Annotated in this window: 65 protein-coding genes, 2 tRNA genes and 2 pseudogenes (2 of these 69 running past the window's edge); 40 read left to right on the forward strand and 29 right to left on the reverse strand. The window is 62.6% G+C overall.

Annotation, left to right across the window (positions count from 1 at the left end; all coding sequences use genetic code 11):
* Positions 1–121 carry the 3' portion of a hypothetical protein gene (locus tag EDE08_RS39355; protein ID WP_283810545.1) on the forward strand. Its footprint begins 14 nt before the window's first position, so the window shows 121 of its 135 coding nt (coding positions 15–135); the start codon falls outside the window, past its left edge; the stop codon is at positions 119–121.
* A 601-nt stretch (positions 122–722) separates the two neighbouring features.
* Positions 723–920 (forward strand): hypothetical protein, encoded by a 198-nt coding sequence (locus EDE08_RS08890; protein WP_131868553.1) that lies wholly within the window; start codon positions 723–725, stop codon positions 918–920.
* 124 nt (positions 921–1044) lie between these two features.
* Here the strand turns inward: EDE08_RS08890 and EDE08_RS39360 are convergent, their stop codons facing one another.
* Both EDE08_RS39360 and EDE08_RS08900 read right to left on the reverse strand, forming a co-directional pair.
* Positions 1045–1173, reverse strand: coding sequence for a hypothetical protein (locus EDE08_RS39360; RefSeq protein WP_061881883.1), 129 nt, complete (start codon positions 1171–1173; stop codon positions 1045–1047).
* Positions 1174–1257: 84 nt separating this feature from the next.
* Positions 1258–1575 (reverse strand): hypothetical protein, encoded by a 318-nt coding sequence (locus tag EDE08_RS08900; RefSeq protein WP_245524738.1) that lies wholly within the window; start codon positions 1573–1575, stop codon positions 1258–1260.
* A 196-nt stretch (positions 1576–1771) separates the two neighbouring features.
* Between EDE08_RS08900 and EDE08_RS08905 the strand changes: the two genes are divergently transcribed.
* A complete protein-coding gene (locus EDE08_RS08905; RefSeq protein ID WP_131868554.1) occupies positions 1772–2059 on the forward strand; it encodes a hypothetical protein in 288 nt (95 codons plus the stop codon).
* A gap of 79 nt (positions 2060–2138) precedes the next feature.
* On the opposite strand, the gene EDE08_RS38290 is transcribed toward EDE08_RS08905, so the two are convergent.
* Positions 2139–2303 (reverse strand): hypothetical protein, encoded by a 165-nt coding sequence (locus tag EDE08_RS38290; protein WP_162832225.1) that lies wholly within the window; start codon positions 2301–2303, stop codon positions 2139–2141.
* A gap of 256 nt (positions 2304–2559) precedes the next feature.
* Between EDE08_RS38290 and EDE08_RS08910 the strand changes: the two genes are divergently transcribed.
* From EDE08_RS08910 to EDE08_RS08925, 4 genes are all read left to right on the forward strand, one after another.
* Positions 2560–3321 carry an SIR2 family NAD-dependent protein deacylase gene (locus EDE08_RS08910; protein WP_165935831.1) on the forward strand — a complete coding sequence of 254 codons (762 nt, stop codon included), beginning with the start codon at positions 2560–2562 and terminating at the stop codon, positions 3319–3321.
* Between the two features lie 200 nt (positions 3322–3521).
* Positions 3522–4184 carry a cold-shock protein gene (locus EDE08_RS08915; RefSeq protein ID WP_061881880.1) on the forward strand — a complete coding sequence of 221 codons (663 nt, stop codon included), beginning with the start codon at positions 3522–3524 and terminating at the stop codon, positions 4182–4184.
* 116 nt (positions 4185–4300) lie between these two features.
* The gene (locus EDE08_RS08920; RefSeq protein WP_131868556.1) at positions 4301–4786 is read left to right on the forward strand and encodes a DUF192 domain-containing protein; all 486 of its coding nucleotides are present in this window, start codon (positions 4301–4303) and stop codon (positions 4784–4786) included.
* 114 nt (positions 4787–4900) lie between these two features.
* Positions 4901–4977 (forward strand) — tRNA-Pro (locus EDE08_RS08925).
* Positions 4978–5038: 61 nt separating this feature from the next.
* Here EDE08_RS08925 and EDE08_RS08930 read toward each other — a convergent pair.
* A complete protein-coding gene (locus tag EDE08_RS08930) occupies positions 5039–5200 on the reverse strand; it encodes an RNA-binding protein (protein ID WP_245524739.1) in 162 nt (53 codons plus the stop codon).
* Positions 5201–5229: 29 nt separating this feature from the next.
* On the reverse strand, positions 5230–5748 hold the full coding sequence (locus EDE08_RS39015; protein WP_245524740.1) for a hypothetical protein: 519 nt from the start codon (positions 5746–5748) through the stop codon (positions 5230–5232).
* On the opposite strand from EDE08_RS39015, the gene EDE08_RS39020 reads away from it, so the two are divergent.
* Positions 5747–5944: a hypothetical protein gene (locus EDE08_RS39020; protein ID WP_245524741.1), complete on the forward strand. Its 198-nt coding sequence runs from the start codon at positions 5747–5749 to the stop codon at positions 5942–5944. The genes EDE08_RS39015 and EDE08_RS39020 overlap by 2 nt on opposite strands.
* Before the next feature lie 285 nt (positions 5945–6229).
* On the opposite strand, the gene EDE08_RS08940 is transcribed toward EDE08_RS39020, so the two are convergent.
* Positions 6230–6463 (reverse strand): hypothetical protein, encoded by a 234-nt coding sequence (locus EDE08_RS08940; protein ID WP_131868558.1) that lies wholly within the window; start codon positions 6461–6463, stop codon positions 6230–6232.
* A 260-nt stretch (positions 6464–6723) separates the two neighbouring features.
* Here EDE08_RS08940 and EDE08_RS08945 point away from each other — a divergent pair, with 260 nt between their 5' ends.
* The gene (locus tag EDE08_RS08945; protein ID WP_061881492.1) at positions 6724–6918 is read left to right on the forward strand and encodes a hypothetical protein; all 195 of its coding nucleotides are present in this window, start codon (positions 6724–6726) and stop codon (positions 6916–6918) included.
* 59 nt (positions 6919–6977) lie between these two features.
* Here EDE08_RS08945 and EDE08_RS08950 read toward each other — a convergent pair whose 3' ends face one another.
* Together EDE08_RS08950 and EDE08_RS08955 are read right to left on the reverse strand one after the other, a co-directional pair.
* A complete protein-coding gene (locus EDE08_RS08950) occupies positions 6978–7403 on the reverse strand; it encodes a translational machinery protein (protein WP_131868559.1) in 426 nt (141 codons plus the stop codon).
* 162 nt (positions 7404–7565) lie between these two features.
* Entirely contained in the window at positions 7566–8741 is a 1176-nt protein-coding gene (locus EDE08_RS08955) for an OpgC domain-containing protein (protein ID WP_131868560.1), read from the reverse strand.
* Between the two features lie 248 nt (positions 8742–8989).
* On the opposite strand from EDE08_RS08955, the gene EDE08_RS08960 reads away from it, so the two are divergent.
* From EDE08_RS08960 to EDE08_RS08975, 4 genes are all read left to right on the forward strand, one after another.
* Positions 8990–9295: an ETC complex I subunit gene (locus EDE08_RS08960; RefSeq protein ID WP_008567648.1), complete on the forward strand. Its 306-nt coding sequence runs from the start codon at positions 8990–8992 to the stop codon at positions 9293–9295.
* Between the two features lie 31 nt (positions 9296–9326).
* Entirely contained in the window at positions 9327–9551 is a 225-nt protein-coding gene (locus EDE08_RS08965; protein WP_131868561.1) for a hypothetical protein, read from the forward strand.
* 110 nt (positions 9552–9661) lie between these two features.
* Complete coding sequence (locus EDE08_RS08970) at positions 9662–10156, forward strand: Lrp/AsnC family transcriptional regulator (protein WP_131868562.1); 495 nt, start codon at positions 9662–9664, stop codon at positions 10154–10156.
* A gap of 220 nt (positions 10157–10376) precedes the next feature.
* A complete protein-coding gene (locus tag EDE08_RS08975; protein WP_131868563.1) occupies positions 10377–10673 on the forward strand; it encodes a DUF3551 domain-containing protein in 297 nt (98 codons plus the stop codon).
* 94 nt (positions 10674–10767) lie between these two features.
* Here the strand turns inward: EDE08_RS08975 and EDE08_RS08980 are convergent, their stop codons facing one another.
* A complete protein-coding gene (locus EDE08_RS08980) occupies positions 10768–11796 on the reverse strand; it encodes an AraC family transcriptional regulator (RefSeq protein ID WP_131868564.1) in 1029 nt (342 codons plus the stop codon).
* A 113-nt stretch (positions 11797–11909) separates the two neighbouring features.
* Between EDE08_RS08980 and EDE08_RS08985 the strand changes: the two genes are divergently transcribed.
* The 4 genes from EDE08_RS08985 to EDE08_RS09000 are packed head-to-tail and all read left to right on the forward strand — an operon-like array spanning position 11910 to position 17631.
* Entirely contained in the window at positions 11910–13082 is a 1173-nt protein-coding gene (locus EDE08_RS08985; RefSeq protein ID WP_165935830.1) for an isovaleryl-CoA dehydrogenase, read from the forward strand.
* A gap of 23 nt (positions 13083–13105) precedes the next feature.
* On the forward strand, positions 13106–14710 hold the full coding sequence (locus tag EDE08_RS08990; protein WP_131868565.1) for a carboxyl transferase domain-containing protein: 1605 nt from the start codon (positions 13106–13108) through the stop codon (positions 14708–14710).
* A gap of 4 nt (positions 14711–14714) precedes the next feature.
* Complete coding sequence (locus EDE08_RS08995; RefSeq protein WP_165935829.1) at positions 14715–16718, forward strand: acetyl/propionyl/methylcrotonyl-CoA carboxylase subunit alpha; 2004 nt, start codon at positions 14715–14717, stop codon at positions 16716–16718.
* A 1-nt stretch (position 16719) separates the two neighbouring features.
* Complete coding sequence (locus tag EDE08_RS09000) at positions 16720–17631, forward strand: hydroxymethylglutaryl-CoA lyase (RefSeq protein ID WP_131868567.1); 912 nt, start codon at positions 16720–16722, stop codon at positions 17629–17631.
* Positions 17632–17786: 155 nt separating this feature from the next.
* Here EDE08_RS09000 and EDE08_RS09005 read toward each other — a convergent pair whose 3' ends face one another.
* The 4 genes from EDE08_RS09005 to EDE08_RS09020 all read right to left on the reverse strand — a co-directional run bounded on the left by EDE08_RS09005 (position 17787) and on the right by EDE08_RS09020 (position 21669).
* Positions 17787–18713 carry a dihydrodipicolinate synthase family protein gene (locus EDE08_RS09005; protein WP_131868568.1) on the reverse strand — a complete coding sequence of 309 codons (927 nt, stop codon included), beginning with the start codon at positions 18711–18713 and terminating at the stop codon, positions 17787–17789.
* Between the two features lie 76 nt (positions 18714–18789).
* On the reverse strand, positions 18790–19773 hold the full coding sequence (locus EDE08_RS09010; protein WP_131868569.1) for a TRAP transporter substrate-binding protein: 984 nt from the start codon (positions 19771–19773) through the stop codon (positions 18790–18792).
* Positions 19774–19795: 22 nt separating this feature from the next.
* On the reverse strand, positions 19796–21061 hold the full coding sequence (locus EDE08_RS09015; protein ID WP_061881504.1) for a TRAP transporter large permease: 1266 nt from the start codon (positions 21059–21061) through the stop codon (positions 19796–19798).
* Positions 21061–21669, reverse strand: a complete 609-nt coding sequence (locus tag EDE08_RS09020) for a TRAP transporter small permease (protein WP_165935855.1) — start codon at positions 21667–21669, stop codon at positions 21061–21063. Before EDE08_RS09020 ends, EDE08_RS09015 begins: the two co-directional genes overlap by 1 nt.
* 231 nt (positions 21670–21900) lie before the next feature.
* Between EDE08_RS09020 and EDE08_RS09025 the strand changes: the two genes are divergently transcribed.
* Entirely contained in the window at positions 21901–22584 is a 684-nt protein-coding gene (locus EDE08_RS09025) for a GntR family transcriptional regulator (protein WP_131868571.1), read from the forward strand.
* A gap of 161 nt (positions 22585–22745) precedes the next feature.
* Here the strand turns inward: EDE08_RS09025 and EDE08_RS39490 are convergent, their stop codons facing one another.
* On the reverse strand, positions 22746–23531 hold the full coding sequence (locus EDE08_RS39490; RefSeq protein ID WP_131868572.1) for a TRAP transporter large permease subunit: 786 nt from the start codon (positions 23529–23531) through the stop codon (positions 22746–22748).
* A gap of 315 nt (positions 23532–23846) precedes the next feature.
* Between EDE08_RS39490 and EDE08_RS09035 the strand changes: the two genes are divergently transcribed.
* Positions 23847–24092 (forward strand): pentapeptide MXKDX repeat protein, encoded by a 246-nt coding sequence (locus tag EDE08_RS09035; RefSeq protein WP_061881509.1) that lies wholly within the window; start codon positions 23847–23849, stop codon positions 24090–24092.
* Between the two features lie 134 nt (positions 24093–24226).
* On the opposite strand, the gene EDE08_RS09040 is transcribed toward EDE08_RS09035, so the two are convergent.
* Positions 24227–24574 carry a DUF6481 family protein gene (locus tag EDE08_RS09040; RefSeq protein ID WP_061881510.1) on the reverse strand — a complete coding sequence of 116 codons (348 nt, stop codon included), beginning with the start codon at positions 24572–24574 and terminating at the stop codon, positions 24227–24229.
* Positions 24575–24838: 264 nt separating this feature from the next.
* On the opposite strand from EDE08_RS09040, the gene EDE08_RS09045 reads away from it, so the two are divergent.
* From EDE08_RS09045 to EDE08_RS09055, 3 genes are all read left to right on the forward strand, one after another.
* A complete protein-coding gene (locus EDE08_RS09045) occupies positions 24839–25075 on the forward strand; it encodes a hypothetical protein (RefSeq protein WP_061881511.1) in 237 nt (78 codons plus the stop codon).
* A 77-nt stretch (positions 25076–25152) separates the two neighbouring features.
* Positions 25153–25383, forward strand: a complete 231-nt coding sequence (locus EDE08_RS09050; RefSeq protein WP_131868573.1) for a hypothetical protein — start codon at positions 25153–25155, stop codon at positions 25381–25383.
* Between the two features lie 184 nt (positions 25384–25567).
* Positions 25568–26317: a hypothetical protein gene (locus EDE08_RS09055; RefSeq protein WP_131868574.1), complete on the forward strand. Its 750-nt coding sequence runs from the start codon at positions 25568–25570 to the stop codon at positions 26315–26317.
* A gap of 274 nt (positions 26318–26591) precedes the next feature.
* Here the strand turns inward: EDE08_RS09055 and EDE08_RS38295 are convergent, their stop codons facing one another.
* Entirely contained in the window at positions 26592–26753 is a 162-nt protein-coding gene (locus EDE08_RS38295; protein WP_028176431.1) for a hypothetical protein, read from the reverse strand.
* A 109-nt stretch (positions 26754–26862) separates the two neighbouring features.
* Entirely contained in the window at positions 26863–27057 is a 195-nt protein-coding gene (locus EDE08_RS38830) for a hypothetical protein (RefSeq protein WP_207912936.1), read from the reverse strand.
* A gap of 253 nt (positions 27058–27310) precedes the next feature.
* On the opposite strand from EDE08_RS38830, the gene EDE08_RS09065 reads away from it, so the two are divergent.
* Complete coding sequence (locus EDE08_RS09065; protein WP_131868576.1) at positions 27311–27523, forward strand: hypothetical protein; 213 nt, start codon at positions 27311–27313, stop codon at positions 27521–27523.
* 139 nt (positions 27524–27662) lie between these two features.
* Here the strand turns inward: EDE08_RS09065 and EDE08_RS09070 are convergent.
* A pseudogene (locus EDE08_RS09070) lies at positions 27663–27889 on the reverse strand (DUF2171 domain-containing protein).
* A gap of 113 nt (positions 27890–28002) precedes the next feature.
* On the opposite strand from EDE08_RS09070, the gene EDE08_RS09075 reads away from it, so the two are divergent.
* Complete coding sequence (locus tag EDE08_RS09075) at positions 28003–29277, forward strand: hypothetical protein (RefSeq protein WP_131868577.1); 1275 nt, start codon at positions 28003–28005, stop codon at positions 29275–29277.
* A gap of 48 nt (positions 29278–29325) precedes the next feature.
* On the opposite strand, the gene EDE08_RS09080 is transcribed toward EDE08_RS09075, so the two are convergent.
* From EDE08_RS09080 to EDE08_RS09105, 6 genes are all read right to left on the reverse strand, one after another.
* A complete protein-coding gene (locus tag EDE08_RS09080; protein ID WP_245524742.1) occupies positions 29326–29544 on the reverse strand; it encodes a hypothetical protein in 219 nt (72 codons plus the stop codon).
* A gap of 436 nt (positions 29545–29980) precedes the next feature.
* Positions 29981–31531 carry a hypothetical protein gene (locus tag EDE08_RS09085; protein WP_131868578.1) on the reverse strand — a complete coding sequence of 517 codons (1551 nt, stop codon included), beginning with the start codon at positions 31529–31531 and terminating at the stop codon, positions 29981–29983.
* Positions 31507–32325, reverse strand: a complete 819-nt coding sequence (locus tag EDE08_RS09090; RefSeq protein ID WP_131868579.1) for a class I SAM-dependent methyltransferase — start codon at positions 32323–32325, stop codon at positions 31507–31509. Before EDE08_RS09090 ends, EDE08_RS09085 begins: the two co-directional genes overlap by 25 nt.
* A gap of 24 nt (positions 32326–32349) precedes the next feature.
* Positions 32350–34293: an asparagine synthase (glutamine-hydrolyzing) gene (gene asnB, locus EDE08_RS09095; protein ID WP_131868580.1), complete on the reverse strand. Its 1944-nt coding sequence runs from the start codon at positions 34291–34293 to the stop codon at positions 32350–32352.
* A gap of 7 nt (positions 34294–34300) precedes the next feature.
* Entirely contained in the window at positions 34301–35245 is a 945-nt protein-coding gene (locus EDE08_RS09100) for a glycosyltransferase family 2 protein (protein ID WP_131868581.1), read from the reverse strand.
* The gene (locus EDE08_RS09105; protein WP_165935828.1) at positions 35242–35913 is read right to left on the reverse strand and encodes a class I SAM-dependent methyltransferase; all 672 of its coding nucleotides are present in this window, start codon (positions 35911–35913) and stop codon (positions 35242–35244) included. Before EDE08_RS09105 ends, EDE08_RS09100 begins: the two co-directional genes overlap by 4 nt.
* Before the next feature lie 130 nt (positions 35914–36043).
* On the opposite strand from EDE08_RS09105, the pseudogene EDE08_RS39610 reads away from it, so the two are divergent.
* Positions 36044–36269, forward strand: a pseudogene (locus tag EDE08_RS39610) (hypothetical protein); the annotation flags it as partial.
* Positions 36270–36330: 61 nt separating this feature from the next.
* On the opposite strand, the gene EDE08_RS38300 reads toward EDE08_RS39610, so the two are convergent.
* Positions 36331–36399, reverse strand: a tRNA-Arg gene (locus EDE08_RS38300).
* A gap of 76 nt (positions 36400–36475) precedes the next feature.
* Here EDE08_RS38300 and EDE08_RS09110 point away from each other — a divergent pair.
* The 10 genes from EDE08_RS09110 (at position 36476) to EDE08_RS39025 (ending at position 43996) form a co-directional block, all read left to right on the forward strand.
* Positions 36476–37732 (forward strand): tyrosine-type recombinase/integrase, encoded by a 1257-nt coding sequence (locus EDE08_RS09110; RefSeq protein WP_131868583.1) that lies wholly within the window; start codon positions 36476–36478, stop codon positions 37730–37732.
* A gap of 133 nt (positions 37733–37865) precedes the next feature.
* On the forward strand, positions 37866–38174 hold the full coding sequence (locus EDE08_RS09115; protein WP_131868584.1) for a hypothetical protein: 309 nt from the start codon (positions 37866–37868) through the stop codon (positions 38172–38174).
* Positions 38175–38270: 96 nt separating this feature from the next.
* Entirely contained in the window at positions 38271–38465 is a 195-nt protein-coding gene (locus EDE08_RS09120) for a hypothetical protein (RefSeq protein WP_131868585.1), read from the forward strand.
* A gap of 35 nt (positions 38466–38500) precedes the next feature.
* Entirely contained in the window at positions 38501–39238 is a 738-nt protein-coding gene (locus tag EDE08_RS09125) for a hypothetical protein (RefSeq protein ID WP_132013659.1), read from the forward strand.
* A gap of 4 nt (positions 39239–39242) precedes the next feature.
* Positions 39243–39758: a hypothetical protein gene (locus EDE08_RS09130; RefSeq protein ID WP_131868587.1), complete on the forward strand. Its 516-nt coding sequence runs from the start codon at positions 39243–39245 to the stop codon at positions 39756–39758.
* On the forward strand, positions 39758–39985 hold the full coding sequence (locus EDE08_RS09135) for a hypothetical protein (protein ID WP_131868588.1): 228 nt from the start codon (positions 39758–39760) through the stop codon (positions 39983–39985). The genes EDE08_RS09130 and EDE08_RS09135 overlap by 1 nt, the downstream gene beginning before the upstream one ends.
* Positions 39982–42288 (forward strand): phage tail length tape measure family protein, encoded by a 2307-nt coding sequence (locus EDE08_RS09140; protein WP_131868589.1) that lies wholly within the window; start codon positions 39982–39984, stop codon positions 42286–42288. The genes EDE08_RS09135 and EDE08_RS09140 overlap by 4 nt, the downstream gene beginning before the upstream one ends.
* Before the next feature lies 1 nt (position 42289).
* Positions 42290–42448, forward strand: a complete 159-nt coding sequence (locus EDE08_RS38305) for a hypothetical protein (RefSeq protein ID WP_165935827.1) — start codon at positions 42290–42292, stop codon at positions 42446–42448.
* The gene (locus tag EDE08_RS38310) at positions 42438–42605 is read left to right on the forward strand and encodes a hypothetical protein (protein WP_165935826.1); all 168 of its coding nucleotides are present in this window, start codon (positions 42438–42440) and stop codon (positions 42603–42605) included. The genes EDE08_RS38305 and EDE08_RS38310 overlap by 11 nt, the downstream gene beginning before the upstream one ends.
* Positions 42605–43996, forward strand: coding sequence for a carbohydrate-binding protein (locus tag EDE08_RS39025; protein WP_245524744.1), 1392 nt, complete (start codon positions 42605–42607; stop codon positions 43994–43996). Before EDE08_RS38310 ends, EDE08_RS39025 begins: the two co-directional genes overlap by 1 nt.
* 69 nt (positions 43997–44065) lie before the next feature.
* On the opposite strand, the gene EDE08_RS09150 is transcribed toward EDE08_RS39025, so the two are convergent.
* Entirely contained in the window at positions 44066–44272 is a 207-nt protein-coding gene (locus EDE08_RS09150; protein WP_131868590.1) for a hypothetical protein, read from the reverse strand.
* A gap of 723 nt (positions 44273–44995) precedes the next feature.
* A complete protein-coding gene (locus tag EDE08_RS09160) occupies positions 44996–45424 on the reverse strand; it encodes a hypothetical protein (RefSeq protein ID WP_131868592.1) in 429 nt (142 codons plus the stop codon).
* A gap of 129 nt (positions 45425–45553) precedes the next feature.
* Here EDE08_RS09160 and EDE08_RS39495 point away from each other — a divergent pair, with 129 nt between their 5' ends.
* Positions 45554–45979: a helix-turn-helix transcriptional regulator gene (locus EDE08_RS39495; protein ID WP_349627631.1), complete on the forward strand. Its 426-nt coding sequence runs from the start codon at positions 45554–45556 to the stop codon at positions 45977–45979.
* 1 nt (position 45980) lies between these two features.
* Here EDE08_RS39495 and EDE08_RS38320 read toward each other — a convergent pair whose 3' ends face one another.
* Entirely contained in the window at positions 45981–46133 is a 153-nt protein-coding gene (locus EDE08_RS38320) for a hypothetical protein (RefSeq protein ID WP_165935825.1), read from the reverse strand.
* A gap of 107 nt (positions 46134–46240) precedes the next feature.
* Between EDE08_RS38320 and EDE08_RS09170 the strand changes: the two genes are divergently transcribed.
* The 4 genes from EDE08_RS09170 to EDE08_RS09185 all read left to right on the forward strand — a co-directional run bounded on the left by EDE08_RS09170 (position 46241) and on the right by EDE08_RS09185 (position 51787).
* Positions 46241–46828: a hypothetical protein gene (locus tag EDE08_RS09170; protein WP_131868593.1), complete on the forward strand. Its 588-nt coding sequence runs from the start codon at positions 46241–46243 to the stop codon at positions 46826–46828.
* 133 nt (positions 46829–46961) lie between these two features.
* Entirely contained in the window at positions 46962–49367 is a 2406-nt protein-coding gene (locus tag EDE08_RS09175; RefSeq protein ID WP_131868594.1) for a VapE domain-containing protein, read from the forward strand.
* 528 nt (positions 49368–49895) lie between these two features.
* Complete coding sequence (locus EDE08_RS09180; protein ID WP_131868595.1) at positions 49896–50531, forward strand: hypothetical protein; 636 nt, start codon at positions 49896–49898, stop codon at positions 50529–50531.
* Positions 50528–51787 (forward strand): DNA-packaging protein, encoded by a 1260-nt coding sequence (locus EDE08_RS09185; RefSeq protein WP_131868596.1) that lies wholly within the window; start codon positions 50528–50530, stop codon positions 51785–51787. Before EDE08_RS09180 ends, EDE08_RS09185 begins: the two co-directional genes overlap by 4 nt.
* Positions 51788–51790: 3 nt before the next feature.
* Here the strand turns inward: EDE08_RS09185 and EDE08_RS09190 are convergent, their stop codons facing one another.
* Positions 51791–52185 carry the 3' portion of a hypothetical protein gene (locus EDE08_RS09190; protein ID WP_131868597.1) on the reverse strand. It continues 205 nt past the right edge of the window, so the window shows 395 of its 600 coding nt (coding positions 206–600); its start codon lies off the right edge, out of view — the gene reads right to left on this strand; the stop codon is at positions 51791–51793.

Genomic DNA, 52185 nt, shown 5'->3' on the forward strand with positions numbered 1-52185 from the left:
ACAGCGCGAAGTGATCAGGCTCTGGAACGAGCTCAGGAAGCTCGAGGGGCCTGCCGCAGAAGAGCTTCGCATCCAGATCCTCGAATGCTTCTCCAAGGCGAAAACGAAGCGGGCGGCTTGATCCGCGTCAACCCGCGCGCGTGATCACGGTCCAGCCGCTCGCGCGCGATTTGCCGCCGAAGAGTTCGGCGGCGAAGAGCTGTGCGGCCGAAGGTGCGAGAGTTCTCGCCTTCATCGATCGTTAGGATTCGCTCCGCGCCGGTTTTCTCGACTCCGATTCGTTCTTCGAGAACGAAATGGAGTCGGATGCAGAACAGGGGCGCCCAGCGGCGGCGATGCGGACCCGCAGCCGGAAAGAGACGGAGTGATGCCCGGCCCCGCGCGAGGCTTCTCCGAAAGGGCGAGACGAGGAAAGCGCCATGGATGCGGACTGCTCCGATCGATGTCGCAAAGTGTTTGTTAAGAACTGCTCCGCACCCATTTCTGCGATTCCGATTCGTTCTTCGAGAACGAAATGGAGTCGAAGCCGGAACAAGGTCGGCCGGTCTTTCGCCTGTCCCGACGGCTGAGGCGCCGCCTCCGATGTGCCTAACGAGTGCTTGCGCGGACGCCGATAACCCTATTCGGTTAGGTTAAAAGCCCAATCGCGTTGCGCTTGCCGCGGGGTGGGGTAGGTGTCTGGCAAGAAGCAAGAAGCGACTTTGCCAACAAGCAATTTTGTCATGACGCCTTTTTCGACGCCGTCCTTCTACCAAGGCGACCGGTACACCTACCGGCGCGTCGCCGTCGTCGGCACGCTGTTCTGTCTCGCTTTCGTGGTGATCAGCTTCTCGCTGCGGCCGCAGGCCGAGGACACGCGCGTGGCGGTCAAGGCCGACCGGCTGGTGCGCACGGCGGGCCAGGCTGCGCGCGCCAACTAAAGCGCGATGCGATTGGGATCAATTGTCATCGCGCTTCAGGTTGTTGTTTGGGCATGATCTCCGCGCAAACGCGTTCCGCGTTTGTCGCGAGGGAAAACCGCTGCGCACTTTTCCGGATCATGCTCTAGCGTTCGTCGCCGTAGATGCGATCGTCGGCCGGCGCCTGCGGGCAAGCGACGCCGCCGCGCGAGGCGAGCGCGACGAAGCCGGCATAGCCGGACAGGTTGAGCAAGACTTCGAGCCACGCGGGCATGTCGGACCTCTTTTCCCTCCGCTCAGCGTGAGGAAGGGACTCAACGTCCGCGCGCAATCGGGGTTCCCTGCTCCCGAAAAGAACTCACACCGGAGAGGAGGGGTCGAGCCGGCGGCCGAGGGCCGCGACGGACTTGCTCGACGGCTGCTCGTTCAGGAACTCGGCGATCGCCCGCGCCAGTTCGCCGTCGGTCATCGGCGTCGGCGGCGGGCGCAGGGTGCCGACACCGAAGCTGCGGACGATCTCGTCGTAATGCTGATCGTCGGATCTGGGAACCAACTTGCGGATACGGGCCAGCAAAGCGGATAATGGCAAAAATTCCTCCTCGATCGTCCGCCCCGCTGGCAGCAATTGCGGTCTGCTGCCATTGGCTCCCGTTAAACTGAAAAACCCCGCCAGCATCGCGGAGATACTGACGGGGTCTTCGTGCTGTTGCCTCGACCCGGATGGCGGAGGCTCCCGCACTTGGCAAATCAATCCGCGTCCGGCGATTTCGTTCCCCTTGCATCAACGCTTTTTGAGCGCGCCGGGTTTCCGCGGGTCGCGCAACCATCGCAGACGCTCGCGGTTATCCCGCGAAGACGCGAAGGAGAGGAGCATGAAGAAGACATTGGCAGTTCTGGCCACGATCGCGGCCGTCGGCGTGACCGCCGTCGCGGCGCCTGCGCCGGCCGAGGCGCGCGGTCGCGGCATCGGCCCGGGCCTCGCGTTCGGCCTTGCTGCCGGCGCCATCACCGCGGGCGCGGTCGCAGCCTCCCGACCGTATGGCTATTACGGTCCCGGTTACGGCTATTATGGCGGCCCGGGCTATTATTACGGGCCGGGTCCGTACGCCTATTACGGCGGTGGGCCGTACTACCGCCATCGCCACTGGCGCCATTGGTAGCCGCCAATAGCGAAAAGCCCGGAGCGTTGCTCCGGGCTTTTTTCATTCGCATGTCCTCGCGCTTGCCTGCGCGGCGATGCTATGGCCAGAGCGATGGCCGTTCCACCTTGCGGGCGTTCTCCAGCGTCGACACGAAGTATTCTTCGCGCTCGCGCTTGAACTTCTCTTGCGTAGCACGGAAGGCGGCGACCCGGGCGGCGATCTCATCGCGCTCGCGCGCTTTGCGTTCTTCGTCTTCGGTCATGTGAAAATCCCCTCCACACCTGAGTATGTGCACATGTGAACTCAAGCGCTGCCGCCGCAATCACGTTGAGTCGCGTCAACACATCCATTGGCGCTCCTGAATGGGGCGTCAATGGGGAGGAGGCATTGCAGGATTGTGATAAGCGAAGACCGGAAGAAAAAGTTGCCGAGCGCGTTGCGTTCGCGCTTGATAAGTACGTCAGCGATCTTGTCGCTTGTGCATATTGCTGTCAGGCCAAACGAGTCGGGAGGCGCGATTGATCGCATCGGATCTTCAGAGCGGCGTCGAGCGGCTCGGCGACATGATCGCCGAGGCCAGGACCATCGTGCCGTTCACCGGCGCCGGCATCTCGACCGAATGCGGCATTCCCGACTTCCGCTCACCGGGCGGAATTTGGACGCGCAACCGTCCGATCCCGTTCGACGAGTTCGTCGCGAGCCCGGAGGCGCGCAACGAATCCTGGCGCCGCCGCTTCGCGATGGAGGAGGTGTTTGCCGCAGCGAAGCCCGGCCGCGGCCATCGCGCGCTGGCCTCGCTCTACCGCGCCGGCAAGGTTCCCGCCGTCATCACCCAGAACATCGACAATCTGCATCAGGCCTCGGGCTTCGCCAGCGAGCACGTGGTTGAGCTTCACGGAAATACCACTTATGCGCGCTGCATCGGATGTGGGCAGGCCTATCCGCTCGACTGGGTGAGGCGCCGTTTCGACGACGATGGCGCGGCGCCCAATTGCACGGCATGCGACGAGCCGGTGAAAACCGCCACGATCTCCTTCGGCCAGATGATGCCGGACGACGAAATGCAGCGCGCGACCGCGCTGTCGCAGGCCTGCGACCTCTTCATCGCGATCGGTTCCTCGCTCGTGGTGTGGCCGGCCGCGGGCTTTCCCATGATAGCCAAGCGCACTGGTGCACGTCTGGTCATCATCAATCGCGAGCCGACCGAGCAGGACGACATCGCCGATCTCGTCATCCACCACGACATCGGCGAAACGCTCGGGCCCTTTGTCGGCAATTGAGACGAACCAATTTGATTCGCTGCGATGCAAGCTGTTCATAGGTTCCGGCGAATCTCTTTTTTGTCTATGCCTCTCAACCGAGAGTGTTATCTTTTGAGTCGGAAGATTCGCGTCGCGTCGAGTTGAGAACATTTTCAAAGGACGCGTGATTCGAGCGCCGCCAATGTGGCGGATGGCATGGCACTGTGGGGTCCGGGGTTATGGGGTCGTCGGACGGATTTGAGTCCAAGAAGCTTGGAGTTCCCGGGCAGGGAGTATCGCCCGGGCGGATGACGCCGGGCGAGCACGGCGGTGCCGGCCGCGATAGCGGGCTCAGCCCCTTCAGCGGGCTCGGTGAGGCCAGCGCCAATCTCGTCGAGGTCCATGGCGTCATCAAATGGTTCGATGCCTCCAAAGGCTACGGCTTCATCGTTCCCGACAATGGATGGCCGGACGTGCTCCTGCACGTCACCGTGCTCAGGCGCGACGGTTTCCAGACCGCTTATGAAGGCGCCCGCATCGTCGTCGAGTGCATTCAGCGCACCAAAGGCTACCAGGCCTTCCGCGTGGTCTCGATGGACGAGTCGACCGCGATCCATCCGGCGCAGATGCTGCCGCCGCGCACCCATGTCACGGTCACTCCGACCAGCGGGCTGGAACGGGCCCAGGTCAAATGGTTCAACCGGCTGCGCGGCTTCGGCTTCCTGACCTGCGGCGAGGGCACACCCGACATTTTCGTGCACATGGAGACCCTGCGCCGCTTCGGCATGACTGAACTCAGGCCGGGCCAGTACGTCCTGGTCCGTTTCGGGCCCGGCTCCAAGGGCATGATGGCGGCCGAGATCCATCCCGAGACCGGATCGCCGGGATTGCAGTCGCACTGAACACCACCAATTCTCGCGATCGTGAGCAGGGGCGTGCCGGCTGGCCGGCGCGCCTCTTTCCTTTCCGATGGCCGCCGCGTAAGGACTTGCCCAGTCCCCCACGCCTCGAGAGCCCCATGAATTCTGATCGAAAGGCCGCCCGGTCCGCTGCGCAGGGCTGGCTTGCCGCCATCCTCGTCATCATCGGCTGTGTCGTCACCAGCGCGCCCGTCGGCGCCGCCAGCTTCCAGCCGCTCGAGATCGTCACCAAGAACGGCGTGCAGGTTTTCTCGGTGGAAATGGCGACGACCGAGGAGGAGAAGCAGACCGGCCTGATGTATCGCAAGGAATTGGCGGACGGCAAAGGCATGCTGTTCGACTTCAATCCCGAGCAGGAAGTGTCGATGTGGATGAAGAACACGTATGTGTCGCTCGACATGATCTTCATCCGCGCCGACGGCCGCATCCTGCGCATCGCCGAGAACACCGAGCCGCTGTCGACCAAGATCATCTCGTCCCGAGGCCCGGCCCGGGCCGTGCTGGAGGTGGTGGCAGGAACGGCGCAGAAGTACGGCATCCGCCCCGGTGACCGCGTCGGCCACCCCCTGTTCGGCAGCAAATAGGGGCGGGCGAGGCGATTGCCCGGCCTTGCCGGGGTCTTTTGGAAGCTTGCTGGCGCCTTCTGGAAGCTTGCTGGCGCCTTGGGAAGCGTGTATCGACGGGGCTCGCCGGACATTCGGGGTATAGCGCAGCCTGGTAGCGCGGCAGTTTTGGGTACTGCAGGTCGTTGGTTCGAATCCAGCTGCCCCGACCAGTCCCGAGAAGGCTCGCAGGGGCGTGGGATCGCAGAACTGCGACCGTAACCGTAACTCCGCTCAGAACAGCAGCCAGTCAACAACCCGCCAGGCGCCCCAGGCGAGGGCGCAGATCCAGCCCAGCATTGCAATTCCCGCCACGCCAAGTCCGCAGAGCGGCAACAGCGAGATTCCGGTCTCCTGGACGTCGGATAGCTTCTCGGTCGTATCGATCTGGCTCACTGCTCCCCCTTGGCCATGCGGCCTGCTCATCATTGGTCTCGGCTCGCTCGCAGAAATTCACCGGTCGCGCTTCTGCTCACACGGACGTGAGATGGGATGACCGTCCGTTCATGGCGGGCGCACGCGGATCGTTGATATTCACGGACGCCTCGCGATGGACGGGAATACCTGCAGCGCACGGTGCTGCGTTTGGTTACTCCGGCCGAACCCGTAAAATGTCTGCCGGGCCGCTTTTTTTTCGCAGCGCAGCGCGTGCTTTGCGGGATGTGTGCGTTGAAGGGAGGATCTGGCGCGCAACAGGCGCCGTGCCCGAGGTCTCTTTCGAGCGAGGTCTCCATGTCGATCAGCGCGATTGCATCCACCACCGCGGCCGTAACGACGTCCGCTTCGACCGCAACGGCGTCGTCGCCTGCGGCATCCTCAACGTTGGCGGCTTCGTCGACGGACGCCGCCTCATCGACCTCGTCGGAATCGTCCTCGCAATCGGCGAGTGGAAGCTCGGGATCGGGCGGCGGCTCGGCCAAGACCATCGTCAGCGAGGTCTCCATGACTATCGACGGCGCAACCACCACCACCATCACCTATTCCGACGGCACCACAGAGGTCGAGACCTCCGCGAGCATGCAAGGCAGTCAAGGCAATTCGTCCGGGCAGACCTACAACGCGCAAGGCGCGCTCGCGACGAATGCCCAGAACGCGTCCGGCAGCGCCTCCAGCGCCAGCGCCACGTCCCAGTCGGCTTGATCGCCGAGGCAGGGCAGGCGGCATATTGCGCGTGAGTCGTTTGCGAGTGGTCTGTCCCAGTCCCTTGAAGCCCTTGCGCTCATAGTCTGCGCCACACGACTTCTGCGCGATTTCTCAAGGGATTGGTGAGGGGCCGCGCGCGCGGAATTGCCAAAGATTCATCGAACCTTTGGTTGTTGCAACAGACATATGGGTGTTGGGGATTTCAGCGCCCAATGTCTAAACGGACGCCGCCAAGCGATGATATTCCGCTTGCGCGGCGTTGCGCTTTTCCGGCCGGGCCGATCAACTCGACGCGTGCCAGCCGGGTGGAAACGGCACCAACGGCCAGATCGCCTCGTTGTCGTTGGCGGCGTTCGGCCGCTCCTGCGGCGGCGTCTTCACCACTGATGCTGGCGGCATCATTCGCAGCGCGAGGCGCAGAGATGCGCATTGCAGTTTCATGATCGTCATCCCGGCACGTCGATGATTTCCAAACGTCCGGTCGTTTTCAAAGTTCGACGTCAGCTGGAAAATCAACGTGCGTCTGAAACAGCGTTCGTTCTCAAATCGCGTGCAGTCTAGAAAACCCGGCGCCGGCTTACAACCGGTCGTGCCGCTTCATCCCAAGAAGTAAGGTTGATCGGTTAGGTTAAAGGCGAGCGTTTGTTGCGGCCATCCGGGCGGCTGCTATCAGGTCTGTCCCGGCTCGCGATGGGCGGCCTTCGATCCGTGCGACCACAGGTCACGGTTCGCCGCGGCGCCCATCGGTTGAGTTCTGCGCCAGCGAGTTCCGCCACATGTCTCTTGATCGCAATCTCAAGACCATTGGTCCGCAGTCGAGCTGGACCGATATCTGGCACCTCTGGACAGTGATCGTGCCGCGCCGCTCCATCAATGGGCAGTTCGTGGTCGGCAAGGTCTGGCGCCGCCGCGACGGCCGCGACTGGATCTACAAGAAGTTCACCGAGTTCGACGGCGAAGAGGCGGCCTGAAGCGCGGTGAGACCGGGACGAGACATCGTCGCGCCCCGGGCTGTCGAGGCCGTGCAGTCCTAACCCGAGTGCCGCTCGCCTGCCGCCGAGCCCGGTGTCTGCACGCGCGGCAGCGGCATTTTGAAGTGACGCTTCGCATAGGCGACGATCTCGGCGTCCGAGGGATGATCGGCCGCTTCCACCGCGACGATCCGCTTGGCCAGATCGGCTGCGCTTGCGCGAATGTGGCCGGCAAGCTCTGTCTTCGCGCTCGCCGGACCGATGATGAGGATCTCGCCGGCATCAGCGACGGCTTTGGTCACCTCGGTGTAGAACGCCTTGTCGGGAGCTGCATGGCCGCTGCCGATCGCATTGGCCTTGTGATGAAGATGGCGTGTCGCCAGGTGCGGATGCAGCGTGATCTCGTCGGAGCCGCCGAGGCCGAGATGAAAGATCCTGGCCTGCAAGTGGTCGATCCATATCACGGCGTGGAAATGAGAAGGCATGGGTTCGGGCCTTGTGCGAGAGGAGTCCGCCGCGGTCGGCGCGGCGGCGCATGTCGCAGCGACATTATGCGGGACGGCGCTGCCTCCGTTGACCCAAGTCAATTCGATGCCGGCTCGACAAGCGGGGCAACAGAGGCCTCGCGCTCCGAAGGCGGCGCCCGCTCAGGCCGCCGTCGTCGCGGCTGCCCCCGGCTTCGGCGGTGGCGGTTTCAGCGGCTTGTCCTGCTTCTTCGACCACGAGATGTAATAGGCCACCGTCGTCATGATCGCGATGCCGGCGACGCTGACGAAGATCTGCGCCAGCAGCGAACCCGAGCTCATCGACAGCTCGAAATGGCCGACGAACGACAGAAACACGCCGACGCAGAACACGGCGAGCGACTGCTGGCCGCAGACGATCAAGGGATCGAATACCCTCCACTCCAGCCCCGGCCACTCCTTCGGCACGAAGCGGATCACCAAAATCACGATCACCACGAAATGGAGGAAGCGATACGGCGCAAGGTTGGTCTTGTCATTCGGGTTGAAGGCCGAGAACAGCCATTCCGGGAACATGCCGCCGAGGGTGGGGAAGCGGCCGGCCATGGTCATGACCAGCGCGAACAGGAGATAGCCGAGGCAGAGCCACAGCGTGATCGGCGAATTGATCAGCGTCATCGAGCGCCGGGCCCCGCCCATCGCGCACCAGGCGCCGAACACGAACAGCACCTGCCAGCAATAGGGGTTGAAGTACCACTGACCGGCCGGATAGGCCGTCAGGTTGAGGCCGTAATGGCGCGCGGCCAGCCACAGCACGATCGACAGGACCATCGTCAGGTCGGGCTTGCGCAGCATGAACCAGAGCACCGGCGGAAACAGGCCCATCAGCACGATGTACAGGGGCAGCACGTCGAGATTGAGCGGCTTGAAGCGCAGGAACAGGCCCTGGCGCAACGTCTCGGTGGCGTTGTCGACGAGGCCGGCAACGTTGAACTCGTTGATCATCTCGGAATCGCCGAAGCGCAACGCCAGATAACTGATCGACGCGATATAGATCACGAACAGGATGATGTGGGCGACATACAGCTGCCAGACCCGCTTGGTCAGCCGCGTGGCGCCGACGATGAAGCCGCGCTCCAGCATCATCCGCGCATAGACGAAGGAGGCGGTATAGCCGGAGATGAAGACGAACAGGTCGGCCGCGTCGGAAAAGCCGTAGTTGCGGGTCGTGATCCAGTTCACGACGTTGTCGGGGATATGGTCGAGAAAGATCGCCCAGTTCGCGACGCCGCGAAACAGGTCGAGCCGGAGATCGCGGCCCTTGTCGGGAAGCGTTGCACTGATGTTCAGGAAGGCCATGCGACGGGAGCTCTCGAAGAGATCGGATAGGCTGATGCGGCAGTGCCGCCGGGCGGAATCCCGGCGCCGAGGGCAGGTACGGAATTGTCACGGTGCAGCATAATGACTATACCGTTGGCGAGGGGCCGGGGGGCCGGAATCACCGATCAAGTCCCGATCGGTTTCTCTATACTATCCCTGAGGTTTCCACCAACTGCCACCGTGACGCATCGAAATCGACCGAAAAGACGAAGAGGCCCGGACCAGCCATGACCGCACGCATTTTCAAGCCAGCCAAGAACGCGATGCAATCCGGCCGGTCCAAGACGAAGGAATGGCAGCTCGACTACGAGCCGGAGCAGCCGCGCTCGGTCGAGCCGCTGATGGGCTGGACGTCGTCCGGCGACATGAAGCAGCAGATCACGCTGCGCTTCCACAGCAAGGAAGAGGCGGTCGCCTATTGCGAGCGCAAGGGCATCGCCTACCAGGTCATCGAGCCCCAGGAATCGATCCGCCGGCCGGTCGCCTATGCCGACAATTTCTCGTTCCGCCGCGGAGAGCCCTGGACGCATTGAGGGGCGGGCGAGTATCTGTCCGGAGCGCGCCATGAGCAGAGACAAGCGAAAGAAGCATGCGCGGGCCATGGACTTTTTGCGCTGGCTCAATGCCGAGCGTCGGGGCGCACACAGCGGTCTCATGAGGATCGACCGCAGGCTATCGCCCGTAGCCACCTATTGTGTGGAGCGCGGGCTGGCCAAAATTCGACGCAAGCCATTCGGCAAGCGGTTAAGCTTTACGATCCTGGATTCGGGACTGCGCGATCGGTCCTGAACAGTCTACGGGGCCCTGGCAGAAGCAAATCCTAGCCTCGAATCGCCCTTGGCATCAATTCCGCCCCATGCTTCGCTGCCTCGCGTGACGAGCTCATGGCGAGGCGGGGTATGGCGGGGCGTGACCAGCTCGACGGCGTCGATCTGAAGATCTTATCCGAGCTGCAACAGGACGGGCGGGTGCGCAACAACGAGCTGGCGCTGCGCGTCGGCGTGTCTGCGCCGAACTGTCTGCGGCGGCTGAAATCGCTGTTCAGCCGCGGCGTGATCCGGGCGGTGCGCGCCGTCATCGACGAGCGGCGGCTCGGTTATGAGGTGGTGTCGTTCGTCTCGATCCAGCTCGGCAGCCAGGCCCAGCCGGTGCTGGAGGCGTTCGAGAGCTCGATATCAGCGATCCCGCGCATCCAGCAGTGCTGGCGGATTTCGGGCGACACCGACTATCTGCTCAAATGCGTGGCGCCGAGCGTCGAGAGCATGCGCCAGCAGCTCCTGCATTTCGCGGCGATGCCTGATGTGAAGAACGTCCGCAGCTTCCCGGTGCTCGGCGTCGCCAAGGATGTGCCGCTGCCGTTGCAGGAGGTCGGCGCAGCGGCGCCGGCAGGATAGGATCGGAAATGCTCCCGTGCGGCCAAACCAGAATTTCATGCAATCCGAACAATGATACATGATTAACTCACCTAACTGTGACATGTGATTTGGGAAGCCCTGCAATGCGCTGAGCCGTGATTGCCGGTTCCCCTGCGCCGCCTAGATGCGAGGGGCGACCCCTCAGCGTGTTGGCATGCCGAGGCCTCTTTTGTGGGACCCTGAAGCAGGAAAAGACACCATGACATCGATTTCGAAGACGTTCGTCGCATCGGCGGCGACGCTGTTTGCATCCGCGTTTCTCATGATGACCGCACCCGCAGCGCAGGCGGAAGACTACTGCATCACCAATGGCGCGCAGGCCGCTCATGGCTGCGGCTATCCGACGATGGAAGCGTGCCGTGCCGCGGCGGGCGGTATCGGCGGCACCTGCTCGCAGAGCGGCGGTGCGAGGGCTTCGAACGACGCGTTCGCCCAGCAGCCGAAGCGGACCCACTCGCGCAAGCTCCGGCCGGGCGGCCAGACCAACTCGAACTAACGCCGCCAGTCGAGACCGGTTCAGAGATGTCGCTGCCTCCGAGATCCAACTCGGGGGCCGCAGTTCGTGACGACCACGCAGCGCACGCGCTCGCTCACCGGTACCGGCCGCGAAACTCGCGCGGTGAGGTCCCGGTCCAGCTGCGGAAGGCGCGCGAAAAGCTCTTTTCGTTGCGGAAGCCGGCGATCTCCGCGATGCGCTTGATCGGCGTGCGGCCGCGCATCAGCTCCTGCTTGGCGAGCTCGAACTTCGCCTCTTCCTTGAGATCGCGCAGCGAGGTTGCCTCCTCGCGCAGGCGCCGGTGCATGGTGCGGGTGGACAGCGCCAGCTCGCGCGCGACATCCTCGGCGCCGAGAATGCGCCCGCGCGCATTGCGGAGCACGCGGCGCACGCGCTCGACCAGCAGCCGGTCGCGCCGGTAGGGCAGCACGGTCAGCCGCAACGCGCCCTTGAGCATGTTGTCGAGATCGGCCGCGCTGCGCGTGAGCGGCAGCGACAGATAGTGCTTGTCGAAGACGATGCTGGCGCGGTTCGCATCGAAGCGGACGGCCCGGCAGAAGATAGTCGGATAGACCGAGACGTGGCCGGGCTCGGGGTAAGGGAATTCAGCCGCGCGGAGCGCGATCTGGGAATCGACGGCCCAGCACGAGAAGCCGAGCACGTAGCGGAACAGCGTGACCAGGCAGAACTCGCGGCAGGGCCCGAGGTCGCGTCGCTCACGGATCGAGACGACCGCGGTCTCGTCGCCGAGCTCGAGATCGAGCAGCACATCCTCGGTGACCAGGCGGTGATGCCGGCACCAGCGCTTGAGTGCGACCTCCAGCGTCGGCGCGGTGATCGAGGCACGGCACAGCATGCCATAGGTGCCCCAAGGCAGCCGCCGCGAGAACCAGCCGAGCGCTTCGTCGTCGAGCTCGCGCATGGCATGGCCCGCCAGCGCCTCGAATTGGGCAGCGGTGACCCGTCCATCCGGAGAATTGACGAGGTCCGGCGCGACCTGGCCCCGGTTCAATGCCTCCGCGGGATCGCGGCCGTATCGCTCATAGGCGGCGACCACGCCGCGGACGAAGGCGGCGGGGGTGACGGCGCGGCGCGGGATCGCGGTGGCGGCTTGAAAAGGCATCGGAAATCCCTCCTGAAAATCCTCGCCAAGTTTGGCGGAAAATGCAACCTTTTCGACTGCAAGAGGGCCGGGACCCCGCTAGGTTCGGACCCCAAAATACGGAGGAAATCGCCTTGAACATCCCGAGCATCGACTTCGATCTGGGCGAAGACATCGGCATGCTGCGCGACACGCTCCGCGCCTTCGTGGAGGCGGAGATCACCCCGCGCGCCGCCGAGATCGAGAAAGCCAACCTGTTCCCGGCAGACCTGTGGAAGCGCTTTGGCGATCTCGGCCTGCTCGGCATGACCGCGCCGGAGCAGTATGGCGGCTCCAACATGGGCTATCTCGCCCACATCGTCGCCATGGAGGAGATCTCGCGCGGCTCGGCTGCGGTCGGGCTGTCCTACGGCGCCCATTCCAACCTCTGCGTCAACCAGATCCGCCGCAACGGCAACGACGCCCAGCGGCAGCGCTATCTGCCCAAGCTGATCTCCGGCGACTATGTCGGCGCGCTCGCGATGTCCGAGCCCGGGGCCGGGTCCGACGTCGTCTCGATGAAGCTGCGCGCCGACAAGCGCGGCGACCGCTATGTGCTCAACGGCTCCAAGATGTGGATCACCAATGGCGGCGACGCCGACGTGCTGGTGGTCTACGCCAAGACCGATCCGGAGGCCGGCCCGCGCGGCATGACCGCCTTCCTGGTCGAGAAGGGTTTCAAGGGTTTCACCCACGGCCAGCATCTCGACAAGCTCGGCATGCGCGGCTCCAACACCTATCCGCTGTTCTTCGACGAGTGCGAAGTGCCGGAGGAAAACGTGCTCGGCAAGGTCGGCGAGGGCGTCAAGGTGCTGATGTCCGGCCTGGACTATGAGCGCGCGGTACTCTCGGGCGGCCCGCTCGGGATCATGGCGGCCTGCATGGACGCCGTGGTGCCCTACATGCACGAGCGCAAGCAGTTCGGCCAGCCGATCGGCGATTTCCAGCTGATGCAGGGCAAGCTCGCCGACATGTATTCGACCTGGCAGGCCACGCGCGCCTATGTCTACGCCGTGGGCCGCGCCTGCGACCGCGCCGACCACGCGCGCAGCTTGCGCAAGGATGCGGCGGCTGCGATCCTCTATTCCGCGGAGAAGGCGACGTGGATGGCAGGCGAGGCGATCCAGGCGCTCGGCGGGGTCGGCTATACCAGCGAATTCCCGGTCGGACGCCTCTGGCGCGACGCCAAGCTGTACGAGATCGGCGCCGGCACCTCGGAGGTTCGCCGCATGCTGATCGGCCGCGAGCTCATGGCTGAGACGGCTTAAACGTTCACCTCATTGGAATCACCATGCCGCTCCATTCCAGCATCGATCCGTCTTCATCCGACTTCGCGCGCAACTCCGAGGCCATGCGCGCGCTCGTCGCTGACCTGCGCGAAAAACTCAGCCAGGTCGCCGGCGGCGGCGGCGAGGTCTCGCGCAACCGCCACACCGCGCGCGGCAAGATGCTGGCGCGCCAGCGCGTCGATCTGCTGGTCGATCCCGGCACCTCGTTCCTGGAGCTGTCGCCGCTCGCGGCCTATGGCCTCTATGGCGGCGACGTGCATTCGGCGAGCGTCGTCACGGGGGTCGGGCGTATTTCGGGGCGCGAATGCGTGATCGTCGCCAACGACGCCACCATCAAGGGCGGCACCTATTACCCGATGACGGTGAAGAAGCATCTGCGTGCGCAGGATATCGCGCGGCAGAACAATCTTCCCTGCGTCTACATGGTCGATTCCGGCGGCGCCTTCCTGCCGTTGCAGGACGAGATATTCCCGGACGAGCGGCATTTCGGGCGCATCTTCTACAACCAGGCGCAGATGTCCTCACAAGGAATCCCGCAGATTGCGATCGTGATGGGTTCCTGCACCGCCGGCGGCGCCTATGTGCCGGCGATGTCGGACGAAAGCATCATCGTGCGCAATCAGGGCACCATCTTCCTTGGTGGCCCGCCGCTGGTGAAGGCCGCGACCGGCGAGGTGGTGAGCGCGGAGGAGCTCGGCGGCGCCGACGTGCACTCGCGCCAGTCCGGCGTGACCGATCACTATGCCCAGAACGATGCCCATGCGATCGGCATCGCGCGGCGCATCGTCGGCACGCTGAAGCCGTCGGCACGGCCGAATCTGAACATGCATCCGCCGCACGAGCCGCTGTTCGCGGCGGAGGAGATCTACGGCGTGGTGCCCGTCGACGGCCGCAAGCCGTTCGACGTGCGCGACATCATCGCGCGCGTGGTGGATGGCTCCGAATTCGACGAGTTCAAGAAACTCTACGGCACGACGCTGGTGTGCGGCTTCGCCCATATCTGGGGCTATCCGGTCGGCATCATCGCCAACAACGGCATCCTGTTCAGCGAGAGCTCGCTGAAGGGCGCGCATTTCATCGAGCTGTGCTGCCAGCGCGGCATTCCCCTGGTGTTCCTGCAGAACATCACGGGATTCATGGTCGGCAAGAAATACGAGGCCGGCGGCATCGCGCGCGACGGCGCCAAGCTCGTGACGGCGGTTGCGACCGCCTCCGTGCCGAAATTCACGGTCGTGATCGGCGGCTCCTACGGCGCCGGCAATTACGGCATGTGCGGCCGCGCCTACTCGCCGCGCTTCCTCTGGATGTGGCCGAACGCGCGCATCTCGGTAATGGGCGGCGAGCAGGCCTCGATGGTGCTGAGCCAGGTCCGTCGCGACAACATCGAAGCCAAGGGCGACAACTGGTCGAAGGAAGAGGAAGACAAATTCCGCGAGCCGATCCGCGCGCAATATGAGAGCCAGGGGCACCCGTATTACGCGACCGCGCGCCTCTGGGACGACGGCGTGATTGACCCGGCCGACACCCGCCTCGTGCTCGGCCTTGGCCTCTCGGCGGCATCGAATGCGCCGATCGAACCGACGAAATTCGGCCTGTTCAGGATGTGATGCGATGGACCGTTCCAGGCTCTACCGGCGTTTTCGCACGCTCCTGATCGCCAACCGGGGCGAGATCGCCTGCCGCGTCATCCGCACCGCCCGCGCCATGGGCCTGCGCACGGTCGCGGTCTATTCCGAGGCCGACCGCGATGCGATGCATGTCGCGCTCGCGGATGAAGCCGTGCTGCTCGGGCCTGCCCGGGCCCGCGACAGTTATCTCAATGTCGAGCGGCTGATCGAGGCCGCACGGAAGACCGGGGCGGAGGCTGTGCATCCCGGCTACGGCTTCCTGTCGGAGAACGCCGAGTTCGCGCAGGCCTGCCTTGATGCGGGGCTCGTCTTCGTCGGCCCGACCGCCGGGATGATGACTGCGATGGGCTCGAAGTCCGGCTCGAAGGCGCTGATGGAAAAGGCCGGCGTGCCGCTGGTGCCTGGCTATCACGGCGAGGCCCAGGACGAGGCGACGCTTGCGAAGGCGGCGGACAGGATCGGTTTCCCCATCCTGGTGAAGGCTTCCGCCGGCGGCGGCGGCCGCGGCATGCGCATCGTGCGCTCGGCGGACGAGCTTGGGCCCGCGATCGTCAGCGCCAAGCGCGAGGCCAAGGCCGCGTTCGGCGACGACCGCATGCTGATCGAGAAATATGTCGACAATCCCCGGCATATCGAGGTGCAGATCATCGGCGACAGCCACGGCAACCTGCTCTCGCTGTTCGAGCGCGAATGCACCTTGCAGCGCCGGCACCAGAAGGTGATCGAGGAGGCGCCGTCGCCGACGCTCAACGCCGCGCAGCGCGAGACGGTCTGTGCCGCCGCGCGAAAGGCGGCCGGAGCGGTGAACTATGTCGGCGCCGGTACGATCGAGTTCGTCTCCGACGGCAAGGACGTGTTCTTCATCGAGATGAACACGCGCCTCCAGGTCGAGCATCCCGTGACCGAGCTGATCACCGGGATCGATCTCGTCGAGTGGCAGCTGCGCGTCGCCTTCGGCGAGGCGCTGCCGCTCAAGCAGGACGAGATCCGGCTCAACGGCCATGCCGTCGAGGCGCGCGTCTATGCGGAGAATCCCACCAAGAACTTCATGCCGTCGGTCGGCAGGATCTCGACCTGGCGGTTGCCGGCGGAAGCGGGAGGCTTGCGCATCGACGCCGGCTATCGCGAAGGTGATGCGGTCTCGCCGTACTACGACGCCATGCTGGCCAAGGTAATCGCGTGGGCGCCGACGCGGGACGTCGCGATCGAGCGGCTCAATCGGGGACTGGAAGAGTCCGACGTCCGCGGCATCGTGACGAACATCCCGTTCCTGTCGGCGCTGATGACGCATCCCAAGGTGCGCACGAATGCGATCGACACCGGCTTCATCGAGCGCGAGCTGGCGGTGCTGACGCAGGCCCCGCCGGCGCCCGGCGAGCTTGAGCTTTGCGCCGCGGTGGCTGCGATCCTCGATGACGAGCGACAGGCCGCACGTGCGCAGGCGAGTTCGCCCTGGCAGACCTTCGGCTGGCAGCCGGTCGGCCGCCGCCAGCGCAGCTTTGCCTTCCGCGTCAGCCACGGACCGGAGCAGAAGATCGCTCTGAACTACGGCAGCGGGCTGTCCACCCTGGTGATCGGCGAGCGCGAGCTGGCGTTCACGATCACGGCGAAGGACGGCGGCTTCGATCTCACGCTCGACGGCGTCAAATCGCAGGTCGCGGCCGTGATCGACGGCCACGAGCTTTACCTGCGCACGCGCAACGGCCGCTTCGACCTGCACTGGGTTGATCCGTTCGGCGGCGAGAGCGAGGAGCATGTCGGCGAGGACAAGATTGCAGCGCCCTTGCCGGGCACGGTGGTTGCCGTGCTCGCCGTGGAGGGGGAGAATCTCGAGAGGGGCGCGCCGATCCTGACCCTGGAAGTGATGAAGATGGAGCAGACGCTGCGTGCGCCCTTTGCCGGCGTGCTGAAGTCGATCAAGTGCAAGGTCGGCGACATCGTCCAGGAGGGCGTCGAGCTCGCCGTGGTCGAGCCTTCCGGAGAGTGACATGAGCGATCCCGTCCGCATCATCGAGATGGGGCCGCGCGACGGTCTCCAGAACGAGAAAACGCCCGTCGGCGTCGAGGCCCGCATTGCCTTCGTCGAAGCGCTGGTCGCGGCCGGCCTCCATACGGTCGAAGTCGGCGCCTTCGTCTCGCCCAGGGCGATCCCGCAGATGGCAAGCTCCGATGCCGTGCTGCGTGGCGTCAGCCACATCAAGGGCGCCGAATTCCACGTGCTGGTGCCGAACGAGAAGGGCTATGACGCCGCGCGTGCCGCGGGCGCCGAAGTAGTCTCGGTGTTTGCGGCCGCCTCGGAGGGGTTTTCGCGCGCCAACATCAACTGCACGATCGCGGAGTCGATCGAGCGCTTCAAGCCGGTGCTGGCGCGCGCCAGGGCCGATCGCGTGAAAGTGCGCGGCTATATTTCCTGCGTGCTCGGTTGCCCCTTCGACGGCGAGATCAAGCCGAAGGCGGTCGCCGATCTCGCCAGCACGCTGTTCGAGCTCGGCTGCTACGAAATCTCGCTCGGCGACACCATCGGGGTCGGAACGCCTGAGAAGGCCAAGGAGATGCTGCGTGCGGTTGCGGCCAACATTCCCGCAGCCAAGCTCGCGATGCATTTCCACGACACCTACGGCCAGGCCCTCGCCAATCTCTATGCTGGAATGGAAGAGGGGGTCCGTGTCATCGACGCCGCCGCCGGCGGCCTCGGCGGCTGCCCCTATGCGCCGGGCGCGACCGGAAACGTCGCGACCGAGGACGTCGTCTACATGCTCGAGGGCATGGGGATCAGGACCGGCGTCGACATGGACAAGCTGCTGGCGGCCACCAACGCGATGAGCGGCGTGCTCGGCAAGCCGCCAGTGAGCCGCGTGGCGTCCGCGCTGAACGCGAAGAAGAAGCGGGCGAGCTCGTAAAGCTTCGTAGGGTGGGTCAGCCCTGTGATCGCGCGAAGCGCGATCACTCGGCGTAACCCACCTCTTTGGTATCCGCGGAGACGAAAGTGGTGGGTTACGCCCAGCGACTGCGCTTTGCGCAGCCGCAGGTCTAACCCACCCTACGAAACCTGCGGTCAGGCCGCCTTCAGGCCGACATCCGGCAGGCGCGGTCGGTTCTTGAGCGCCTTGGCCATCATGGCCTCGACCTCGGCCTTCTCCTGCGGCAGCAGCGCCAGGCGGGGCGGGCGGGTCAGCGCGGTGCCGCGGCCCATGATGTGCTCGCACAGCTTGATGCACTGGACGAGGTCAGGGCGGGCATCGAGGTGCAGCAGCGGCATGAACCATTCGTAGAGCGGCATCGCCTCGGCGAAGCGCCCCGCCTTGGCGAGGCGGAACAGCGTCTCGCCCTCGCGCGGGAAGGCGTTCGACATGCCGGAGACCCAGCCGACGGCGCCCATGGCAACGCTCTCGACGATGACGTCGTCCAGCCCTGCGAACAGCACGAAGCGGTCGCCGACCATGTTCCTGGTGTCGATGAAGCGCCGCGTGTCGCCGGAGGAATCCTTGAAGCAGACGACGGTCTCGACATCGGCGAGCGAGGCCAGGATGTCCGGCGTGACGTCGTTCTTGTAGATTGGCGGATTGTTGTAGAGCATCACCGGCAGGTCGGTCGCGCTGGCGACGGCGCGGAAATGCGCGGCGGTCTCGTGCGGCTTGGAGGAATAGACCAGCGCCGGCATCACCATCACGCCGTCGATGCCGATGCGCGCGGCTTCCTTGGCGGTCTCGACCGCAAAGGCCGTGGTGAATTCGGCGATGCCGCACAGCACCGGAACGCGGCCGTTCGCGACCGACTTGGCGGCTTCCATGATCGCGATCTTTTCCCTGCGCTCGAGCGAGGTGTTCTCGCCGACCGAGCCGCAGACGATCAGGCCAGAGACGCCGTCGCGGATCAGCCCGTCCATGACCTTGGCGGTCGCGTCGATGTTGAGCGAGAGGTCGTCGTTGAACTGCGTGGTGACGGCCGGGAAGACGCCTTCCCAGGAGATGCGTGGGCTCATTGTTCGGCTCCGATTGGAATTGTGCCGGCGGATCGTTCGATCCGCCGGGCATTGACGTGAGGACGATGGGTGGGGATCAGAGCGTCGCGCCGACCTTGCGCAGCTCGGCGAGGACGGGGGCTTTCGGCAACCAGATCTTGTCGAACTCGGCGATCACGGCCTCGGTGTCCTTGGCGTCGACCTGGCGGATCGGGATCGGCGCGTTCTTGAAGTTCTGGATCAGCGTGGGCTCGTTGCCGGCGAGCTCGTCGATCTGCGCGTCCAGCGTTGTCTTGATCGTCTTGGTGATCAGCTCGCGATCGGCCGCGGGAAGCGACTGCCAGACACGCCCGGAGACGACCGCTGCCATCGGCATGAAGACGGCGTTCATCTGCAGGATGACCTTGGACACCTTGTCGAAACGCTGGTTCCAGGAGAATTCGAGGTCGGCCTCGAGGCCGTCGACCTGGCCGTTGGCCATGGCATCGAACACCTGGGGCGTCGGGATCGGCGTCGGGGCGGCGCCCAGCGAGGAATAGAAATCGCGATAGACCGGCGTCGGATTGATGCGCAGCTTCATGCCCTTGATGTCGGCGAGCGAGTGCAAATCCTTGGACGAGAACACGGCGCGCATGCCGGTGATGCCCCAGCCGAGCCCGATCGTTCCGGTCTCCTGCGGCAGCACGTCGAACAGCTTCACCGCCGCCGGATGGCGCACGAGCTTCGCCACCGCCGGCGTCGAGCGCACGATGTAAGGCGCGTTGATCGCGGCGATGTGCGGCACGCGCGAGCCGAGCTCGGCGGCCTGGATGAAGCCCATGTCGAGCGCGCCGGACTGCAATTGCTGCATCATCGCGGTCTCGTTGCCGAGCTGGCCGGAGTGGAACACGGTCAATGTCAGGCGGCCGTTGGTGGCGGACTTGAGATCCTCGCCGAATTTGAGCGCGGCCTTGTTCCAGGAATGGCCGTTGGGCGTGATCAGGCCGAGGCGGAATTCCTTGGCCTGGGCAAGCGCCAGAGATGGGGCAAACACCGAGGCGGCGGCACTGGCGGCGAGAAAGCGGCGGCGTGAAAGCGACATGGTCGGGCTCCTATTGGATGGCCTATTTGACGAGGATCAGCGAGAGCGAGGGATAGAGCGAGAGCAGCACCAGGAGGACGCAGGAGATGACGAAGAAGGGCAGCGTCACCATGAACATCTTGCCGGGCTTGGCGCCGGTGACGGCGGCCGCGACGAAGAAGCAGAGCCCGACCGGCGGCGACAGCAGGCCGAGCACCAGGTTGATCACCACCACGACGCCGAACTGCCGGGGGTCGATGTGATAGATTTCGGTTGCCACCGGCAGCAGGATCGGCACGGTCATGATCAGGCCGGGAATGCCGTCGATCACCGTGCCGATCACCAGCAGGATCACGTTGCAGATCAGCATGAAGCTGACGGGGTCCTTGGCGACGGTCTGGATCCAGGCGGCGGTCTCCTGCGGCACCTTGCCGAAGATCAGGACCCAGGAGAACACGGCGGCGGCTGCGACCAGGAACAGCACGATCGCCGAATAGATGGCGCTACGCAGCATCATCTGCGGCAGCTGCGAGAACTTGAACTCCCTGGTCCAGTATTTTCCGACCAATGCCGCAGCGACCGCGCCGACCGCCGCCGATTCCGTGGCGTTGGCGAGGCCGCCGAGGATGGTGCCGACGATGACGATCGGGATCAGCAGCGTCGGCGAGGTCCGCAGGATCGTCATCACGCGCTGGCGCGGCGTCTGGTAGTCCGCGCGCGGATAGTTGTAGACGTATCCCATCAGCGCGATGACGAGGCAGAACATCACGGTGAGAATGACGCCGGGTACGATGCCGGCAATCAGCATGTCGCTGACCGACACCTGCGCCAGCACGCTGTAGACCACGAACATCACCGACGGCGGGATGATCGGGCCGAGCATGCCGCCATAGGCGGTCAGTCCGGCTGCGAAGGTCTTGTCGTAGCCTTTCTTCTCCATCTCGGGGACCATGATCTGGGCCATGATCGCGACCTGCGCCGTCGCCGATCCCAGGATGGAGGAAATGAACATGTTGGCGAGGATGTTGACGTAGGCGAGACCGCCCTTGAGCGAGCCGACGAAGGCCATCGCCATGTCGACGATGCGCCGCGTGATGCCGCCGCCGTTCATGATCTCGCCGATCAGAATGAAGAGCGGGATGGCGATCAGGCCGTAGCTGTCGACGCCGCCGAACAGTTGGAGCGGATAGGACTGGAACAGCACCGGATTGCCGGATGCCGCGATGTAGACGAGGCCGGCAAGGCAGAGGCACAGGCCGATCGGCACACCGACCAGCATGAACGCCATGAAGGCCGCTGACGTGATCATCAGTTGACCCCGTCCAGCTCGGAGAGCTGGAAACCCTTTGGAGCCGTGCGCGGGACCAACTCGAGATCTTCCAGCAGATTGGCGAGACCGTGAATGGTCATCGACACCGCGAAGATCGGCAGCGTCAGATAGAGCACCCAGGTCGGCCAGTTCAGCGTCTGGGTGCGCTCGGTGTAGAGGAAGTTGAACGTTTCGGCGGCGAGCTTGCGCCCGTCGAAGCCGGCGCGGGCGAGGCCAACCGGGTCCATCCAGAGCACACATGTGACGATCAGGGCGACCCCGAACACGACGACCAGGCCGGTCGAGATCACCTTGGCGATCTTCTGGTGCCGCGGCGACAGCCGTTCCGTCAGCATCGTGACCGCGAAGTCGAGCCGCAGCCGCGTCATCGCGGAGGCGCCGATGAAGGTCAGCCAGACCACGCAATAGACCGCGGATTCATCGATCCAATAGATCGGGAAATGCGAGTAGCGGGTGACGACGTTCACCAGGATCAGTCCGGTGAGCAGGTACATCAGACCGATCAGCGCGAGGCGCTCGACCGCGAGCAGGCCGCCCGACATCCGGACGACCGTACGTCGGAGGCTGAGCGCGCGCGTGGCCGGCATGGTCTGCTCGATCATGAAAGAGGCCTCAACTCCCGAAGAATTGTCGTGCGATTGCCAAATGTATAATTTATACATTTTGGGAGTCAAACGAAGTTTGCGGTCATTTCTGCGGCAGGGCGCGGCTTTACTGGGCACTTTGCTTTTGGAGCGCCTGGCTTTTGCCGGGCACCTCGACATGCAAGACAGGGACCGCGTCGACCGAACGAGTCGGGAAGGACAACAGAAGGTCAGATGAAACAGCCTCTGAAGCATCGCACCCTGTCGGCTGCGATCGTCGATCAGCTCCGGCAGGCGATCCTCGACGGCACCTATCCGGCCGGATCGCAGCTGCGCCAAGACGCGCTCGGGGATGCTTACGGCGTCAGCCGCATCCCGGTGCGAGAGGCGTTGTTCCAGCTCGAGGCCGAAGGCCTGGTGCGGATCGTGCCGCAGAAGGGCGCCATCGTCTCCGAGCTGTCACTGGACGAGATCAACGACGTCTTCGACCTGCGCTGCATCCTGGAGCCGCGCCTGCTGGCGCAGTCGGCGCCGCGCTTCACGCCAGACGATTTCGACGGGCTCGACGACATCCACCGGAGCTTCGAGAAGGCGATCAAGGCGAGGAACGTCAGTGAATGGGGCCAGCTCAACGCCGACTTCCACATGGCGCTCTACGTGCACGCGCCGCAGCCCCGCACGCGCGCGATCGTGCTGTCACTGCTGCAGACCAGCGACCGCTACACGCGGCTACAGCTCTCCAACACCAAGGCGATGGGCATTGCCGAGAAGGAGCACGCCCAGCTGATCGCGCTCTGTCGCGCGGAGAAGGTCGAGGAAGCCTGCCGCTTCCTGGAGCGACACATCGAGGCCGTGCGCAAGGATTTGTTGCAGGTGCTGGCGAACGCGCCGAAGGGGCGGCGGAAGGAGAGATCGTAGAAATCGTAGGGTGGGTTAGTCGAGCAGATGCGCGGAGCGCATTTGCTCGGCGTAACCCACCACTGTTCGTCTCCGCGGAAGCAGAAGAGGTGGGTTACGCCGTGTAGATTGCGTTTCGCGCATCCGCACAGCTAACCCACCCTACAGCAGTTGCGATTGCGTCACCTGCTCCCGTCCGGCCCCATCACGAGATCCGGCAGCCAGGTCGATATCCCCGGCACCAAGCACAGCAGCAGCACCGCGAGCATCATCAAGAGCACGAAGGGCAGGGTGCCCCAGATCACCTCGCGCAGGGGAATGTCCGGCGCGACGTTGCGAATGACGAAGATGTTGAGTCCGACGGGCGGATGGATCAGCCCCATCTCCATCACGATGGTCATGACCACGCCGAACCAGATGATGTCGAAATTGGCGGCGCGGAGCGGCGGCAGGATGATCGGCGCGGTCATGAGAATGATCGACACCGGCGGCAGGAAGAAGCCGAGCACGACCACCATGACGAGGATCGCGAACAGCAGCTCCCAGCGCGGCAGGTGCATCGCGACGATGGACTCGGCGACCGATTGCGAGATGTGCAGATAGCTCATCACGTAGGAATAGAGCAGTGACATGCCGATATTGGTTTCCGGCACCTCGCCGCCGGCATAGGGCATCGGATAGAGGCTGATGTCGAGCGCGCCCTTGCGCATCGCGGAGAACTGCGCGTTGGTCTTGATCAGCGAGGAGTTCGGATAGATCTCGGCGGCGATGTCGCCATTGCTGCGCTTGCTGACCTCGGCGGCGAACATGCGGCAGAGCCGGTCGCGGAAATCGCCCTTGTCGATGGTGCCGCCCGGGAACTGGTGCGAGATCTTCAGCGTGGTCGCGGCGTGCGCCGTACCGGTGCCGAAGCGGAGGATGGCGGGCGCAGCGACGGCGGTCGCGAGCAGATGGCGGCGCGTGAGCATGGCGTGATTTCCTTGGACGATTCTTGTTGGTGTGATTTCGGTCTAGTCCTTCAGACCGGCAGGGAGGCCCATCCTAGCCGGTCTTCCACCCGATATTCTCTCATCTGATAGTTCGAGACCGAACGTCCGGGCAAGTGCTGGCCGTGCTGCGCTGCACACTTCCTGGTTGCGAGCCCGGAAGTACGCCGAACGAGAAATAGGGGAGGGCTCACCAAAATTTGTGGGCGGCGGCGTAACAACGCCGGCTGGCGATCCGTCGGGATTGGATAGCGGCCTCCGTCGCTGACAAACTCCATCTCGAAGGGAAGTTAAACCATGACCATTCGCACCCGCATCGTGCTCGGCCTCTCGGCTGCCGCTCTCTCGCTCGGCCTCGCGTTGGCCCCGGCCGCCTTTGCTCAGGACAAGATGGGCAAGGATGACGGCATGATGAAGAAAGACACGATGTCCAAGGACGGCATGATGAAGAAGGACACCATGTCCAAGGACGACGGCATGAAGAAGGACCACATGTCGAAGGACGGCATGAAGAAAGACGACGGGATGATGAAGAAGAATTGATCTTCGTCGTCCTCGCGCAGCGCTTGCCCTGGGGCAGGCTGCGCCCCTCCAATTCCGGCGGCGGTCTCTGAGACCGCCTCCGGAACTGTGCTTTGGTTCAAATTCAACGGGGCGCTACGAGCGCACCTTGCTTGTTACTTGCGCTTCGCCTTGCGGGCGGCGTAGCGCGCGTCGCGTTTGGCCTTTTGCTCGGCTTCGAGCGCGGCCAGTCTCTCGGCGGCTTCCTGAGCCTCGCGCGCGATCCGTTCGGCTTCGGCCGCCTTGGCTTCCTCCTCGATGCGCTTCTGCTCGGCCTTCTCCGCCTCGCGCGCAGCCTTCGCCTCGGCGCGCTTGGCCGCGAGTGCCTCGCGTTCAGCACGGCGCGCGAGCACCGCCGGATCGTCGGGGCCCGGCTGCGATTTGAATTTGTTCAAAAGATTTTTGCGGGCTTCTTGCGCCGCCTTTTGCCGGTCCGTGAAGCCGGGTTCCCTGAATCCACTCATCTACGAGCCTTGTCTTCCTCGCTTTCGATCCTACATTCGTGCCTGTTGGTACGTCGGCTGGGCATAGCAGGCGCCACGCGACGCTGTAGCGTGTACATCGGCGCGCGTCGCGAAGCCACCCATAATCGCAGCCGATCAGGTCAACGAAAAATCGCCCCCCAACGATCTCTCGTAGCCCGGAAAAACTGCTGAATTGTGATGTCCCTCATAAGGGAGCACGAGCGCGACGCCTAGCGTCCGCCCGGAACGAGACGGAGCACGGGCATGATGACCTTCCGACCGAGCCTGAAGGCGCTCGCAATTGCCTTCGTCCTGGCAGGAGTGACCGGCGCCGCAGTGCTGTTCGCGCGCCCGCAGCCGGTCGACAGTGCCGTGCTGGGCGCGGACTGGGAATGCAGCCAGACCGCATTCGTGCTCACGACCTGCGCGCCGCGGGTCCAGAGGGCGATCCCGGCCATCGAAACCTCACGCAAGGACGCCACCCCGCCGCCCCGGGGCTGAATTCGGGCAGGCCGATCCGGATGTGACGCGACGCCGCAGAGGTGATAAAGCCGCCTCGCCAGCGCGATCAGGCGGCCATGTCCGAGCCCAAATCCGACCCCGGCGAGAAGCCGAATCCTCGCCCGAACTGTCGACCCCAGCGCCAGTCCGGGAACGACCGCCGCGGCGCGATCGCGGGATTGATCATCGCGATCGTGATTCTTGGCGTCGGCTGGTGGCTTGCCCGGGATCTCACCGCAGCCAGCAAGATGCAGGATTGCCTGATGTCCGGGCGAACCAACTGCAACGTGATTGAGCCGGCTCGCTAGAGGCGCTTCAGCGCGGCCCGCTGGGAGCCTGTCGAGGCCAAAAATAGCCGTGATCTTAATCATTTGTAACGGGACTTAGCCGATCAAGCAGGTCAGTTATGTCGGCCGGCATAAGCTTGGTGCGAGCGAATCGTCTATCGCGCAAGGAATGACGGCGAAACGAGAGAGCAGGGGGCGAGCACGCATGAGTGCGTCCAAACGCATGAAGATCATCATTCCAATGGTTTCGGCCGTGTCGTTGCTGGCGCTTTCGGCGCAGGCTCAGGACGCAAGGCCGACGAGGGATGCCGCTCCGCCGCCAGGCCGCCAAGGCGTGGGCGCGCCACCCCCGCCCAATCAGAACATGCGCAAAGGTCCTCCGCAGCAGGCGGCCCGGCCCACTGACCAGCCCCATGCGGGTCCCGGTCGGCACAATGCCGGCGGCCCGCCGCCGGGACGACACATCGCTCGCGGGCCCGCTCCGGAACGTGACTGGGGCGGACATAGCTATCGCGGCAATCGCGCCTGGGAAGGCGGCCGCTGGCGTCATGAGGTCCGCAACGGACGCTCCGGCTGGTGGTGGGACGTTGGCGGCGTCTGGTATTATTATCCGCAGCGAATGGCTGGCCCGCCTGCCTACATTTCGGAGGACTATATCGACGACGTGCCGGTGGCCTATGCCCCGCCTCCCGTCGCCTACGCGCCACCACCTCCGCCACCGGCTGATCCCGGCGCCAGCGCGCTCGGCGGCGCGATCGTCGGCGGCGTGCTGGGTGGCCTGATCTCGGGCAACGCGACAGGAGCCGCCGCGGGCGCGGTTCTCGGCGGCGCGACGGGCGCGATCGCCGGCGCCACCGCTGCATCCCAGCCCGGCTACTACTGGGCGCAGGGCACCTGCTACTACCGCTATCCGAACGGCCAGTATGTGCAGGCCGATCCCCGGGCATGCTACTGAGCATTCCAAGCGGATTGAGCGCGGAGGCGGGCCCAGGCCCGCCTCTTTTTTTGTGCGCCGGCTTCAAATGAGCGCTGGCGCTGGCGGCCGCCTCACGCAAGTCTCAAAAGAAAAATATCCGGATGATTCGTGGGGATGTGGGACATGCTGGATGCCATCCAGATCAGCGTGGCGCTTTGGGCCATGATCGTTTGCGGCGGGATCAAACTCTCTCAGGCGCTGTCTTGCCTGTTCTGAAGCGCAATGGGACGAGGACGATCGCTCGCCTCGCGCGTCAGGACACGAGCCAGCTGAAGAATGCCATCGTGGCCCAGACCAGGCTGCCGATCCAGGCGACCATCACCACGCCGATGGTGCCAAGATACGCGATGCCAAGAAGGTTGGAGCTATGTCGCTGCTTCGGGACGATGACTTCCGTGGCTGCTTTGCGTGTCATGGCCGGGCCTCATCCAAGAAGCGTCGAAGCGCTGTTTAGCGGAGATTGCCGGGGACAGGCTGTGACGTAGTTCACAGATCTGCCCGTGAGGCCTCAAAGCACCCCGCAATCATACGGACGAAATTGCCATGGGCTTGTCCAGATGACCGGCTAGGGTCGCCCCATGTGCACCGAGTACGATCCACAGCACGAAGCCGAGGCCGCAATGAAGCGGGCCGCGGAGGCCGAAGGTGCCGACCGGCAACGGCTGATCCAGCTGGCCCTGGCGTGGCATCAGCTCGCCCGCGATCCGCACGATGAGCATGCCGACTCCCCATCGTCAGGCGGCCACATGGCTCGGATTGAATAGGGCGGCCGAATGAGAAAAACCCCGTGCTCGGGGGACAAGCACGGGGTCCTTCAAAGCCGACCGGGGTTGGCAGGTCGGCACCACTCGAGTCGGATGTCCAACGCGCTGATTGCGCGTTCGTTCCGCATCGATCGGCGGGCGCTGAACTCTGCTCGGCTCGCGCGCTTGGGGCGCAGGAACATTCGTTCCACGGCAGCGTTGTGCGGCTATGACCGATCCCGAGCTACGCGCACAGTCTTTCGAGATCGCCTGGCGATATCTCGACCAGTCCGGCCTGCTCACGGGCGAGCATAAGGATTCCGCCCGCTTCATCTTGACCCGGATCGACCGCATGATGTTGCGCGGAGAGCGACGCAGGCTGCTGCTGTCGAATGCCGCGATCGATGCCTATCGGCTGCGGCCCGTGCTCGTGAGTGCATGACCGACCTGGCTGAACCGGTCATTAACGAATCCCCGGCCTCGCAATTTGCGATCGCGATTCGTGCTTTGCGAACGAAGCGGAGTCGGATCGTGAACAAACAAAAAGCCCCCGAAGGGGCTCAGTGTTTCAGCTCAGTGTTTCAGGCGGCTTCCGTCTTCGGTACGGCGTCGGCATTCACCGACAGCTTGACGATATCGCCTTCGACGGCACCGACATATTTCGTATCGATATAGTGATGATGGTCCTTGTGACCTTCCGGGCTGTCCTTGCGCGTCAGCTTGATGCGATTGCCCTCGACGCGATCGACGGTGCCGACATGTGCGCCGTCCTTGCGATGATCTTCATGTGCTCTCTGATGTCAGGCATGCTGTCCTCCTTGTGTGGATTCAACTGCGAGGACGGGTGTTCGTTGCAGCGGGCACGTTGGACCCACGGCGTTTTCCGGACGTTGATGCCCCATTGGAACCGTCAAGAAGCGCATGGAGACCATTCGAGCCTATCTGGAGCGAAAGCACGAGGAACTCAGGCTGTTGAATGACTGCCTGAGAAGCCGGCTCGATTTGGCGTGTCCGCGTTCGATCGACGAGGTCGTCAGGTCCAAATTCCAGATCACTGCTGCGCTGAGGGCGGAGCACGAGTTGCAGGAGTGGAAGGCGACGGAGACAGCCTGGTCGCACACGGCCGATCCCGCCAGCGGGCCGTTCGCATTCAGTTACGACTACCAGCGGGCCGATCTCACGGTGCGCGGTCCTTCGTTCTATGAGCTCGACAGCGGCTGCACGAGCACGGCGGTCCATACCGCCTCGGGCATGGCCGCGATCTCCGCCGTGCTGCTCGCCTCCGCGCAAATCGTCGAGAAGGCCGATGTCCTGGTGCTTCCAGGCTCCTATGGAGAGACGCTGGAGCTGATCCGGGGCTTCGTCCCGCATTTGCGGATCGAGGTCCTGAAGCTGCCGCTGGGCGATGCGTTTGCTCCGGCGAACTCGCCGCGAATACTTCTGTTGGATTCCTGCTCCTTCGCCGGCGCCTTCGAGGCTGCGCTGCGCTGTGACGGCTCGGGCCTCGATCTCCTGGTTTTCGATACGACATGCTTCGCCGGCAGGTCAGGCCGCATCAGGCGTGTCCTGAGATGGGCCCGGCGATACGGAATCCCGCAGGTGTTGGTGCGAAGCCACAACAAGCTCGATTCGCTCGGAGCGGAATATGGCCGGCTCGGCTCAGCCGTTTTCGTGCAAGAGAACGAGCATCGCCAGCATAGGACAGGGGGCGTCGAATGGGCACGTCTCGCGTCCGAAACGCGAAACGCGGTGCGGCTGCTCGGCGGCGCGGCGTTGCCGGCGCACTTCCCGCCCTTCGCAGGCAGCGCGGCGTACTGGGCCCTCACACAGAGGCGTGTCGCGGCGATCTTGCGCAACGGCCGCAGCGCGGCTCGATATTTTGCTGCGAGGCTTCCGTCGCTCTCGGCCGAGCTTCATTTCACCCACGGCCTGTACGTGACCTTCCGGGGAAAGCGCGTGCTCAACGAGGCGGCAGCGCGGCAGGCTGCCGAAGACATGAGCAGCGAATTGCGCGGGGAGGGTTTTCCCATCCGCCACGCCGGCAGCTTCGGCTTCGATTTCGCGGCGACCGAGTGGTTTCACGATGCGACCACGGACCAGTATAGCGTCCGGGTGGCGGTCCCGGATCTTCCGACGGAGCTTTGGAATGATCTGGCCGCCGCAATTGCGCGGTGGTGGATGGCGCATCAGAGGTGAAGGGTGAATGCGCGGCATCGGCGACAGCCGCGCGAGGCGCGCCACGCATCAATCGACCGCCAGGCAGTGCTCCAGGGCGGGCCTCTCGTGACCGCGACGCGCCCACTCCTGAACGGCAAAGGCAAGGTGATGCTGCCCCATCGCGGCGCCGACGATCGATGCCTGCGCCACCTTGATGGGCTTTGTGACCACATTGGTGTTCACGAGGCCTGCGTCAATCGCCAAGTACGACATCGCGACAATCGCCACCGCAGATGCGATCGCCATTCTCGTCCATTCGGGTTGAGGCATCGGGATCCTTCTCGGGCACACTTCGCCCGGCGGATAGATAGGGCCGATGTGCTCGGTTGAAAGCCCGGAGCGGAGTGACCCACGCATTCGTGAAGGCCGATGGATCTGCACCGGCAAAAACGCTGGCGATCCCGGCAGGACCACCATTTCGACAAGCGTCAATGGGCTGGGCCAGGGGACCGGCCAACGGCATCCACCGAAACATAAAGGCTTTTCTTCGGCTCCGGCATACCGGAGATAGGCGGAGCGCCGCGAGGCGAGATCAGAAATCTAGTCTTCAGCTAGAGGCGACGGCACATTTACAGCCTTGCCCGGGTCCGCGACTGCTTTTCCTTTCGTGTGAATGTTCGATTGATGGCCTGATCGTGGCAGCCCTTCGCTGCGTCGTCTGAGCCGCACGTCACTTTAGCGGCTAGGTTGAACATTTCGGCAATTGATTGGTGTCGGCCAGCTGTTTGGCTCGCCATTCAATGCCCCAGGTGCTTGACGCTCGTTCCAGATCCGCCAGTGTGACTTCAGGATGGTGTCTGCAGATATCCTTGACCGCGTCACGGTACTTCGCCTCGACAGTGCTCGTAACCGCCAAGGTTTCCTTGATCAAATAGCCGGTCTTCCTCAGGCAGGGAATGATCGCCAGCGAGCTGACGACAGCCAACAGGATGGCAGGGGCAACATTCAGGGCGAACGGAGAATAGGTGCGGGTGCCCTGATAGCGCGTTGGCGTCCAGTGTTGCCCGAAAATCAAGGCTCTCCCAATGGCGTTTATCGTTTCTCCCGCAATCAAGCCAGCGATCGCACAGATCGCCATGAAGCTGTACTGGCCGGTGAAATGGTGGATATGGGTGTGTTGAAACATGACATAGTACCACGAAAATCCGCCAGCGAGCAAAATGAGCGCTGAGATGGCGGAGCTTCGCTTGTGAAACCACAGCACAACGAGCACGCAGACCGTGGCCAATGCAAACAGCTGAAAATCGAAACTGTAGGCCCACTCCAGGCGATATTTGACCAGCGACGGATAGTTCGACCAATCAGCAGCGAACATGAATCTCTGGTCGGGGAGCCAGGCACCGCCGGGGACACGCGCATCGACCGTTCGGGCAGCAAAGATCTCAAGCAGTCGTAACCCTCCGCTACTCATCCCTCCCGTAAGCGACATCACCATGATGATCGTAAGGCAAGCAGCCGCCAGGGGAGGCGCCGAGATCATGACGATGTCGCGGAGTCGGGGTCTACCTCGGTACTGCCACCAGAGCCCGACCATAATGATCCAGGATGACATGTAGTAGAACCAGTAGTTCATGCATGTGAGGAACATCGCCACCAATGCGCAGACGAGATACGCGGGCGCGTTCCTTTTTAGATAGAGGATGAACAGCAGCAGTGTTGCGTTGAAGGAGACGAATTCAAACGGCATCGTATGCGTGGCGCCGGGAAAGAACAGGAAAAACTGGGATAATGCTAGAAATGACGTTGCGAATGCTGCGACAAGCAGGTCGCTGAAAAGAAGATAGACCCAGAAGAAGAAGCAAAGCGCGCCGATATTGAATAAAACGATCGAGAGGATCTCCAGCGGGAGGGGGGTCATTGCCCCGGCGCGCACAAACAATTCTGCAACCAGCAAGAAGAGGCCGGGATTTCGAATATCGTAGATCGGCAAATATGCATCGATGGCGCCAGGGCGGACTCTGGCCATGGCGCGCTGGTGTATGTTGACGACATGGCTTTCGTAATCGGCCTTGTCGGCGATCCACCCGATTGCGGTCACCTCGGGCTTCAAGCGTAGCCAACCGACATAGTTGGCTACCGACAGAGAAATCAACACAAGGGCCGCTGCAAACAGAATACGGGCGGTCCCGATTGCGTCCGATTGCATTCCGTTGACCCGCTTCGAGAATGATAATTCGCGATGGTCTTCAGTATTCGCGGAATGGATGTCTATTTCGATCCGCAGACGGTCCACGAATATCCGTGCCGATGGTGCAACCTTACATTGCTGAAACCTGCTTCGGAAAGCAAGGCGTGGGCCTCGTCGCGGGAGTAATATTTGGCCCATCGGGGGTTGATCTGATCGAGAATAACGAGGCGACGCTCGGCAGGCGGAAAGCGCATGAAAACGTTCGCGAGATAATTCGATAGAGGCAATGCCGGGATGAGCCGAGTGAGAGCCGCGTACGCCAGAACCATCGGGTAGAGCATCCACGACAGACCTTCGTTCACGACCACCGGCAAGTTTCGCGTGATCAGGCGCACGGGGACGAAGATGCTCTGGTAGGCGCGGCTACCTTCGCGACCGTAGAGCCAAACGAGCACATGGCCGCCCGGCCGTAATGCCTCATAGGCCGCCCGCACGACTGGCCCCGGTTCCGGAATGTGATGAAGTACGCCGATCGACAGCACGATGTCGAAATCTTCCCTTGGAATGTCTTCCCCCGTGACATTGAGACAGCGTACCCGCTCGCCAGCGTGAGCGGTGTTGCGAACCAGCACGTCGTAGGCCCGGCTCGGTTCGATGGCCGCCACCGACGCTGCGCCGGCCGCGAGCAGCATGAGGACAATCCGTCCGGTACCCGACCCGATGTCGGCGCATTTGCGGTCTTTGATATCCTCGAGTTTCAGAAACGGCGCGATGATATCGGCTAACAATGCAACGCTGCCGTAATAGTCCGGGTTCTCCGTATGGCGCGTCCACTGCTCTCCGAAGTCGCGGATGGTCTGATCGCGATCGTTGTTTCTTGACGCCGGATTGTGCTGCATTCTACCGATACGTCCCTTTTGTCGTCAGGTCCCGACGTCGAGCATCTTCAGATCAGACGAGGTGACCGGCGTGGACACCGCACTGCGCGACAACGTTCTGGAGATCCCGAAATGCAGGATCGGCCAGATCGCATAGGAATGGTCGCGTCGAGACTCAGCGTGTTCCCGCCAAAGTCGCCGGGCCTCGTCCGGTACGATGAAGGGGGCGAGGGCGTCGGCTTCGCGTTCAAAAATCCGCTCGGCGGTCGACCGCAGCTCGTGGCGCAGCAGGCCGGCCAGCGGCGCATTGAAGCCACGCTTGGCTCCCTCGGTGACAGCGCTGGGTGCTTTTAGCCGGCGAGCGAGTCGCCGCAACAGGGCCTTCTTTTCGCCCTGCCGTGAAAGCAGCAGATCGGCGTGGCAGCGCCCTGCGAAATCCATGATCCGCCGGTCGAGAAACGGGACCCTCAGTTCGAGTGAGTGGGCCATGCTCATGGCGTCAGATTTCAGCAGAAGTCCAGCCGGCAGGTGCCAGCGCTGATCGGCAACCAGACAACGATCGATGAGATCACCTTCCGCGTTCGCAATCTCGGCCTTGTAGCCGCGGAACGGGTCCTCATCGAGGAGAGGGCGCAGCGCGCTGCCATAAAGTCTGGAAAGCATGAACTGCGGGACGTAGCGGCGCCAGCAGGCATGCGCCTCATTCGGACCAGCGGCCATGCCGAAGGCAAAGCGGAATGCAATGGCAGATAGCGGGAGCCGCTTTCGTCCTGCCGCTCCGAACGCATAGAACAACTGGCCGATCTGGCTCCAGGCGCCTGACGGCAAAAGCGGGCCGAGACGGGCCGCCCATTTCGATGCGGCGTATGTTGGATAGCCGGCAAAAAACTCATCGCCGCCGTCACCCGTGAGCGCCACCGTCACGTTCTTTCTCACCTCCTGCGAAAGCAGGAGCAGTGCCAACGAAGCCTCGTCGCAGGACTGACCATCATAGTGGTGGACAACCTGCGCCAAGAGGTCGCCGAGATCGGTGCGCATCTCGATTTGGACGGAGCGAAGCTCGGCTCCGATCGCATCGGCCACCGTTCGAGCGAGAGGCGTCTCGTCGAATTCCTGGTTGGCGAAGCTCGCTGTGAACATCGGCAACTTGCCATCGGGCCGGTCGGCGCCCAAAGCAACAAGCGTGCTGTCGATGCCGCCGCTGAGCAGCACGCCGACCGGGACGTCGCTCACCAGCTGGTCGGAAACAACCTTGCCCCACAACTGTTCGAACTCGACTGTCGCGTCGTCGATGCTGGTGATTTCGGCAGTTCTGGTCGGTCGCCAAAATTGCCGTTCGGTCCGCTTGCCCTCGCAGTAGGTGACGACGGTCCCCGGCGCGATCTGGTGCACGCCCTCGAACGTGGTTTCCCGTGGGCCGACGTAACCCATCGCGAAGAAAGCATGAAGTCCTGCCGCCGAGACATGGCGGGGCTGAGCTGGATCTGCGAAAATGCCTTTGATTTCGCTCGCGAAGCGAACGGCGTCGCGGTCTTCGGCGTAGTAGAGCGGCTTGATGCCGATGCCGTCCCGGGCCAGGATCAGACGCCGTTCATCCCGATCCCAGAGTGCGATGGCGAACATACCCTCCAAGCGATCGAATATCCGATCGCCCCATGCGAGATAGCCCAGCGGAATGATCTCGGTGTCGCAACTGGTTCGGAAAGTGAATCCGAAATCACGGGCCAGTTCAGCCCGGATTTCCCGGTCGTTGTAAATCTCGCCATTGTAGCTGACGATCACTCGACCGGAGGGATCGGCGAAAGGCTGCCGCCCATCGACGCTGAGATCGCGGATGGCCAGCCGCGCATGGCCGAGTGCCACTCCCGGAGCGATCAAGATGCCGCTGTCGTCCGGGCCGCGATGGTGCAACGCGGCGACCATAGCGCGCACGGATCTCTCGCAGGCGAGCCTGCGATCGCTGGAATAGATGCCCGCAATTCCGCACATGATTGCCTCAGGCGCGCGTCATGCGATTGTCGCGAAGCGTCGGCGCTTCGTGGCGTCTGCCGGGCTCGTAATTCTCCCGCTCGATTCGCGATGACTTGACCATGATCTGACGGAGCAACACCGCCAGCAATCCGAGCGAAAAGATGATGACGGACGAAATGATGCCGCCGACGCCGACAAAGAAGAACACGTTGAGCTTCGCGATCAGCGCGAGAGCAAAGCTGGCAAAGGAGGATACCAGCACGATGCACGCCATCAGCGCGAACATTCTGAGCGGATTATAGTAGATCGCGGCTTCCACGATGTACTGAAGTGTCTTCATCGAGTCGCGCAACAGTCTGACCTTGGATTTCCCCACCCGCTTGTGATACTCGATCGGGATGTACGCGACGAACTTCCCGGTCATCATGTACGCCAGCGTCATCGACGTGGTGAAACTGAAGGTCTCGCAGAGATGGTCGAAGTACTCCAGCGCGCTCGAGCGCTGGAACACGCGAAGACCAGAGTTTATGTCTGGGATGGAGCGTCCGGCAGTGAACTCAACGAGGAAGCGTAGCACACGCCGCAACGGCATTTTGATCAGCGATTCGCGGTAGTGCTTGCCGCAGCGCGCGCCCACGACCATGTCGTAGCCTTGGTTGTAGCGGGCAAGCAGATCCGGAATGGCCTCGATCGGATAGGTTCCATCGGCATCGTTGATGACGATCGTGTCGTAGCGGGCGGCCCGAATTCCATCTTTCAGCGATCGGCCATAGCCGACATTGTGCGGATGACGCAGCACCCGCGCTCCGGCAGCCTCGGCCCGCGCCGCCGTCTCGTCGCACGAGCCGTCATCGACCACCACGATTTCGTAAACGCCGACTGCGCCATTGGACAGCACCTGTCTCAGGCGGGCGATGGTCCTGCCGATCTCCTCCTGCTCGTTGAGGGCAGGTATGACGATCGAGATCATCGCCTGCGGCCCACCGCAATCACCGACTGGCCAAAGACCTTCCTCGTTGCGGGGTCGGCGAGCCGTGAGAGCGGAACCAGCCATTTGTCGAAGAGGAGTATCTGCGAATTGACTGCCTTATCGTTGAGCGAGCCATGGCGAAGCGCGCGATTGGCGAGCCAGCCAAGTCCGCCTATCGAATTGAAGTAGTCGCAGCGAACGATCTCGAGCCCGGCATCTGCGAGCCGCGATCGCATTTGGGCCCGGGTATAGCGGCGGTGATGGCCCGCCATGCGGTCGAGATCGTTGAAAAGAAGTTCCAGGGCCGGAACGATCACGAGGAGATGGCCGCCAGGTTGAAGCGCCCGGGCAAGGTTCGTCACCGCCTTGCGATCGTCCTCGATGTGCTCGATCACGTTCAGGCACACGATCGTTCTCACCTTGCGTTCATTGGCAAGCGCCACAAATTCCGGACGCGTGATGTCTGAAACGCGCAGATCGAGACCGGGAAACTGCTGGCGTCCTTCCTCCACCGAAGCAGGGTCGATATCGATACCGATATAGTCGCCGTAGCCGCGCAGCACACTGGCATAGCTACCGTGTCCAACACCGATTTCGAGCACCGGCGCGGCAAGGTAATCTGAGAACGAGGCCAGGATCCACGCGATATAGTTCTTCGCGTCAGCCATCGCGGAGGAATATGTCTCCGCACCCTTGGGAGCGGGTACGGACGCTAGCTGGGCATCATCCATTCCTCGCGTCCTGACGTTATTCTGGCGCTTGCGCAACCTATACTACATAGGGCCGGGGCCGTCGAGCCACCATCGAGACGTCGTCGTCACCTCCTGCGGCCGCCTTTGCCCGCACTGCAAGAAAATCAACATCTCCATCGTACCGGCAGGCCAAAGCTCGGCATCAGGGAAGTCGACGAGGGCATTTGGCTCGTCAGCTTCATGCACTGCGATCTTGGATATTTCGACCTGGAGCAGAAAACCCTGCAACCCCTCGACAACCCCTCGGCACGAGGTTGTCACCCATGTCTTAGGTACGCTCCGTCACCCATGTGTCCGTGCCGGACAAGATTTCAGGCCGGACTGACTAAAGACTGGCGATCCCGGCAGGACTCGAACCTGCAACCCGCGGAGTAGAAATCCGCTATCAAGTACTGATTTATCTATATAATTTGTCATCATGTTGCGCTTTTGTTGCGTCTCCCCTATACTCCCGCCAGGTCTGGGCGAGGGGCGCAACATGTCGATTAGGAAGCGGACGTGGAAAACCGAGGCCGGCGAAGAACGCTCAGCCTACGTCGTTCAATATTCGACCGCGGAGCGCGACGAGCGGGGCAAACGCCGCCGGCACATCAAGACGTTCGATCGCAAAAAGGATGCCGAGGACTTCCAGGCACAAGTTCGGATCGACGTGAAGAAGGGTGTTCACACCCCCACGAGCCGCAGCATCACCGTCGAAGAGGCCGGCGACCTTTGGATTGACGGATGCGGCGATCTCGAACGCTCGACGGTTGATCAATATCGGCAGCATCTCAAGTTTCACATCAATCCCTATTTGGGCGCCTTGAAGCTTCCGGCGTTGACTGTCGCAGTCGTGAGGGAATGGCAAGATCGGCTCCGCAATGGTGTGCCTGCGCCGGGCCAGAAGGAGACCGAGGCGCGCTCGGCTTCGATGGTCAAGAAGGTCACGACTTCGCTATCAAGCCTGCTCAGCGACGCGCTGGAGCGCGGGAAGGTAGGGCACAACGTCGTCCGCTCAATGACGGCGAACCGCCGCCGGAAGCGAAAGGTCGAGCGTCGACAAAAGCGCAAGCTGGTAATTGGTCGAGATATCCCTGAACCGCGCGAAATTGACGCCTTGTTGCAGCAGACCGACAACGAGCGGTGGCGTGCTTTCTTCCTGATGGCGGTCCGTTGCGGCCTGCGCGCGAGCGAATTGCGCGGGCTCCGGTGGCAAGACGTCGATTTCAGAAAGAAAGAACTCCACGTTCGCCAGCGTGCTGACCGATACAACGCTATTGGAAACCCTAAATCTGCCGACAGTCAGAGGACGGTCCCGATCCCGCCCAAGACGCTCGCCGCGCTTAAGGCGTGGAAACTGCAGTGCCCAAAGTCGGACGGGCAACAGCATCTCGTTTTCCCCAATGGATCGGGAAAGGTCGAGACGCACTCGAACATCATCGAGCGCGGCCTCATTCCCGCTTGGGAAAAGGCGGCCATTACGGTGCCGGTGATGGACGGAAGCGGAAAGCCACAACGTGATGACGAGGGAAGGCCGGTCGTCAAGGCGAAGTACACGGGCGCGCACAGCCTGCGGCATTACTTCGCGAGTTGGTGCCTCGCGCGGCCGCCGATAGGGCTCGGCTTGAACCTGAAAGAGCTGTCCGAGCGGATCGGTCACGCGTCCATCCAAATCACGATCGACACCTACGCGCATCTGATCCCGCGCGCCGACCACGCCGAGGAATTGGCCGCGGCCGAAGGGGAGTTTGGTTAGTAAGAAACTCTTAACCGGGAGTGTGTCAGAGTACACGGGACATCTAGACAAGTAGTCTCCGTGGCTGCGCCGGGATGGTGCTTTGGGGCGGGATGCCCTGGCCGGAACAAACGAAAGTCGAACGGCAAGCGGGATGCGCGCCGAGAGCAGCACAGTCAATGTGCTCGCCTCAGGCGCGTTTTTTATTGCCCGAGCGAGCACCGATCAGTCGGAGACTCGCGCGGTGCCAAGCATCAGCAACATCGAACAACCTTGCGACCAACTCGTGTGGGGCGCAAAGGCCATCGGCAAAGTGATCGGTCGCAGCGAGAAGGGCGCCTTCCACGCTCTCGAAAGTGGTCGCGTGCCTGGCGCGAAGAAGATCGCCGGCCGCTGGGGAATGCACGTTCCGACCTTCCTCGCCAGTTTCACCGAGTCGCCGCGCACAAGCGTGGCCGCCTGATCACGCCGCCGCCCGCGCGCGGAGGCTGACGGCGCGGGGTCGGTGCGTTCCTCTCGCCGGCTCCGCGCCACCCACTCAACATCCAAGGAGATCACAATGCCCAAGGTAGTCGTTCCCAACACCCCGCTCATGGAATCCGATGGCTCATTCGGTCATCACGTCGCCGAGCGCGGCCAGCATCGCGCGGAGTCCGACGGATCGTTCGGTCATCACACCTCGTCGTTTCCCATTCCCATGTCGAGCACGGTCAACGGCGTGACCACCATCGTTCCGGCTGACCCGCGCAAGTAATCCGGCGCCGATCACCTTCAAAGAGGAAACCTCAAGTGTCCAAATTTTTCGCTGACGTCATCAATACACTCGACATGAACCGCCAGGCGCAGAAGCAGGTCGGCGAGATCATGCGCATTCAACTCGGGATCAAGAACGGCGCGAAGGAAAAGGCGGCCGGCGCCGAGAAGTCGGCCCGATGGGAACACCTGAATGATGTCGGCAGGCGGGCTGCGAAGCGGGATGAGATCGCGAATTACGTCAAGAGCAACGCCCAAGCCCGGATGGCGCTGCGCAAGCTACGCGCGAACATCAAATCGTCACTTCCCAAGCTGCCGGGGCGTGAGAAGGATGATCTCGCCGGCGTGCTACAAGATCAGGAATTCCGCGCCTACGTCCGCGGGCTTCCGCAAGAGCAGCGCGACCGCGCGCAGCGTCTTCACCCGGACATCGCCGCGGCGGTGGCCCGGGCGCCGGCGGAATTGAGCGGCGTTCCTGAGGCCATTCACACCGAACTCGTCAACGACATGCTGCGGAAAACGCACGGCGCAGAGCTGGCCAAGTTCGCTGCCGATGTCGCGGCGATGGAAATGGCCGACGAACTCATTCGCGCCGCCGACAAGGAGATCCGCGCCGCCGCGGAAGTCCAGCACGGGACCGATTTCCGGTTCTGGGCGAAGCCGCTCGTCGACCCGCTGCTGAGCGAGGCGGGCGTCGACTTCGACGAGCTATACCGGCGCACAGAACCGGAGGCGCTGAACGTGCTCGGCTCGCTCGCTTCCGCCGCGGAGTGATCGCATGTCCTCCGTCTCGCAAGGAAATTCCGTCACGATCATCGTTCCGGCCGATCGGACCCTAGAAGTCTCAACGGCCGGTGAAGCGTCGGTCACCGTCGAAGGGGGCCGCACCTGGTGGCTTCGAGCTGGCGAGAAGCGGCGTTTGGTGCTGCCCGATCCTGCCAAGCGCGTGACCATCGTCGCTATCTCCGGCACCGCCAACTACACCGTGTTTTACACCGACGTCGTGCCGTTCACCGGCAATCGCACGCTGAGCCTCGACGACAACGGCAAGGTGCTGCGCTGCGACGACACGTCGGACGTCACGATCACTGTGCCAGCCGATCTGCCGGAATGCTTCACATGCGGGTTCCTGATGTGGAGTACCGGCACCGTTACGGTCGCGGCCGGATCCGGCGCGACGAAGCGTTCCAGCACTTCCGCGATCGGCACGCAGTATTCGAGCGGTGCGCTGCTCGTTGGTAAGAATGTCGATGGGGCGTCCGCCGAATTCGTTCTCAGCGGCGAGTTCACCTGATGACTGATCAACTCAAACAGATCGTCATCGATTTCGAAGCCGAGGTGCTGCGTGCCGTGGCGAACGGTGGCAAGCAGCCGTACATCGAACGCGCCATGACGCGCGCCGATGACAAGCTGCGAGCCATGCAAGCCGGCGCCGATGCGGATTTGCTCGAAGCCATCTTCTCGGCCGCAATCGAGATTGAAACGAAATCGAAAATGGCAATGAAGGCGATTGCAGCATGAACACGCTCGCGACACTTGGCCTCAAAATCGATTCTTCACAGATCACAACTGCGAACGCCGCGCTCGACAAGTTTCAGGCGTCGGCGAACACGGCGGCGGCCGGCGCGGACAAGCTGCAGGCCGCGACCAAGACGAGCGGCGCCAATCTGACCGTGATCAGCAAGTCCGCGCAGCAAGCCGACAAGGCGTTGCAGGGCGTGGCCAAGTCCACGGGCCTGACCCGCTCCGAAATGATCAACCTGTCCCGCCAGTTACAGGACGTTGGTGTGTCGCTGGCCTCCGGTCAATCGCCGTTCATGGTCCTGGCGCAGCAGGGTACGCAGATCGCGGACATTTTCGGATCCAGCAAGACCGGGACCGTCGGCGGCGCGCTGCGGCAAATCGGTTCTGGCATCGCGAGCGTCTTAACCCCAACACGTTTGCTCGCTGGCGGCGTGGCGGGCATTGCGGCCGGTTTCGTGATCGCCGCGAACAGCATTATCAAAAGCTCGGTAGCGCTCGGAGATCTGTCGCGGGCAACCGACCTCACCTTGCCGAAACTCCACGGCTTGCAGCAAGCAACGTCGGCGAAAGGCATCGACAACGAGAGTTTTTCCAAGGGTATCACCGAGTTCGCCGACAGCGTTTACCAGGCACAGCGCAATTTCGGCTCGCTTAACTCGCTGATGAACGCCAATGGCAAGAGTGCCAAGGATCTGTCCGGCTATCTCGGAAACGTCGCTGATCTGGTCGCGCGCGCCACCAGTGACGTGCAGAAGCAGAAGATATTGCGCGAGGCGGGCTTGCCGAGCGACGCCGCATGGGTCCGGTTTATGGAACAGGGCTCGAAGGGCATCGAGGCTGCGGTCGCCGGTACGGTCAAATTCAACGAATCGGCCGAACTCAACCTGATCCGCAAGGCTCACGAATTCGACGACGCTTGGAATAAAGCGACCACCAACATGGTCAATTATTTCAAGTCCGGCGTTGTGGACATCACCGCAGCGCTCGCCAGCATCAAGGTCCCGGACTGGATGAAGACGTGGGCCGACAAGGCCCTGTCGCTGAACCCATTGACCGGCGGCGTGTATCAACTCGGCAAATCCGCAGTTGGCGCGATGTCGAGCGATCCGACGTTTGCCGACCGGTTCGGCTCATTCGAAAAGCCGTTGAACGCTGGCCAGATGCAGCGCGGGCTCAATCAGCGCGCGGGCGTCGCCGAACCCAAGACCGGGGCAGAGTGGCTAATCGACATTGCTCGCGCACAGCAGAGTATCAGCTTGCTCGGCAACCTGGCGACTGTCGAGGATCAGGTCAGAGCGAAATCGCTCGAACTCGACGCGGCGTTCATTCAGACCGGAGTCGGGGTCGGAAAGATGCGCGACGCCGTGTTGAACGCCGTCCGCGCGCAGGCGGAAATGGCGCGTGTGCAGGATCAGGCCAGCATTGGCATTTTCAATTTCAAGGACGCAAGCAAGGCTGCCGCCGATACGCTACAATCGTGGGTCGACAGAGGCATCGTCGATCCGAAGGATCTGGAAGCGTTTGCGGCCGCCTCCAACTACGCCGCGAAATCTGTCGAAGCACTCTCCGACCAAGCGAAGGTGGCCGGGTCATTGCTGCCGCAATTTCAAGCAGCCATCAACGACGTGGGCAATGCGCGCAAGCAACTCGATTCGGTGATGGTCGACGCCATGTCGACGAATAGAAGCTTTTTCGTCGGCTTTGGGCAGCAAATTCGCAGCGGTGCCTCGGCATGGGATGCGTTCAAGTCTGCCGGCCTCGACGCGCTCGGGAGGATTTCCGACCGACTGATGCAGATGGCGGCCGATTCTTTGTTCGCAAACGCCTTCGGCGGGTCTTCCTCAGGCGGCCTACTCGGGCTGCTCGGCATCGGTGGTAGCGGCAGCGTCCCGGTCATGTCATCGGGTCTCGGCGCTGGAACGGGCGGCTTGTCGTTCCCCATGTTCGCCAATGGCGGCACCCTGGCGGGCGGCTGGGGCGTGGTTGGTGAGCGCGGCCCCGAGTTGATCAATGTCCACAAGGGCGGCGTTACCGTCGTTCCGAACCACATCTCCAAGCCGTTCCTACCCGGCTTCGCCGACGGCGGCACGATGTCGCCGAACGGAATGGTGTCGCGCCTGGCTGCGGCTGCGGGTGGCGGCGGCAGCGTGAGCGCCCCCGTGTCGATCGCCATTGATGCGCGCGGCGCGGACAAGGATGGACTCGCGAGGGTTGAGGGGCAGTTGCGGAAACTCGAAGTCGAACTGCCGGGCCGCGTAGTTTCTGCGGTCACCGACGCCAAGAAAAAGCGGATGCTCTGAGATGACGCCCAAACAGACGCGGCAGCGCGACCGGCGCCCTGATGAGCAATTGCCCGCCGGCGATGTGATCGACCCGGATTTCGATGAACTCGACGGCGCAGATGCCGAGTGGTGCGCCTGGCGCTGGCCCACACGTGAGAGGAACAGCAATGAAAGTTGAGGATCACAATCGGCCCCACGACCTGCCGGAGAAACCACCTGTTTCCGTCCGTGAGGCCGTCGCGCGACTGAAAGCAATAGTCGCTGAATCGATGGCCGATGAGAACAAGCGGAAGCTCTATTTCGGATATTTTGAGACGTCAGACGGAGATCTTTGATGACCGCACTTGCAAGCTACTCCACCGGCACCGTCACGGTTTCAGCCGGCGGAACGACCGTCACCGGCACTGGAACGATCTGGTCAGGTGTCAATGCGCGCCCTGGTGACGTCCTGCAAATCGGCAATTTCCAGACGATCATTTCCGATGTTGTGGACACCGACGAATTGACTATCCCGCCGTGGGGCGGCGGCGCACAAACCGGCGTCGCATACAAAATTTGGCAGTGGTTCCCCCAGCGTGTCGCCGGCGCGCAGGCGATGGCGGATGTTTCGACGCTGGTCGCGGCGCTGAACAAAGAAGGCTTCTATTGGTTCGTCGATACAACCGAGACCGAGCCAGACCCGTCGCTCGGCAATGACGGCCAATATGCTTTACAGCCGACAACCGGCAAGACGTGGGTGAAGGTCGGTGGCGTCTGGACATTTCTAGGCGTTTATAAGGCGTTCCAACTTCAGGGCGCATGGGACAGCGGGACCGACTATACGGTCGGCGACGTCGTCGCGCTCTCCGGGTCGAGCTATGTCTGCGTGCTCGACCACACCAACCACACCCCGCCGAACACGACCTATTGGCAGTTGCTGGCCGAAAAGGGCGACACCGGCGACACCGGCCCAACCGGGGCCGGCTACGGCGGCACTTCGACGACATCGCTGACCATCGGCACGGGGTCGAAGGTGTTCACGACGCAGGCAGGGCTCGCCTATACCGACGGCGCACGCGTGCGGGCGACGGCAACTGCCGGCGCAACCGGTTGGCTCGAAGGTGTTGCGACCTACAGCGGAACGACGCTGACGATCACCAGTGACAAGGTCAGCGGCAGCGGCACGGGTACAGCCTGGAATTTCAATGTTGTCGGCCAACCCGGTGCAGGTGATTTGTCGAGCGCGAACAATCTGTCGGACCTGGAGAATGCGGAGACTGCGCGCGGAAATCTCGGACTGACCGAGAGCATCGTGACGGCGACCATTGGGCAATTGCCGGGTACGGTCGGCACGACGCAGCCGGCCGCCGGCATGATCGGCGAAAGGATTTTCGCAACCGCAAGCCGTTCTTTGGCATCAGCGACCGCCGCCAATGTTGCAAGCATCACGCCGACTGCCGGAGTCTGGGACTTGGAAATGGAGAACGCCTTTGATGGTCCCGGTGCAACGACATCCAACGATTGGACCACGGCGATTGGCACCGTGAATGCTTCTGTCGTGTCCGGTGTCCTCGGAGGATACCACACTCGGCTACCGAGCGGCGCAGACATGTCAATCGTTCATTCATCACGCAGAATTCGCGTCACGACGACCGGTTCGACGACGTATTACCTCAACGCACAGGCGGTCTACAGCGGGGCGAGTTACTCGTGCAGCGGGACGATCCAGGCCACGCGCGTGAGCTGAGGTGGCGCCCTTTGTTCCTATTGCCTCGTCCGGCTTTACCTTTACCTTTCGTGCTTGGCTCTTTCGGGATCACGTCAGTTTGGGCGGCCGAAGGCCGGGCGAGGTAATCCACTCGCTCAGATGCGCGCCCGTCTCAGCCAAGCGAGCTTTCCGAAGCAACTTCTCGCGCTCGGCGCTGGCTGGCAGATTGTTGGCTTGCTCCCTGAGTTTGGCAGCCTCTTCGGCCAGCCTTTCTTCAAGGGAGTGAACTTGCTTCACCCTGCGGCGCTCCGCCATGGCAATCGTCCCTGACACATTTTGACAATCAAGCCTCCCTGGCCGGTCCAGTTCCTTGGCAAAGCGAAAAAATGGTGGGCCCAAATACAACCGACACAACCGGATAACACACTTTTAAATTGTGTAATGAACAAAGTAAGTACGACGCGACACTCTGCCCACGGTTGATCTAGCGCAATGGTGTGCCGTGCCCGCTCCCGTCAAATTGGTCCATGCCCAAGCCTGTTGCCCCAGAGCCGACCAAGGAGCCTAAGCCGTCCCGGTTGGAGGAAGCGCGTCGGATCATTGAGGAATATGCGAACGACCTCCGCGAGATTATCGAGAAGATCCGTCGCAAGCTGAACTAGGGCCGCACCACGATCGCCAGCCGCGGGTTGCCCCGATCGAAGTCTGGCCGAACGTCGGCGCCTCGACTACCGCACCCCCGACAGACGAATTGGGGCTCGATATCAGACAGCCTTACTTCGTCACCCCAGCGGGCGGCGTCGATAGCGACGTGGCGGCCACAGTGGCAGTAAACCAGCACACCGCGAACGCCCATGCTCCGCATCTCGCCGAAAGTGATCTTGAGCGGGCGACCGTCTGCGTGCGTAGGCGTGTGGCGTTTTGGGCGAGGCATGACGCCATCGAAACGCACGGCTCGCGAGAGTCAAGTTTTCGAGTTGTAGCGGTTCGAAGTGGCTGCGAGCTACCGCCTATAGTGGGCCTGGACAGAGCCCCCGGCTAAACAACTGGACAGTTCTGATCGCCGCCAGCCCATCCGAGTATCAGCGTCTTGTATCGCTCGCTTGCTAAGGTGTTGCCCGAGCGTACCGTCAGCTTCGAGCCCGTCGGCTGCTTGTCGACGCGCACCGATAGGTAGTAGTTGCGCGTTCCCAAATTGATCAACGAAAGCGTCAGTTCACCGTAACCGAGTTCTGAATACAATTCTGAGTCGACCGCAAAGGATGCGTAGGCACCGACATTGCCTGCGAAACAGCGCTTCGCGGTCGTCGAAACCCTGCGGTAGATCTCCTGGTAATTCTCGGAATAGGTCTGGACAATCGGCGCCTCCTTGGCTTCGAGGTCGGCCGGTGTTGAAGAGCAGGCCGCAAGCGAAAGAGCGCAAGCACTCAATGCGGCACAAAGCGCCGCCCGCGAGAGAATATTCATTTGAAAGCCCCCTAATCCGGACATTGAAACGCAACCGCCACAACAACGCAACCAGAAATTTTCTGTGCAAACAGATGCTTGTGTTGATTGTCAACATGAAAGGCGCTGCGACCATGCTAACGAGCGCGCATGACGCTCTGGCCCGATCAAATCGCCTACCCGCCGCGTGGCATGTCGCGTGACGAAGCTGCGCGCTACATCGGCGTGAGCAACACCACATTTGACCGGATGGTTCAGGCTGGCTCGATGCCCCGGCCGATGCGGGTGTTCTCGCGGGTAATCTGGGACCGGCTGAAGCTCGACGCTTCGTTCACGGATCTATCCGAGCAACAATCGAACCCGCTCGATAGAATGTTCACCGCCCCACCTGGTCCCAAGCGCTCCGTCGATGACATTTCGGCGGCCGAGTTGTCTCACGCCGCCCTCGAACAAGCCCGCGAGGCGCTGCGCCGTCGCGAAGAAAAGCGTATCGAAGATGAATGGGAACGGAAGTACGACGCGCGAAAGGCGGCGCGAGCCAAAGCCCGGCCGCCTCGCAGGTCAGACAATAAATGACTTACTCCGGCTTTGGCAGCTTGATGCCGTGCTCTTTGGCGATTGCTTTGAACATCGCGAAGGAGCGGTCGACTGCGCTCTTTGCGTTGACCATCTCTTGGGCCATCGCCGCGAGTGTGCGCTTGGTGAAGTCCAGTTCAGTTTTCGGAGCCATCGGTCTTCCCTTTCCCCAGAGCGGGCGTTGTTGACTTTTTAACAATAGCAGGTGTATAGATTATTTCAATAGGAAAAACTACCGGTAAAAGTACGGGCCTGCGTAACATGGCTACATCTGGCGATCTCGCGAAAGCGCTGTCTAAATTGCTCAACGAGCCGTTTTCGACGGTGGATCTGTACGGCCGGCATCTCAGGGCGGCCGGTCTACTCAACATCAAAGGATATGGTCGCGGCGCTGCCGAGATGACGGCGCGAGATGCCGCGGCCTGGTTGATTGCACTGGCTATCGATCACGAGCGCGGCGGTGATTTCGCCAAAGAAGTGAAACGCGTGCTCGACTTGCCGATGCACGAATATCTCCTAAACCCCAAGAACTACGCCGACGATTTGCAGCACGCGGCCGCCAAAACTGCGGGCCACGGCCTCGCACTGTTCATTGGTGACATGATGGTGCCGCGGATCCGGGACCGCCTCGAACGCGGCGACGATCTCGTGACGGCCAATTTCGATGCCGATGGTGTGTTCGTATCTCTGTCGATTTTCGAACACACACCTGGCGAAGTGGGGCAATTCGCCAGTACGACATACCAGCGCGGAGAACGTAAGCGGCGGGACGTTGAACGCCTGACCGTGGTTCACGGGCGCATCCTGCTTGAAATCGCGAAGTTGCTCGAACTGAAACCACCCGCCTAAACGAAACGGCCCCGGATCAAGGCTGATCGCAGGGCCGCGGACGTCTCGGTAAATTGCTTGGCGGCCTTTACCTAGCACAATCCGCGATTTTTGCAATCAGAACTTGGTTCGGGGACTCAAATGGAGAGTCCTAATGATCGCGAACTATCTGCCCCAGACCGCGGACATCGATGGTCGGTGGCTGATCTTCTATGACAGTAGTTTCGCTCTTGCCCGTTGCGAATTGCATGAGGATCAAGAGCCCGACGAGACTGTTTGGCCGGAGAACGGCGACCCGCCGAGTATCGCAAGGCGACCTGGGACCGAGAACAGCGTCGAGATCTTCCCTGACTATTGGGAAGGCGGCGACCGCATGTTCGTTCGGGTAAAGCCCGAGACGCTACGGATATTTGACCGCGGAGTGATCCCCGACCGCGGATCTGAACAACTCTGGTTCGATCACGAAGTGAACCAGCAATTCATCCTTGATGATTTACCCGCCTTGAAGCGTGAAGCCGAGCGGCGCGCTTATCTCGACGCGGTCGCCAGGTGGGAACGCCATCCTGCGCACACCGATGAAACAATCGAATTGCCCGAACGGCCAGTGTTCGAACCTGCCCGCGCCGAATGGCAAGCCTGGCAGTCGACTCTCGTCGAATGGCAAGCCTTGTATGCGAAACTCGACAGCGAGTTATCCCCCGAAGCCCGCAAGCAAGGTCGTCCCGCGCTGAATGCTGAACAGCGCGCAGCGGTCGACACCATCAGCAACAAGATTCAAGCCCTCGGCAATGCATATTGGAGCAAGGTTCCCGTGGAAAACAAAGAACCGAAATCGCAGGACGAGGTTCGCCGCCAAAAGCTGTACGGTCCGCCCGCCGGCTCGCTGGTCGGACAAACGCCGCTCGCGATTGCCGGCCTTGCCGCTCGTCCGATCGATGAGTTCAACGATGGATGGGCTTGCATCGAGCGTTGGCCGGACGATCCTCCGCAATTGCCGACACAGGTCGAGGAAACCTATCCGGCGATCTTTCACCAGCTCAATTCCGCAATTCGGCGGATCGTCACCATGGCGCAAAAACCGCGCACGTTTCGCGTGGACCGGTGCGCGCACATCATCGCCATTCTGGCACAGGTGCACCCGGAAACATCTACAAAACTCATTGACCTGATCCGGACGAACAAGTGCGCGCTTCCGGAAGATGCGCTCGCCAAGGCTCACAAACAGTTCGAAGAAAAGATCGTGTGGGAAGTGCAGGGCAAAAATCGCGGTTCCTACATCGCGACGAGCAGCGGCAAGCCTGACCCGTCCAGCTTCGACAATGTACGCATCTTCCTGAATCTCCGCGGTGTTGATCTGCGCTTCGACGAGTTCACCAATGCCATAGAGGGGAGCGAAAGCCCCTATGTTGCTTGGCAGCGGCTTGATGAGAATCAGCGCAAAGCTTTGTGGCTCGACACGCATACGAGCGGTCACGGCCTCTATTGTTCGTGGGATTTCTTCCGCGCCAGCATCGATCGCATCGCTCGCGAGTACAGCTACGATTCCTTGCGCGACGCTGTGGATACGCTGAAATGGGACGGCGTGGAGCGGCTTGGCAATTGGTTGTCGAATGCCGTCGGTTGCCCGGATGACGCCTACCATCGCGCGGTCGGCGCCAACCTGATCGGTGGCCTGGTCAAGCGTGCGCGCGAGCCCGGGGCGAAGCACGACGAAACCGTGATTTTCATCTCCGAGGAAGGCAAAGCCAAGTCGACCATGTGCAAGGCGCTCGCGCTGCGGCCCGAATGGTTCATCGATTCGGTCGAGTTGGGCGGCAGGCCGCAGGACGTCATTCCGCAGCTCAAAGGAAAGCAGATCATCGAATTGGCCGAGCTGGCCGGCATGTCGAAGACCGAAACCACAAAGCTTAAAGCGTTCATGTCGCGCGAGAACGACAACGCAACCCTGAAGTGGAAGGAGGAAGCGAGCGATCATCTCCGCCGGCACATCTTCGTCGCGACCACAAACGACAGCACCCCGCTACTGTCCCAAACCGGAAATCGCCGTTGGCTCCCGGTCCACGTCGTCGACAAGATCGATATTGAATGGGTCCGCGAGAACATCGAGCAGCTTTACGCAGAAGCCGCCGAATGGCATTCGACTGGCGAGGATTTCAGGATCCCCGAGGGGCTGTGGGCGATCGCCGGAAGGCACCAGGACGCGGCGCGCGAACGGACGGGCGCGGAAGACGTGCTTGCTTACACCTTTGGCGATGCCAGCGATTGCTATGTGACCGCGGCCGACGTCCAGACGTTCGCTTCTGAGCGCGGGATGCCTCTGCGGGACGTCCGCGCGGCGCTCAAGGGGCTTGGCTTCGCTCCCGTGCCGCATCGCGACGGCGATAGTGTTCGGAAGGTTTGGCGGCGCGGCCGATCCGAGGCTGCCATTCGGTTCAAGGCGGAGATATTCGTCAACCGGCCGTGTGAATTGGTGGTCGACAGATTGGCGCAAGTGGCAACAGTTACAACGCTGCCACCTTGTCCGGTCGGTCTGCCACCCGTGCCATCGCCGCGAGGCTGAATGTAACCGTTACTGTAACCGTTGGGACCATCTCGCGGTTACAGTGATTTCGCAATGAATTCAGAGCGATGCGAACTTGTAACCGTTGTAACTGTAGATTCTTCTATTAGAGCAGAGAAAATAGAATCCTATAGCTACGTATAGCCGTAGCCCCCGTGGGAAATCTGCGGTTACACGGTAACAACGGTTACAAGCTGCCTCCTGGTCAATTGTTGCATCGCTTGCAGATCATCTCACCGTCGCCGATTGGTGGCGCGAGAACGACCAGTTGTTCCGGCGCGAACTCTTCTTCGCAGTGATCGCAGCGAGTGTTTTCGGTCATGGTCAAAGCCTGTCTTAAATCGCACCGGTTTTCCAGCGCCTTCGCGATCCCCTCGGTTCACTCCGTGCGTGATTAACGGATTATATATCTTCTACTCATATCCTAACGCGCTGAAATAGCGTTACTTTCTTGAACATGATGCGCATATGTTGCGCCCTTGGCCGGTGATGCGGGTCGGGGGCGCAATTCACATTGGAAAAATGCGAATGAAATCCGGCCCGAAATGCACCGTTTGCAGCCACGACGAAAGGTGGCGGATCGAATTGCTGCGCGCAGGCGGCGCGTCGCTCGACAGCCTGGCCACCAAGTTCGGATTGTCCAAGGACGCAATCGGTCGGCACTGGCACAACCATGTCAGCGCCGAAATGAAGGCGTCCTATTTGGTCGGGCCGGCGCAGCTCGCCGAGCTTGCGGAGAAGGCGGCGGACGAGGGCGCTTCGGTGCTCGACCACTTCCGGGCCGTGCGCACGATGCTGATGTCGCAGCTTGCGGCCACCACCGAGGCCGGCGATGCGCGCGGTGCGGCGATTGTGGCGGGCCAGCTCGTCGGCGTGCTTGAGAAGATCGGAAAAGTAACTGGCGAGATCGCCACGATCGCGCAAGGCACCATCAACGTCACCAACAACGTGGCGATCGTGAACAGCCCGCAGTTCGCCAAGGTGCAGGCGGCGCAGCTCGCTGCCCTGGCACCGTATCCCGAGGCGCGCGCCGCAGTGGTCGCCGCCTGGCGAAAGCTCGATGCGGAGGGCTCGGACGAGCGGCCGACGGGTAGGGCGCCCATGGTGATTGACGCCGTCGCGCTGCCGCCTTGCCCCGTACCGTTACCGGAGACGAACGCATGACCACCATTGCCGCTGCGCTTGCCGACGCATTGGAGGATGGCGGATGGCGCGCCAAGGCTCGTCCGAGCCAGCTCCCGCCGCCCGGTGACTGGAATGGGTGGATGATCCTGGCCGGCCGCGGGTTCGGTAAGACTCGAGCCGGGGCAGGGTGGGTGCACGATCTCGTCGAAACGCGCCAGGCCGGCCGCATTGCTTTGGTCGCAGCAACTGCCGCCGATGCGCGCGATACGCTGGTCGAGGGCGTGTCGGGCCTGCTCAACACCGCACCGCCGTGGAATAGGCCGCAGTACGAGTCGAGCAAGCGCCGGCTGACCTGGCCAAATGGTGCCGTCGCGACGACCTTTTCCAGCGAGGAAGCCGATCGGCTCCGCGGCCCCGAGCATGACGCCGCGTGGGCAGACGAACTGGCCGCGTGGACCGACGTGCAGGGCACCTGGGACATGCTGCAATTCGGCCTGCGTCTCGGCAAGCGCCCGCGCTGGCTGGTGACCACGACCCCGAGGCCCATCAAGCTGCTCAAGGAGCTGTTGGCGCGCCAGGGCAGGGACGTCGTCGTGACGCGCGGCTCGACCTTCGAGAACGAAGCCAACCTGGCTCCGACCTTCCTCGCTGCCGTCCGCCAGCGCTACGAGGGCACGCGCCTCGGTCGACAAGAACTGAACGCCGAGCTGCTTTCGGATAACCCGGGCGCTCTCTGGCAACTGGAATGGCTCGACCGCGATCGCATCTCAGTGGCACCGGAGCTGCGCCGCATCGTCGTGGCGATCGATCCGGCCGTTTCTAACAATGAGGGATCGGACGAAACCGGAATCGTCGTTGCCGGCGTTGCGCGTGATGGAACGATCTACGTGCTCGAAGATTGCTCGGGCCGCTACGCTCCGCACGAGTGGGCCGCCGTAGCGATTGCGGCTTACCGCCGCCACAAGGCTGACCGGATCCTGGCCGAAGTGAACAACGGCGGCGCCATGGTCGAGGCGACCATCCGCGTGCTCGACTCCCGCGTGAGCTTCAAGGCCGTGCATGCCAGCCGCGGCAAAGTGGTGCGCGCCGAGCCGATCGCGGCGCTCTACGAGCAGCGCAAGGTTCATCACGTCGGCGGATTTGATGTGCTCGAAGATCAGATGTGCGCGTTCACTTCGGATTTCGACCGCGCCAAAGTCGGCTATTCGCCGGATCGCGTCGACGCGCTGGTTTGGGCGCTAACCGAGCTGAGCGGGCCGCAGTTCACGACGAGCCATTGGGAGCTGCGGATTTGAGGACTACTTGAACGCATCAAATGAGGGTAATACCGCCTTCTGTTCGTGAATAGTCGCTATTAGATCGTTTGCGAGAAGTTCGTAATCCTCCTTCGACTGAATTTGCGCCATTCTTGAGCGGAGCTGAACCCTTTGTTCCACCGGCAATACAGGAGCGGCGATTGTTTGCATCTGCTCCAGATAGTTCGCTGCCCGGACGATATAGGAAGTGCGCACTCCCTGCAAAAAGAGTACGCCCAGTACGGTGAGAGCGACAGCATATCTTATCGATTTTGAGGTGCGCTTCTGAACTTCAGTGAGGGAGCTGCGCTTTCGCATCATGAGGCCAAGAGCCAAGCCGGCTACCCCGCCGATTAGCCCTTGGAAAAGGAGCAGGCTTACACGCTCGTAGTTCCCCT

The organism is Bradyrhizobium sp. R2.2-H (genome assembly GCF_004346455.1).
GTDB lineage: Bacteria > Pseudomonadota > Alphaproteobacteria > Rhizobiales > Xanthobacteraceae > Bradyrhizobium > Bradyrhizobium diversitatis.

What these genes read in the sequence shown, in the direction of transcription:
- EDE08_RS09055 (WP_131868574.1), top strand. Translation starts at nt 25,568, where the DNA reads ATGAGTGCGTCCAAACGCATGAAGATCATCATTCCAATGGTTTCGGCC.
- EDE08_RS09000 (WP_131868567.1), top strand. Translation starts at nt 16,720, where the DNA reads ATGAGCGATCCCGTCCGCATCATCGAGATGGGGCCGCGCGACGGTCTC.
- EDE08_RS09130 (WP_131868587.1), top strand. Translation starts at nt 39,243, where the DNA reads ATGTCCTCCGTCTCGCAAGGAAATTCCGTCACGATCATCGTTCCGGCC.
- EDE08_RS08970 (WP_131868562.1), top strand. Translation starts at nt 9,662, where the DNA reads ATGGCGGGGCGTGACCAGCTCGACGGCGTCGATCTGAAGATCTTATCC.
- EDE08_RS09120 (WP_131868585.1), top strand. Translation starts at nt 38,271, where the DNA reads ATGCCCAAGGTAGTCGTTCCCAACACCCCGCTCATGGAATCCGATGGC.
- EDE08_RS39360 (WP_061881883.1), bottom strand. Translation starts at nt 1,173, where the DNA reads ATGCCCGCGTGGCTCGAAGTCTTGCTCAACCTGTCCGGCTATGCCGGC.
- EDE08_RS09175 (WP_131868594.1), top strand. Translation starts at nt 46,962, where the DNA reads ATGATCGCGAACTATCTGCCCCAGACCGCGGACATCGATGGTCGGTGG.
- EDE08_RS08920 (WP_131868556.1), top strand. Translation starts at nt 4,301, where the DNA reads ATGAATTCTGATCGAAAGGCCGCCCGGTCCGCTGCGCAGGGCTGGCTT.
- EDE08_RS08950 (WP_131868559.1), bottom strand. Translation starts at nt 7,403, where the DNA reads ATGCCTTCTCATTTCCACGCCGTGATATGGATCGACCACTTGCAGGCC.
- EDE08_RS39025 (WP_245524744.1), top strand. Translation starts at nt 42,605, where the DNA reads ATGACCGCACTTGCAAGCTACTCCACCGGCACCGTCACGGTTTCAGCC.
- EDE08_RS39495 (WP_349627631.1), top strand. Translation starts at nt 45,554, where the DNA reads ATGACGCTCTGGCCCGATCAAATCGCCTACCCGCCGCGTGGCATGTCG.
- EDE08_RS09090 (WP_131868579.1), bottom strand. Translation starts at nt 32,325, where the DNA reads ATGCAGCACAATCCGGCGTCAAGAAACAACGATCGCGATCAGACCATC.
- EDE08_RS39490 (WP_131868572.1), bottom strand. Translation starts at nt 23,531, where the DNA reads ATGCTCACGCGCCGCCATCTGCTCGCGACCGCCGTCGCTGCGCCCGCC.
- EDE08_RS09065 (WP_131868576.1), top strand. Translation starts at nt 27,311, where the DNA reads ATGACCGATCCCGAGCTACGCGCACAGTCTTTCGAGATCGCCTGGCGA.
- EDE08_RS09150 (WP_131868590.1), bottom strand. Translation starts at nt 44,272, where the DNA reads ATGGCGGAGCGCCGCAGGGTGAAGCAAGTTCACTCCCTTGAAGAAAGG.
- EDE08_RS09010 (WP_131868569.1), bottom strand. Translation starts at nt 19,773, where the DNA reads ATGTCGCTTTCACGCCGCCGCTTTCTCGCCGCCAGTGCCGCCGCCTCG.
- EDE08_RS09110 (WP_131868583.1), top strand. Translation starts at nt 36,476, where the DNA reads ATGTCGATTAGGAAGCGGACGTGGAAAACCGAGGCCGGCGAAGAACGC.
- EDE08_RS09040 (WP_061881510.1), bottom strand. Translation starts at nt 24,574, where the DNA reads ATGAGTGGATTCAGGGAACCCGGCTTCACGGACCGGCAAAAGGCGGCG.
- EDE08_RS08890 (WP_131868553.1), top strand. Translation starts at nt 723, where the DNA reads ATGACGCCTTTTTCGACGCCGTCCTTCTACCAAGGCGACCGGTACACC.
- EDE08_RS09100 (WP_131868581.1), bottom strand. Translation starts at nt 35,245, where the DNA reads ATGATCTCGATCGTCATACCTGCCCTCAACGAGCAGGAGGAGATCGGC.
- EDE08_RS09080 (WP_245524742.1), bottom strand. Translation starts at nt 29,544, where the DNA reads ATGGCGATCGCATCTGCGGTGGCGATTGTCGCGATGTCGTACTTGGCG.
- EDE08_RS09180 (WP_131868595.1), top strand. Translation starts at nt 49,896, where the DNA reads ATGAAATCCGGCCCGAAATGCACCGTTTGCAGCCACGACGAAAGGTGG.
- EDE08_RS09075 (WP_131868577.1), top strand. Translation starts at nt 28,003, where the DNA reads ATGGAGACCATTCGAGCCTATCTGGAGCGAAAGCACGAGGAACTCAGG.
- EDE08_RS38295 (WP_028176431.1), bottom strand. Translation starts at nt 26,753, where the DNA reads ATGACACGCAAAGCAGCCACGGAAGTCATCGTCCCGAAGCAGCGACAT.
- EDE08_RS09035 (WP_061881509.1), top strand. Translation starts at nt 23,847, where the DNA reads ATGACCATTCGCACCCGCATCGTGCTCGGCCTCTCGGCTGCCGCTCTC.
- asnB (WP_131868580.1), bottom strand. Translation starts at nt 34,293, where the DNA reads ATGTGCGGAATTGCGGGCATCTATTCCAGCGATCGCAGGCTCGCCTGC.
- EDE08_RS09170 (WP_131868593.1), top strand. Translation starts at nt 46,241, where the DNA reads ATGGCTACATCTGGCGATCTCGCGAAAGCGCTGTCTAAATTGCTCAAC.
- EDE08_RS08915 (WP_061881880.1), top strand. Translation starts at nt 3,522, where the DNA reads ATGGGGTCGTCGGACGGATTTGAGTCCAAGAAGCTTGGAGTTCCCGGG.
- EDE08_RS09005 (WP_131868568.1), bottom strand. Translation starts at nt 18,713, where the DNA reads ATGAGCCCACGCATCTCCTGGGAAGGCGTCTTCCCGGCCGTCACCACG.
- EDE08_RS08990 (WP_131868565.1), top strand. Translation starts at nt 13,106, where the DNA reads ATGCCGCTCCATTCCAGCATCGATCCGTCTTCATCCGACTTCGCGCGC.
- EDE08_RS09140 (WP_131868589.1), top strand. Translation starts at nt 39,982, where the DNA reads ATGAACACGCTCGCGACACTTGGCCTCAAAATCGATTCTTCACAGATC.
- EDE08_RS08905 (WP_131868554.1), top strand. Translation starts at nt 1,772, where the DNA reads ATGAAGAAGACATTGGCAGTTCTGGCCACGATCGCGGCCGTCGGCGTG.
- EDE08_RS08955 (WP_131868560.1), bottom strand. Translation starts at nt 8,741, where the DNA reads ATGGCCTTCCTGAACATCAGTGCAACGCTTCCCGACAAGGGCCGCGAT.
- EDE08_RS39015 (WP_245524740.1), bottom strand. Translation starts at nt 5,748, where the DNA reads ATGGAGACCTCGCTGACGATGGTCTTGGCCGAGCCGCCGCCCGATCCC.
- EDE08_RS38830 (WP_207912936.1), bottom strand. Translation starts at nt 27,057, where the DNA reads ATGCTCATCGTGCGGATCGCGGGCGAGCTGATGCCACGCCAGGGCCAG.
- EDE08_RS38320 (WP_165935825.1), bottom strand. Translation starts at nt 46,133, where the DNA reads ATGGCTCCGAAAACTGAACTGGACTTCACCAAGCGCACACTCGCGGCG.
- EDE08_RS09160 (WP_131868592.1), bottom strand. Translation starts at nt 45,424, where the DNA reads ATGAATATTCTCTCGCGGGCGGCGCTTTGTGCCGCATTGAGTGCTTGC.
- EDE08_RS09185 (WP_131868596.1), top strand. Translation starts at nt 50,528, where the DNA reads ATGACCACCATTGCCGCTGCGCTTGCCGACGCATTGGAGGATGGCGGA.
- EDE08_RS09015 (WP_061881504.1), bottom strand. Translation starts at nt 21,061, where the DNA reads ATGATCACGTCAGCGGCCTTCATGGCGTTCATGCTGGTCGGTGTGCCG.
- EDE08_RS08980 (WP_131868564.1), bottom strand. Translation starts at nt 11,796, where the DNA reads ATGCCTTTTCAAGCCGCCACCGCGATCCCGCGCCGCGCCGTCACCCCC.
- EDE08_RS38290 (WP_162832225.1), bottom strand. Translation starts at nt 2,303, where the DNA reads ATGACCGAAGACGAAGAACGCAAAGCGCGCGAGCGCGATGAGATCGCC.
- EDE08_RS09135 (WP_131868588.1), top strand. Translation starts at nt 39,758, where the DNA reads ATGACTGATCAACTCAAACAGATCGTCATCGATTTCGAAGCCGAGGTG.
- EDE08_RS09020 (WP_165935855.1), bottom strand. Translation starts at nt 21,669, where the DNA reads ATGCCGGCCACGCGCGCGCTCAGCCTCCGACGTACGGTCGTCCGGATG.
- EDE08_RS08995 (WP_165935829.1), top strand. Translation starts at nt 14,715, where the DNA reads ATGGACCGTTCCAGGCTCTACCGGCGTTTTCGCACGCTCCTGATCGCC.
- EDE08_RS09050 (WP_131868573.1), top strand. Translation starts at nt 25,153, where the DNA reads ATGTCCGAGCCCAAATCCGACCCCGGCGAGAAGCCGAATCCTCGCCCG.
- EDE08_RS08960 (WP_008567648.1), top strand. Translation starts at nt 8,990, where the DNA reads ATGACCGCACGCATTTTCAAGCCAGCCAAGAACGCGATGCAATCCGGC.
- EDE08_RS09115 (WP_131868584.1), top strand. Translation starts at nt 37,866, where the DNA reads ATGCGCGCCGAGAGCAGCACAGTCAATGTGCTCGCCTCAGGCGCGTTT.
- EDE08_RS08965 (WP_131868561.1), top strand. Translation starts at nt 9,327, where the DNA reads ATGAGCAGAGACAAGCGAAAGAAGCATGCGCGGGCCATGGACTTTTTG.
- EDE08_RS38310 (WP_165935826.1), top strand. Translation starts at nt 42,438, where the DNA reads ATGAAAGTTGAGGATCACAATCGGCCCCACGACCTGCCGGAGAAACCA.
- EDE08_RS08975 (WP_131868563.1), top strand. Translation starts at nt 10,377, where the DNA reads ATGACATCGATTTCGAAGACGTTCGTCGCATCGGCGGCGACGCTGTTT.
- EDE08_RS38305 (WP_165935827.1), top strand. Translation starts at nt 42,290, where the DNA reads ATGACGCCCAAACAGACGCGGCAGCGCGACCGGCGCCCTGATGAGCAA.
- EDE08_RS08945 (WP_061881492.1), top strand. Translation starts at nt 6,724, where the DNA reads ATGTCTCTTGATCGCAATCTCAAGACCATTGGTCCGCAGTCGAGCTGG.
- EDE08_RS39020 (WP_245524741.1), top strand. Translation starts at nt 5,747, where the DNA reads ATGACTATCGACGGCGCAACCACCACCACCATCACCTATTCCGACGGC.
- EDE08_RS08900 (WP_245524738.1), bottom strand. Translation starts at nt 1,575, where the DNA reads ATGCTGGCGGGGTTTTTCAGTTTAACGGGAGCCAATGGCAGCAGACCG.
- EDE08_RS09045 (WP_061881511.1), top strand. Translation starts at nt 24,839, where the DNA reads ATGATGACCTTCCGACCGAGCCTGAAGGCGCTCGCAATTGCCTTCGTC.
- EDE08_RS09025 (WP_131868571.1), top strand. Translation starts at nt 21,901, where the DNA reads ATGAAACAGCCTCTGAAGCATCGCACCCTGTCGGCTGCGATCGTCGAT.
- EDE08_RS09105 (WP_165935828.1), bottom strand. Translation starts at nt 35,913, where the DNA reads ATGGCTGACGCGAAGAACTATATCGCGTGGATCCTGGCCTCGTTCTCA.